This is a genomic window from Brevundimonas goettingensis, assembly GCF_017487405.1.
Classification (GTDB): domain Bacteria; phylum Pseudomonadota; class Alphaproteobacteria; order Caulobacterales; family Caulobacteraceae; genus Brevundimonas; species Brevundimonas goettingensis.
The window spans coordinates 168,311-224,074 of record NZ_CP062222.1 but is presented as its reverse complement, the minus strand read 5'-3'; the positions used below and the strand labels follow the sequence as shown (position 1 = coordinate 224,074).

Below are 55,764 nucleotides of genomic sequence, written 5' to 3'. Positions count from 1 at the left end.
GCCACGCCCGGGTCACCGGCACGGCCGACGACGGTCGGACCTATGCCGCCGACGATCTGGAACTGCTCGATTGGGTCCAGGCCACGGCCAGCTATGGCTTCATCGAGGCCTTCCACCGCTTCGCCCGGCCCCTGTCGCACGAGGAGCGCGACCGGGCCTGGGCCGAGGCCGGTCCCGCTGCCCGCCTCTACGGCGCGACCGGCGCCCCGTCCTCGCGGGCCGAATGGCAGGCCCAGCTGGACGCCATGACGCCGAAACTGACCGCCTCCCCCATCGTGTTCGAATTCCTGGAGATCATGCGCGCCGCGCCCCTGCTGCCCGGCCTCGCCCGCCCGCTGCAGTCGCTGCTGATCCGCGCCGCCGTCGACCTGACCCCGCCCGAGGTCGCGCGCATCGTCGGGCTGACGCCGCGGCACGGCCTGGCGTCCTGGCAGACCCCCATCGTCCGTGCCGCCGCCCGCGCCGCCGACCGCCTGCCGCTCAGGGAGGCCCCACCCGCCCGGGCCTGCCTCCGCCTCGGCCTGCCCGCGGACTGGCTCTACCGACGCTGAAATTGAAAACGCCCGCCGGAGCGATCCGACGGGCGTTCATTTTTAAGGCCGTTTCTTCCCTGACGCCTACTGGTTTCGGGTCGAAGGCTGCTTAGGCCGCGACGCTGTTGGCGGCTTCCGACGGGTCGCGCAGGACATAGCCGCGGCCCCAGACGGTTTCGATATAGTGCTTGCCGCCCGCGGCCGTGGCCAGCTTCTTGCGCAGCTTGCAGATGAAGACGTCGATGATCTTCAGCTCGGGCTCGTCCATGCCGCCGTACAGGTGGTTCAGGAACATTTCCTTGGTCAGGGTGGTGCCCTTGCGGAGCGAGAGCAGCTCCAGCATCTGGTATTCCTTGCCCGTCAGGTGGACGCGGTGACCGTTCACCTCGACCGTCTTGCCGTCCAGGTTCACGGCGATCTCGCCGGTGTGGATGATGGCCTGGGCGTGACCCTTGGAGCGACGGACCACGGCGTGGGTGCGCGCGATCAGCTCGTCCTTGTGGAAGGGCTTGGTCATGTAGTCGTCGGCGCCGCCGCCGAACGTCTTGACCTTGGTTTCGATCTCGGTCGAACCCGACAGGATCATGACCGGAGTGTTGACCTTGCCGACGCGCAGCTGGCGCAGGACTTCCAGGCCGCTCATGTCCGGGAGGTTCAGGTCGAGCAGGATGAGGTCGTAGTCATAGATCTTGCCCAGATCGATGCCTTCCTCGCCGAGGTCGGTCGTGTAGACGTTGAAGCCTTCGGACTTCAGCATCAGTTCGATGCTCTGGGCCGTCGCGTGATCGTCTTCAATCAGCAGAACGCGCATTCACTGCCCCTCCAGGCAAACCTTGACCATATGACCCGACTGTCCCGTCTTGGACACGCCCGGGTAACCTTGTTCGTGAGTTAACCGGTCAAAACCTTAAGAACAGTTAATGGCCGCTCATTGAGTCGAATCGTAGGCTGATTTGCGAATCCGCGTCGACCTTCGTGAGTCAACGATTCCATTTTTCTTCGCCTGCAGCCTCGGCCCCTGGACGGTCGCCGCGCCGGGGCCCTGTAACCCCGGGCCGATTTCCCCGACCCGCATATTCGTCCACCGCCAGTTCCGGTCCCGGACTGGGGTTATGACCGAAATTGACGCCGTATAGGATATAATTCCTATCATGGTTCGAAAGCGGACCCACCATGGCCGTTGTCGATCATGGAGTTCGGAACAGTGTTGCAGGCAGGAATGGAAGAAACGGGTTGGCGGGCGCCGGTCACGGAGGGCGACAGGACGCGATCGGGGCTGGCGATGCAGATGATCGCCCTGACCTTCGATGTGCCCATCGCGGCGATGCGGGGCGATCGGCTGGGGCTGAAGGGATGCCGCGGGCGCTGGCTGGCCATCTATCTGGCCCATGTCGGCTATGGCTGGACGCTGGAGCGCGTCAGCCTGGCCTTCGGAGTCACTCGCGCGACGGCCAGCACCGGCTGCCGCTGGTCCGAGGACGCTCGCGACAATCCCGCCATCGACGCCGCCCTGGACCGGATGGAACAGACCCTGCGCCATATCTGCGACACGCCTCGACTGGAACTCGCGCTCGGCAGCGCGGCGGGAGGCGCGGCATGAGCGTCGCGGCCGACAGGGCGCGCCGGATGCTGGCCCGGCCCGGCGCCTGGATCGACCAGCAGGCGGACCGCTATCCGGTGCGGGTCGGCGGCGACCGGCGCTCGCGGATCAGCCTGACCCTCGACGAGGCCGACTTCCGCGCCCTGGTCGCCGATCCGGGCCTGTGCGCCCGACCTGGAGGCGGCTGGACCGCCCGGCCCGAACCCCGTGACGCCGGCCCCGCCCCGGGCCGTCCCGGCCTGGTGATCGGTGAAACCATGGTCATGGAGGACGACGGCCGACTGACCACTCGCGCCGCCAATCTGGGCGAGAACCCTATCGCCTGGCTGGCCCGGCGACGCGATCCGTCCGGCCGGCCCTGGCTGACCCCGGCCGAGGTCGCGGCCGGCGAGCGGTTGAGACGGGACGGCGAACTGGCGGCCTCGGGCCCGTCCCTGACCATGCGCTGGGACGCCCTGCCCCGCTCGGGCGGCGGATCGGCCGCGCGGGTCGAACCCGGCGACCAGGCCATCTCGGCCGCCGCCCGCGTCGAGGCGGCGCTGCAGGCCGTCAGCCCCCGCGTCCGCGCCTTCGTCATCCATGTCTGTCTGCGCAGCTCCAGCCTGCAGCTGGCCGAGCGCGAACTCGGCCTGCGCCGCCGCCAGGGCAAGACCATGCTCAAACAGGGGCTGGAGGCGCTGGCCGAACACTACGGCATCGGTTGAAGGTTCAGGCCCCGGCGAGCGCTTCCTGACGAATCCGACCGACCATGGAGTTCAGCCCATTGGCCCGCTGACGGGTCAGGGCCTGGGGCAGGCCCAGCCGGTCCAGCGCCGCCTTGGCGTCGAAGTCCAGGATCTCGGCCGGGGTCCGACCGGAATAGAGGGCCAGCAGCAGGGCCACATTGCCCTTGGAGATGGCGCTGTCGGAATCGGCGTGGAACACAAGACGCCCGCCGCGCCGCTCCGTAGCCAGCCAGACCTGGGCGGCGCAGCCCGGCACCTTGTTGGCCTCGATCCGGTCAGCCTCGGCCAGGGGCTCCAGACCCTTGCCCAGATCGATGACGTATTCGATCCTCTGCTCCCAGTCGTCAAACAGGTCGAAATCCTCGACCATGGCGGCGAAGGTGTCGGCGATACTGGCGGCGGGCTCGGTCATGGGGCGCCAGATAGAGGCCCGCCCCCATGAGGACAACCGCCCGTGAACACCGGGCGCCGTCTGGGGACAAGTCGGGAAGGTAACCCTAACAGGCGTGACCGTCCCCAGTTGAGACTCCTTCTCCCCTTGCGAGGAGTCGCCTCAGAGGTGCGGCCTCTCGCACCGACTCGCCGCCACCGCTAGGTTTCACGGTCGGACGGCCCGCGTCCGAAGCCCATCTGGAACCGATTTGAACCTCGCCCCCGCCCTCGCAACCCCCGGACGCGCCGAAGACGTGCGCGCCGTGGTCGTGTGGCATCTGGTCTGGACCGCGGCGACCCTCCTGCTGATCGCCACGGCCCACTGGCTGTCGCCCGAGCTGCAGGGCACGGTCCTAGCCGGGCTGATCGGCATGGTCCTGCCGGGTCTGGCGGGACTATGGCTGGCCCGCAGCGACAGCCTCGGCGACCGCGCCCTGGTGCTCGGCGTCTGGAGCCTGGCCTCGGTGGCGGCCTCGGCCCTGTCCGGCGGCCTGACCGGATCCCTGTCCGCCTTCGTCTTCGCCCCCCTGGTCGCGGGCCTGCTGCTCGGCGGCCGGGTGCTGTCCCTGACCGGAGCCTTCGCCGTGGTCCTGTCGGCCCTCGTCGGACTGATCTCGGTGCTGCTGGGCGGCGCGCCCGGCGACAGCCCGGCCCTGGCCGCCACCGCCGCCGTGATCACCGGCCTGGGCGCCGTCGCCGCCATCCACATCGCCACCCGCCCCCGGACCGACGTTCTGGGACAGGTTCAGGAGAATCTCGGCCGGGTCGAGAGTGTCCTGGCCGGCCAGCCCGGCCTGACCCTGGTGATGGATTCCGACGGCCGGGTGCTGGGCGCCTATGGCACGCCGCCGCCCGCGCTGGACGTCGACGCCCTGTTCACGCAAGGGCTGATCGCCCAGGTCCACGCCCCCGACAGGACGATGGTGTCCGCCGCCCTCGAACGCGCCCGCGTCGGGCTGGAGGCCCAGGTGATCTTCGCGCCCCGCATCGCCCTGGACCGGCGGGTCACCGTCGTGCTGCGCCGCCTCGACGGCGCCGACGACAGCATCCGCCTGATCGCCCAGGCCTTCGACGGCACGCCCCAGTTCGCGCGCGAGTCCGGCCTCGAAAGCGCCCGCGCCGAGGCCGAGGCCCAGAACGCCGGCAAGACCCGCTTCCTGGCCAATATGAGCCATGAGCTGCGCACCCCGCTGAACGCCGTGCTCGGCTTCTCGGACATCATGCGCCAGCGGCTGTTCGGCCCCCTGCCCGACCGCTACGCCGACTATGCCGACAGCATCCATGAGGCCGGCGGCCACCTGCTGGATCTGATCAATGACGTGCTGGACGTCTCCAAGATCGAGGCCGAGCGCTATGAGCTGTCGATCGAGCGGTTCGATGCGCGCGAGGCGGTCTCGGCGGCCCTCGCCCTGGTCCGGCTGTCGGCGACCGACAAGGGCGTCGATCTGAATGGGGTCCTGCCGCCCGAGCCCCTGATGGTCGACGCCGACCAGAGGGCGCTCAAGCAGATGACGCTGAACCTGCTGTCGAACGCCATAAAGTTCACCCCGGCGCGCGGCTCGGTCACCCTGACCGTCGACGCCATCGGCCCCTATATGGAGCTGGTCGTCGCCGACACCGGCGTCGGCGTCGCGCCCGAGGATCTGCGCCGTCTGGGCCGTCCTTTCGAACAGGCCGGCGGGGCCGAGCAGAGGGCCCAGGGCACCGGCCTCGGCCTGTCCCTCGTCCGCGCCCTGTCGGAGCTGCACGGCGGCCGGATGAGCATCGAAAGCACCCTCGGCGAGGGCACGGCGGTGACGGTGCGAATGCCGGTCGTCAGCCTGACCCGCGCCGCGCCGCCCGAAGGCGGAGCCGAGATCATTCCCCTGCACCCCGACCTGAACTCGGCCAACGACGCGGGCTGAAGCCCTAGAGGGAGCCCATGGCGATGAAGGCGCGGCCGGCGGCGAAGTCGCCGGCTTCGAAGGTCGCCCGGGCCATGCTGCCGTCGCTGAACAGGAAATCGACCGCGAAGGGCTCGCGCGGGTCCAGCTTCGCCAAGGCGTCGGCGGTGTCGGCGGGGAAGAGCCAGGCGTCCCCTTGAGTCTTCTCCGGCTGCAGCAGCCCCTTGTCGGCCGGCAGATTGCCGGCGGCGAAGAAGGCGCGACGCATGGCCTCGGGCGGCATGGCCGCGACGCCGGGCGAGGTCATATAGGGGTGCGGGGCGCGCTCGATATCGCGCATCACCACCCGCGCCGAATAGGGACGTGACCGGCCGACGAAGGAGACCACGGCCTTCAGGGTCTGGCGTTCGGCCCCGCCCTCGGCATAGCCGAAGGTGACCGGCGAAGCGCCGACGCGGGTCGTCTGCATCAGCCGCCAGGTCGGGCTGGAGAAGGCGGTGCGGTCGGCGGTCCAGGCGGCCCGGCCGCCAGGGAAGCTCATCTTGGCGATCCGCGACCAGCCGTCGAAGGCGTCGCTGACCCGTCCCTTGACCACGGCCAGCTGGGGATCGGCGCACGGCGTGCGCGCGGCGTTGGCCCGGGCCCGTTCGGCTGTCTCGGCCAGGGCGACGTCGGTGGCGCCGGCGCGGGCGGCCGCGCCGCGCGCCTGCCAGGCCGAGGCGGTCAGGGCGGTGGTCAGGGCCGGGTCGAACAGCCGGCATTTGGCGTCGGCGGCCAGGACGAAGCTGCGCTCGAAATAGGGGACCGTCGCGTCCGCCAGGGCGGTGAACGGCGCGGCCAGCATCGCCATGGCGAGCACGGTGGTTCTGGCGTATCGGGTCGCAGGGGCAGTCCTCATGACCCCGACCGTAACCCCAAGGGCGTTCCGGTCCCGTTTCCGAGCAGGGTTAGCGATTTGCTTCTTTCCAGCGATCTCTGGGTCAGCGCCCTGATCCGCCGCGCCGAGCTGGCGGGGGCCAATGCGACGGTCGCCCGACGTGGCGACCAGCGCGCCGGCACAGTCATCGTCAAGGCCTACAACACCCTGGACCGCACGGCCCGGCTCTATACCGAAGCCTTCGGCCCCGACGGCGAACGCCTCTGGATTCAACCCGTGACCAGCGAGTTCGAAAGCGACCTCGACGCCTATATCCAGCGCCAGATCGGCTACGACCCCGACATCTGGGTCGTCGAGATCGAGGACCGTGAAGGCCGCCACTTCATCACTGAGGATGTGGCGAAGACCTGATCTTCCTACGTGCGCGCGAGGGCGGCTCCCCGGTCAGAATACCTTAACCGCGTTCGTGAACGGGACCTCAAGCGAGCGACGCTAGGGTGCAGTCGTCGGCGAGAAACGTCGGCGTTCTGGCGAGTAGGGCCCTATGCTGTTTCTTCTGAACGACGTCGTGTTCGATCTGGACGAGGCCACCCCGGTCACGCCTGCCGACGCGCGCCGGTTCGAGAAACTGGGCTTCGACTATGTGCTGGAGCTCGGCTGCGAGCTGTTCGCCGAGGATCCGATGCTGCACCGGAACGATCCGGGCCGCGCCCGTCGTCTGGCCTGGCTGATCGCCGACCGTTCGCCGGAGATCAACGCCGCCCTGTTCGCCGCTCCGGAAGCCGACTGTGATCCGGATCTGGTCGAGCCTCGCTTCTGCGCCCTGCCCGAGGCCGTGATCGGTCAGTTGGGCCGTCAGGAAAAGCGCGGCCGCCTCGACGCCGTCGCCGCCGACAAGGCCGTCTGGAACCGCCTGGCGGCTTAAGGGTTCGGCGTCGGGCGTATCCGCTTGACGCAACCCCCGGCCACATTATGGCTTGATCCTCAAGTTGTGGGGATGCGAGGCGTCTATGTTCAAATCCATCATCGCGGGCGCCCGTCGTCTTTCGTCGGGCGCGGTCGCGGGTGTCGCCCTCGCGGCCCTGACCGGCGTCGGCCCGGCCCATGCCGAATGGCTGAAGGCCGAAAGCGAGCGCTTCGTCGTCTATAGCGAAGGCAGCGAAGCCAACCTGCGCCGCTTCGCCCAGCACCTGGACACCTACGACCGGCTGCTGAACCTCTCCCTGACCGGTTCGATGGGCGAGGCGCCCCCGCGCAAGCTTCCGATCTATCTGGTCGGATCGCGCGGGGGTCTCGTCACCGTCCGCCCGGACCTCGGCCCCAACATCGTCGGCTATTACCTGACCGACGAAGAAGACATCTTCGCCATGGCCATCCGGGACAGCGACGACGACACCCTGCTGCATGAATACGCCCACCATTTCATGTTCCAGAATGCCGCCTATCCCTATCCGGGCTGGTTCGTGGAGGGCTTCGCCGAATACTACGCCACGGCCGAGTTCAAGTCGGACCGCGTTCTCGTCGGCCAGTACAACGAGAACCGGGCCTACTGGCTGCAGAACGGAACCTGGCTGGACATGCGCACCCTGCTGTCGAACCGGCCGGGCGGACGAGCGCGTGGCAGCGAGACCTACTACCCGCTCGCCTGGCTGCTGACCCACTGGTTCTGGGGCAATGTCGAGCGGCAGGTCCAGCTCAAGGCCTATCTGCTCGACGTCGGCGCGGGCACCGATCCGGTAGAGGCCATGCAGAAGGCGACCGGGCTGGATCGGGTCGGACTGCGCCGCGCCCTGCGCCGCTATGTGAGCGGCGGAATCCCGTACAAGGCCGTGGTCATGGACTTCCCCGAAGCGCCGATCACCGTCACCCACCTGCCCCGGTCGGCGGACACGCTTCTGATGCTCGGCCAGCGGGTCAAGGTCATGGATCGCGAAGACGATGACGCCGCCCGCGTCCTGGCCACGGTGCGCACCCAGGCCGCGCGCTTCCCCGACGACGATCTGGCGACCCTGGTGTTGGCCCGGGCCGAGATGAAGCTGGGCGATATAGCCGCCGGCCAGGCCTTGGCCCAGACACTGATCGACCGGGACCCGGCCAATGTCGAGGCCTTGCAACTGCTCGCCTCGGCCGCCATCAAGACGGCCGGCGACAGCGATGACGTCGACGCAGGCGACCGCGCCTTGGCGCAGGCTCGCGGGTATCTGGGCCGCGCCTTCCGGGCGGATGACGGCAATTTCCGCACCTTCATGCTGCTGACCGACGCGCGGCGCGGGATGCCCGGCTATCCGAACGACAACGACATGGCCACGCTTCACCTGGCCAACACCCTGGCGCCCCAGCTTCCGGATACCGTCCTGCAGCTGGCGAGCGCCCTGATCTACAAAGGGGAGACCGAAGAGGCGCTGGGCCTGCTCCAGCCCCTGGCCAACAACCCCCACGGCGGCGGTGCCGCCTCAGCGGCCCAGTCGATGATCAACCAGATCGAGGGTGTCTCGGACGCCGAGGCCCAGGCCGAGGAAGACGCCCCGGCCGAGCCCGAGGACGGCGACACCACCGGCGGCGACTGACAGGCCCCCGCCCCAACCCGCTTGACGCGAGCCGCGCCGCGTCACACGCTGGCCGTGGGGCCGTAGGTGTGGGGGTAGTCGCAATGTCTGAATCGATCAGGACGCGTCTGCGCCCGGTGCTGGCCTGCGCCGCGAGCGCGGCGGCCTTGCTGGCCATGGCGGCGCCGGCCCATGCGGAATGGCTAAGGGCCGAGACCACCCATTTCGTCATCTACGGCGACACCAACCGGGGCGAACTCCAGCGCTACGCCCAGAAACTTGAGCGGTTCGACGCCCTGCTGAGGACCTATTATCCGATCCGGGTGGATCACGAGATTCCGAAGCTGGACATCGTCCTGGCGAACGGCGGGAGCGACATGGACCGCATGTCGCCGGGCATCAGCTCCAGCGTGGCGGGCTTCTACGCCCCCGATTCCGGCCGGATCTTCGCGGTCGTGAACACCCGCAGCGAAATGGACGACGTGGTCATCTTCCACGAATACGCCCACCATTTCATGTTCCAGATGACCTCGGTCGCCTATCCTTCCTGGTTCGTGGAAGGCTTCGCCGAATACTATGCCCAAGCGGATGTGCGTCGCGACCACATCAGGATCGGCGGGATCAGCCAGGGCCGGATGAACTCCCTGACGGGCGGCTCGAACACCTGGGCGCCGACCGACGACGTTCTGCGCTGGCGCCTGTCGCGCAGCGGCCGCTATCGGGGGTTCGACTACTACGCCCAGTCCTGGGCCCTGGCCCACTATATGTTCAGCGATCCGGACCGGACGAAGAAGCTGGGCCAGTATCTGGCGCTGGTCGGGGCAGGAACGGAAACCGGCCAGGCCCTGCAAACCAGCTTCGGCCGGACGCCCGCCCAGCTTCAGGACGACCTGCGGCGCTATCTGAGCGGGGCCATCCCGGTCCTCTCTCCGCAGATCCAGTTGCCGGACGCGGAGGTCTCCATCACCGCCCTGCCCGCCTCCTGGGACCGGCTGGTCTGGTTCGACTTCCGGCTCGACCGGGCTCCTTACACGCCGCGCGAGCTCGGGGCGGACGCGACCCAGGACCAACGGCGCGTGGCGGCCGAACGCCAGAAGGAGGCCGAGGAAGAGCAGCGCCACCTGATCCGCGACGCCACGGCGGCCGGCGACCAGTTCGCGACCGACCGGATGGGCATTCTGGTCAAGGCCCGGGCCCAGAATCTGGCCGGCTCCTCGTCAGACGCCTTCGAAACCCTGGAGCCGCTGCTGACCGCCGACAGCAAGGACTCGATCGCTCTGAGGCTGGGCGGACAATTCCTGCTCGACATGGCGAACAAGGAGACCGACGCCACGCTCAAGGCGGGGATGATGCGCCAGGTGCGCAGCTATCTGTCACGCGCCCTGGATGCCGATCCGCTGGACTTCCGCACCTATCTGGCGCTCGACGACAGCCGCAAGACCGCGTCTGGCTATCCGAACGACAACGACCTTTCGACGCTCCAGATCGCCGCCACCCTGGCGCCCCAGTCGTCGGACGCCCGTCTCCGCACGGCCCGGGCCTATATGGCGCACGGACTGCCCGCACTGGCGATCGTCATGCTGACGCCCGTGGCCAACGATCCGCACGGCGGGTCCGGCCAGACGGCTGTGCGGGCGCTTCTGGCCCAAGCGCGGGCCGCCATGGGCCTGTCGCCCACCGAAGACGCCCCGCCGCCCGAGGAAGAGGGCGATGACGAGGGCTCAGGTGAAGGCTCGAGTGAAGGTTCGGGCGCGGCCTCCAGCGAGGCCGGCTGAGCCTCATCCCGCTCGGCGCGCCCCCAAACCCGGCTCAGACCAGGACGTTGAACACCACATGCACCGCCACGGCCGTGGCGACGATGAAGCCGAAGCCGCCGATCAGGCACAGGAAGGGGTGGTTCGTCTTCTGGTGGTCGGAAGAGGGGTGCCGGGCGAAGGTGTCGTCCGACGGATCGAGCAGGGCCATGGTCGTTTCCTTTTTCCCGCGCGGCGCCCGACTGCGTGGCCGGAAACGTCTCGTGCTGGCGGGGAGAATGACTCCAAAAACCCCTGTTGGCGAGGGGTCTTTGCGGATTTTATCGACAGTTCGTCGATAGGGCTGCGCCGAACGGCGACCCGGCCCTCGCGAAAACCTTCATGACGCTGTGCGATTGAGCATTTACGCCTGAGCCGTCTCCCCGAAAGGTTGTCATGTCCGTCCTGACCCGCCGTCTGTCGCTGGCCCTGCTGTTCCTCCTGTCGGTGCTGGGCGCCGCGCCCGCCCATGCCGAATGGCGCAAGGCGGAAACCGACCGGTTCATCGTTTACAGCGAGGGATCGGAGCGGGAGTTGCGCGATCAGGTGCAGCTGCTGCACCGGTTCGACCGCCTGGTCCGCGCGCCCTTCGGCCTGTCCGACGCCCCACCCGCCCGACGGCTGACCATCTTCATGGTCTCGGGCCGCGGCGGGATGGAGGCCATCTATCCGAACGTGCCGCGCAACGTCGGCGGCTGGTATTCCTCGACCGAGCACGACATCTACGCCGCCCTGGACCGGCGTAGCGACATCAAGGTCCTGCTGCACGAATACACCCACCATGTGATGCGCCAGAACTTCCCGGTCGCCATGCCGGCCTGGTTCAGCGAGGGGGTGGCGGAGTTCTACATGACCGCGCGGATCGACGACCGCGAGACCCGCGTCGGCTATCGCGACGACGGGCGGGTGGCGACGATGAACAGCCTGCCATGGCTGCCGCTGGACCGGCTGCTGACCCGCCGCGCCCTGAACGGCAATCCGCAGCAGATGGCCGCCTTCTATGCCGAGGCCTGGCTCTTGACCCACTATCTGATCAGCGACGACGGCCGCCGCCATCAGCTGGAGACCTATCTGAAGGCGGTGTCGGAAGGCGCGTCGCCGATGGAGGCGGTCCAGCCCGCCTTCGGCGTTTCACCGGACCAGTTGGAGCAGGCGATCCGCCGCTATCGCGCCGGCTCCATGCCTTACGCCGTCTATCCGACCCCGGCGATGGACGACGTCGCGATCCGCATGGAGACCCTGCCGCCCTCCGCCGAAATCCTGTTCCCCCTGTCGATCCGGCTGAACTACGCCCAGCGCGGCGACGACGGCCCGGCGGTCTTCGCGCGCACTAAGGCGGCCCAGGCGCGCTGGCCGACGGATCGGCTCGCCAATATGACCCTGGCCAAGGCCGAGGTCGCCTGGGGCACGCCCGCCGCGGCAGAGACGGCGCTGAACGCCGTGCTGGCCGCCGATCCCGCCGACGTCGAGGCCCTGCGCTGGCTGGCCCGACTGCGGCTGACGGCGGCGGCGGAGGCGGCCGCGGCCGGCGATGGCGAGACCCGCGACCGGATGAACCGTCAGGCCCGCGCCTTCCTCGCCCGCGCCATGGCCGCCGCTCCGAACGACTACCGTATCTATATGGCCCTGGGCCGCAGCCGGCGCGGGGCCGCCGACTATCCGAACGCCAATGATCTGGCGACCTGGAGCCTGGCCGTCGAACTGGCGCCCCAGGTGGGGGGCGTGCGCTGGGAGGCCGCCGAGGCCTTCAGCCGCGCGGGTCAGAACGAGACGGCGATCGCCCTGCTGTTGCCGCTGGCCAGCGATCCGCACGGCGGCGCCAATGCAGCCAGGGCGCGCCAGAAACTGGAAAGCCTGAGGCCGGACGGCGAGGCGACGGGCGAAACCGCGCCGCCTGTCGCTGACGACGAAGACGCCGCCGCCGTTGCCCCGGAAGACGATGCGGGCTAGTGCCCCGCGACCATGTCCAAACTGACCCTGCCTGAAGAAGCGGCGCGCCGCCGGACCTTCGCCATCATCGCCCACCCGGACGCCGGCAAGACCACCTTGACCGAGCATATCCTGCTGGCCGGCGGGGCCATCCGCGCGGCCGGCGCGGTCAGGGCGCGCGGCGAGAACCGGCGCACCCAGTCCGACTGGATGAAGATCGAGAAGGAGCGCGGCATCTCGGTCAGCGCCTCGGTCATGACGTTCGAGCACGACGGCAAGATGTTCAACCTGCTCGACACCCCCGGGCACGAGGACTTCTCGGAAGACACCTATCGCACCCTGACCGCCGCCGACTGCGCCATCATGGTGCTGGACGCCGCCAAGGGGATCGAGCCGCAGACGCTGAAGCTGTTCGAGGTCTGCCGCCTGCGCGACATTCCGATCATCACCTTCATCAACAAGCTGGACCGCGAGGCCCTGGATCCGATGGAGCTGCTGGACCAGATCGCGTCCCAGCTTCAGCTCGATCCGGCCCCGATCTGGTGGCCGGCCCAGAGCGGGAACCGGCTGCGCGGCATGATCGAGGTCGGGACCGGGAACTTCCAGCCCTATGCCCGCAAGATCCCCGGCGCGGTCGAGGACGCGGGCCACCCCGAGGCTCTGCATATCGACGCCGCCTCGCAGCATTTCGAGGCCGGCGAGCTGACCGAGCTGCGCGAGGCCGCCGAACTGGTCGAGGGCGGCTATCCGGCCTTCAACCACCAGTCGTTCCTCGAAGGCCATATGACGCCGATCCTGTGGGGCTCGGCCCTGCGCCACTTCGGCATCGACGAACTGCTGAAAGCCATCGGCGACTGGGCTCCGCCGCCCAAGACCATGAAGGCCCAGAAGGCGGCCCCGCCCGAGACCCGCAACGCCCCCGCCCCCGTCGACGTCACGGTCGAGCCGGGCGCGACCGAGGTCAGCGGCTTTGTCTTCAAGGTCCAGGCGAACATGGACCCCAACCACCGCGACCGCATCGCCATGTTCCGCATGGCTTCGGGCAGCTTCAAGCGCGGCATGAAGCTGAAGGTCCAGAACACCGGCAAGCAGCTTTCGGTGAACGCCCCCATCATGTTCTTCGCCTCGGACCGCGAACTGGCCGAGGACGCCTTCGCCGGCGACGTCATCGGCATCCCCAACCACGGCGTCCTGCGCGTCGGCGACAGCCTGTCGGAGAGCGGCCTGGTCCGCTTCGCCGGCCTGCCCAACTTCGCGCCCGAGATCCTGCAGCGGGTCCGGGTCAAGGATCCGCTCAAGGCCAAGCACCTGAAGAAGGCGCTGGACGGCCTGGCCGAAGAGGGCGTGACCCAGCTGTTCCGCCCCGAGCTGGGCGCGGACTTCATCGTCGGCGCCGTGGGCCAGCTGCAGTTCGAGGTCATGGCCGACCGGCTGGGCGAGGAGTACGGCCTGGAGGTCATCTTCGAGCCCAGCCCCTATGCCGAGGCGCGGTGGGTGGACGGAACAGACGCCGACATCGAGGACTTCAGCTCCAAGTACCGCAGCCAGATGGCCCGCGACATCGACCAGGCCCCGGTCTTCCTGGCCAAGTCGAGCTGGGAGACCGGCTATGTGATGGAGCGCTTCCCCAAGGTGGCCTTCACCAAGACCAAGGAACGCGGCTGACGGGCGCGCAGGTTGCAAGCCGTTCAACGAACGGTGGACCGCTCGCGGCAAATCGAGTTTAGGGTGGGGCCTCTCGGGGGATATGCATCTTGTCGCCAGCCATCCAACGCCTGCTGTTCGCCGCCGCGCTCGTCGCCGTGACGCCGGCCTCCGCCCTCGCCGAATGGCGGCGGGCCCAGAGCGAGCATTTCGTCGTCTACAGCGACGGCTCGGAGCGGGCGCTGCGAGACTATACGGCCAAGCTCGAGCGGTTCGACTCCCTGCTGACCGCCCGCATGGGCGGCGCGCGGGCCGAGGCGCGTCGGCTTCCGGTCTATCTGGTCGGTGACGGGCGGGCGCTACGCGTCGCCGTGCCGGGCCTGCCGCCCGGGATCGCCGGCTACTACTCCAGCAGCTCGACCGACGTCTTCGCCGTTCTGATCCGGGGCGAAAGCGACGACATCCTGCTGCACGAATACAGCCACCACGTCATGGCCCGGGCCGGCGACGTCCCCTATCCGGGGTGGTTCCGCGAGGGCTTCGCCGAGTTCTTCGCCACCGCGACCGTGAGCGAGTCCGGCGCGGCGTCGTTCGGCCTGCCGAACGCCGGACGCCTGCAAGCCCTGGCGCAGCAGCGCTGGCTGCCGATGGACGTCGTCCTGCGCGCCGACGGCTCGCTCGGTGTCGCCGGCCAGCAGCAGATGGGCATGTACTACGCCCAGTCCTGGGCATTGACGCATTGGCTGCTCGCCGATCCGGCCCGGATCAGAAGCCTGTCCAGCTACGTCACGGCGGTCAATGGCGGCCAGGACCCCGTCGCCGCCTGGCAGGCGATCTTCGGCATGACGCCGGATCAGCTGACGGCCCAGCTTCGCGCCCACGTCCGGAACCGCCTCACCTACGCCACGCTCGACATACCGCCCATTCGCCCGGTCATCACGGTGACGACCCTGTCGCCCGCGGCCGATACGGTCATCCTGCCCGCGATCAACGCCCGGTCGTGGAACCCCGAGGCGACCGACGGCCCCGCCCTTCTGGCGACGCTGCGGGCGGCCGCGGCCCGCTTCCCCGACGATCCGCTGGCGCTGGTCGCCGTGGGCCGCGCGGAGATGCGGTGGGGGGACGAGGCCGCGGCCGAGACCGCCCTGACCCACGCGCTCGACCTTCAGGCCGACGATGTCGAAGGCCTGATCCTGATGGCGGATCTGGCCACCCGGCGAGGCCGCGATGCGACGGACGATGCCGAGCGGACCCGGCAGTTCGAGCTGGCGCAGGGTTTCGTCGCCCGCGCCCTGGAGGCCGATCCCACCGATCAGCGAGTCTATAACGCCCAGGCGCGCCTTCCGCGGCGGATCAGGGGCTGAAGACCCCCGGGACGTCTGGCGGGAACCGAAGCCGGGGAAGCGGGTTACGGCTTCGGCGATGTTGGGAGACCGGGTAATCCTCAGGGTTCCCCGCGAAGGACTTCGGGTTAAGCCCGATGGGCCTTCCTTCTGCCTTGTGCTCATGCTTCTCTGACGCTTCGAAACGGCGCAAGCGTCGTGGAGGACGTAATGACCGCGACCATCGCCGGCCTTCTGGCCGCCCTGACCGCAGCTTCCATGAGCACTGTGGCGCAGACCGCGCCGGCGCCGGCGCTCATCTCCTATGACGAGACGGTCCGCTGCGCGGGGGTGACCCAGGCGGCGTCCGAGCTCGAGGGTGGAGAGACGGCGGAGGGCAAGGCCCTGTCGGACTCGGCCCTCTACTGGTCGCTGGCCGCGACCCAGGCCGCCCAGGCCTCGAACCGGGACGCCAACGTCGCCGACGCCGACCAGAACCGCGCCCGCATCCGGGCGGTGCAGCAGCTCAACGCCGGCGACGCCGACGCGAAGGCGGCGTTGCAACGCTGCCGGGCCCGAACGCCCGACCTGGGGTGATCACCCGATGGCGGACCCGGCTTATCCCCACAAAGCTGAGCTGAACCGCCGAACCGGCCCTGCGTTTGCGTGGAGCCCCTCAGGACCGCCCCCGCGGTCCCGAAGCGGGACGACCGAGAGGCTGACGAGGCGCATGTTCGAGTTCGGAAGAGATCTGAGACGGCTGTTCGCCCAGGCGCGCGAGAGCGAGGACCTGAGCTGGCTGGAGCTGATCGGCGTCGATCTGCTGGCCGTCGAGGCCCGTCAGCTATGCACCGATGCGGGCCGGGTGTCCTGCGCCAAACCCCATCCCGCCTGGCTGCGCGGTGCGGCCCTGTGGCGCGAGCACGCGCGCCGCACCGGCTCGGCCGACAGCATCAGGAAGGCCCTGGGCGCGACCCTGGACGCCGCCCGTCAGGCCCGCAGCCCCGAAGAGATCGCCCGGGCCGCCGTCGAGAAGGCCCTGACCCTGCTGCTCCGCTTCGACCTGTCGGGCGGTCGCGAGGTGCTGGACATGGCCGCCGAGGCCGTACCGGGGACGCGCGACTGCCGGCCCGCCACCGTCGCCCTGATCTCCGCCGCCCACGCCCGCATCCGCATGCGTCAGGCCCGGTTCGAGGCCGACGGCAAGGGGCTGATGGCCGCCGCCGCCCTGCTGGACGCCGCCATCCACGAGATGGACCGCACCCGGGCCGGCAACCTCGACGAGATCCGCATGGACCGCGCCGCCCTGGCGCTGGAGGTCGGGGTCGACCGCCGCGATCCCAACCTGCTGGACCAGGCCGGGCGCGAACTGCTGCGTCTGGTCGAGAGCGCCTCGCCCGACTATCGCCCCCTGACCCGCGCCCGGGCCCTGACCCTGTGCGGGGCCGGCATGGCCGCGCTGGGCGCCTTGGCCGACAACGAGGCCGCGCGCGAACAGGGCCGGGCCATGTTCGACGCCGCCGCCGACCAGTTCACCCCCGACCACAGCCCGCTGGACTGGGTCGTGATCCAGATCGTGCGCGGCGGCACCCCCGGCGCCGTCTCCCTGGCCGCACTGCGCCAGGCCGAGACCCTGACCGCCGGCCAGCATCTGGTCGTGGGCGCCATGGCCCGCGACATGCTGATCGAGGGCGAGATCGCCGCAGCGACCTCGACCGGCGACGTGCCGCGCCTGACCGACGTCGAGACCGCAGCCCGCATCCGCCTGGCCAGCAACCCGTCCGAGCTGGACTGGGCCGTCGACCAGATCGCCATGGCCCGCATCGCCCGCGCCCGCGCCCTGCTGACCGGCTCGGACGCCAGCGCCTCGGGTCTGGCCCTGCTGGAAGCCGCCGAGGTCGCCCACGACCACGGCCTTCCCGACCTCGCCGCCCGCGCCCGCTCCCTGCTGGCGGTCCGCCTGACGGCCTGAGGCGGCGGGAGGGCCGTCGGAGGCTCCGAAAAAACCGAGTGCAAAAGGTGCAATTCGGAAGCGGGGTGTCAGCTCAGGCTGACAATGCCCTGAACGGGCTCAATATCTCTCCAGTCGTTTCCGGAAGACGCTTTGCACTCCAGAGTACGGATGCGTGCATCGGGTGTTCATGGGACGGACAGATCCAAGGTGGCGGGAGACCCAGTCTACACCCGCGCCGAACAGCGCTGGCCCGATCCGGGTGAGATTTCCGCAAGGCTCTGATCGGCATTGGTTTCGGGCCGCAGGCGATGCGCATCTCAAGGCGCCCGGCGCGTCTGTTGTCTGGTTTCCCGTGGTGCGCCGATGTCTCAAGACGACTCGTTGCGGACCTTGAGCATCACAGTCCCAGCATGAGGCGAAACATCTCAATCATGCCTGCGATGATGCCCCAAGCGGCGCCGACTCCCTGAACAACAGCCAACACGGCCAGGCCGAGTATCCCGGCCGTTTCGCCGAGGGCGCCAAACGACGACCAAGCCCCGCGCTTCCTTTTCGATGGCTGCATCTCTCTCCCCGGGACGCGATCGCAAACGACGGTTGACACTGAAGTTTACACACGTAATCGTATAAGTCTACAAACGTGAACTGGAGAGGATGTGCGCGCTTCTGTTTCTGTGCCGTCCTTGTGCGGGGTTATGATCCTGAGCTGTGGGGCGGCGAGTGCTCGGGCTCCTGAGGTCACCCTCATCAGCGAGACACCGGCGGTCCAGGCCAATGCGGTGCAGCTGTTGATTCACTCGGACCTGATGGACCGAGACTACCGGATCGAGGTTACGCCGCCGTTCCGTGGGCCTTTATTTCCCGGCCAGAAGGCGGCGGTCGTCTATGCGCTTGACGGCGGATGGGGTGTGGCCGGACCTGCCGGATCGCTATTGGGCGGGGGCGGCGCGATGCTCCCCGCCTATATCGTCACGATCGGCTATCCTCAGGGCCGGCGAAACAGTCGTGAACAGGACCTGCTGCCACGCCCGGTCCATCCACAGGACGGAAGCATGGCGCAGGGCGGCCGGTCGTCGCTGTTCGCCAGATTCCTGACCGAGGAGCTGCGGCCGTTCATCGAGGCGCGCTATCCGGTCGATCCCCAGCGCTCAGTGCTGTTTGGTCATTCTCTGGGAGGCGTTTTCACGGCCAATATCCTGGCGGATCAACCGACCGCCTTCAGCGGCTACCTGATCGCCAGCCCATCGGTATGGGCTGATCCCTCGGTCGTCGACCGACTGCGGAATGCTGCCGCCGGCCTGGATCGCCGGGTTTTCATCGCCTACGGCGAACGCGAGGACGACTATATGGTCGAGGGCGGCCGGGCGCTGTTCGAGGCCCTTGGAAGCCGGGGCGACAGGGTTCGGACCAAAATCTTCGCGGGCGCCTATCATATCACCTACTACCCGGCGGTCATGGGCGAAGCCCTGCCGTTCCTGCTTCCTCGCCAGTCGCCGCTCACCTTCCCGGTGGCCGTGGACCTGTCGCCTTCGCAACTGTCCGCTCACGCTAGACGCTTTCTCGTCGGCGGAGCACTTCCCGTCGAGTTCGAAGCCAGGGACGGCGGTCTGACCGTGACCGTTCCCGGCGGCGGACAACTCCCTCTCAAAGCCAGTTCGCCGGCCCGCTTCTTCGCCCCGGGGCTCGATGTTCAGGCCGAGTTCGCGGGCGATGGACAATCGGTGACCCTGTTCGTTAACGGCGACCGTATGGACGCGACCCGGACGCGCTGAATTGATGGCTTTCCTGCGAAATCAGCGAGGGTGAGCAGCAACGTCCGCTTCACCCCCCTACCGGACAGTCTGACCGTCCGATTTGGGGACGTACGCTCGGTCACGGGCGCAGCGCTTGTCGCCAGGACTGACGGGGGCTCGAGGGGCGCCCCCTTACCCCCCCACCGCCACGAACGCCCCGTTCTTGAAGCCCGGCTTGCCGTAGGCGAGGCGCTGGCCGTCGGGGCCGAGGACGCGGCCGCCGGCGGCTTCGAGCACCGCCTGGCCGGCGGCGGTGTCCCATTCGTGGGTCGGGCCGGTGCGCGGATAGGCGTCGAAGCGGCCCTCGGCGATCAGGCAGAATTTCAGCGAGGAATCCGTGCCCTGCCACTGGGTGCAGCCGTGGCGGGCGGCCAGACGGGCGGCCTCCTCATCGGTGACGCTGTGGCTCAGGAGGGCGATCCCCTCCTCCGGCCGGTTGCGCACCTTGATCGCGGTCCAGGCCTCGCCGAAGCGGCGGCGCTGGGCGCCGTCGGGGCCCAGACGCCAGCTGATCCCGGTCGCGGGCGCCGAGACCACCCCGGCGACGGGGGCGCCGTCCTCGATCAGGGCGATGTTGACGGTGAAGCTCTCCTTGCCGGAGATGAAGCCCTTGGTGCCGTCCAGCGGGTCGATCAGCCAGAAGCGCTGGGCCGCGGCCTCGGGCGCGCCGTCGGCCGCCACGGCCTCTTCCGCCACCGTCTGGACGCCGGGGTAGAGGGCGTTCAGCCGCTCCAGGATCAGGGCCTCGGCCTGCTGATCGGCCAGGGTGACGGGGCTGTCGTCGGACTTGGTCGAGACGCTCACGCCGGAGCGCCAGTAGGGCAGGATCACCGCCGCGGCTTCTTCGGCGATGTCGGCGATGGCGTCGTGCAGGGCGCCGGAAGCGAGGGCCTGCGTCAGATTCTTGGTCATGGGGCGGGTCGATAGCCGATCCGACCGGTTTCGCGAACCGGCAAATCACCCCAGTTTGCGCAGCCACCCTCTCCGTGCGCCGAAAAAGAAGCTTCATGACCGACGATCTGACCATCGACGTAAACGCCGAACTGTCCGGCGCCGACTTGGCCGCCTTCATCGCCGCCAAGCTGTGCCACGACTTCGTCAGCCCGGCCGGAGCGATCAATTCGGGCCTGGACCTGCTCAACGATCCGTCGGCCGCCGACATGCGCGACGACGCCCTGGGCCTGATCACCCAGAGCGCGTCGAAGCTTCTGTCCCTCGTCTATTTCTGCCGCGTGGCCTTCGGCGCGGCGACGACCAGCGAGCGGTTCACGGGCGACGAGCTCAAGGGGCTGGTCGCGGGGATGATCGAGGGCGGCCGGGCGACCATGGACTGGCGGGTGTCGGAGACGGATTTCGACAAGCCCTCGGCCCGGGCCCTGCTCAATCTCGCCTATCTGACCGCCGGGGCCCTGCCCTCGGGCGGCGAGGCGGTGATCACCAGCCGGCGCGACGGCGACACCCTGATCCTGACCGGTCTGGCCGAGGGCGCGCGCGCCCGGCTGAAGCCCGAAGCCATCACCGGCCTGTCGGGCGAGCGGCTCAAAGAGGGCCTGGCCGGACAGTGGATCCAGCCCTACTGGCTGTGGCTGACCGCCCATGAAGCCGGCGGCAGCCTGAGCGTCATCGCAGAGGAAGGCCGCGTTGCCCTGGTCGCCCGGATGCCCGCTTAATCCCTTTTCCCAACGGCTCGTTAACCGGCGTAAAGCGATAATAACCTTGAAGTGAGGGCGCTTTAGCCCCCGCTGGAGACCCCGGACTTGGACGCCAGAACCTGCCTTATCGTCGACGACAGCCGGATCATCCGGAAGGTCGCGCGGCGCATCGTGGAGGGTCTGGGCTTCGAGGTCGACGAGGCGGCGGACGGCGCCGAGGCCCTGTCCTACTGCGCCTCGGTCATGCCCGACATCGTCCTGCTGGACTGGAACATGCCCGTCATGGACGGCCTGACCTTCCTGCGCCGCCTGCGTTCGCAGCCCGGCGGCGCCACGCCCAAGGTGCTGTTCTGCACCATCGAGACCGCGCCGGACCGGATCGCCGAGGCCCTGGCGGCCGGCGCCGACGACTATGTGATGAAGCCGTTCGACGGCGAGATCCTGCAATCCAAGCTGGCGGAGGTGGGAGCCGTCTGAGGACGTCTTCTGGACAAGCCATGACCCAGGACGATTTCGAACGCCTCCAGACGCTGCTGGCCTCCCGGGCCGGCTTCCGCCTGACGCGCGACCGGATTCATCTGGCCGAGCACCGCCTGGCCCCCGTGGCCCGCCGCGAAGGCTTCGACAGCGTCGACGCCCTACTGAGCGCCCTCTGGGCCAAGCCGGTCGCCTCCCTCGGCTGGGCCGTCATCGAGACCATGCTGAACCCGGAGACCTGGTTCCGTCGGGACCGGGCGCCGTTCGACACCTTCGCCCGCGAGCTTCTGCCCGCCATCGGCCGGGTCCGCGAAAACGGCCTGGTCCGCGTCTGGTCGGCCGGCTGCTCCAACGGCCAGGAGGCCTGGTCCCTGGCGATGGGCGGGCTGGAAGCCGGCGCCAATGTCGAGATCATCGCCACCGACCTGTCGCAGCGCGCGATCGAGCGGGCCCGGGCCGGCAGCTACACCACCTTCGAGATCCAGCGCGGCCTGTCCGCCTCGGCCATGCTGCGCTGGTTCGAGCCGGCCGACGAACAGTGGGCCGCCCGCGAAGAGTTGCGCCACGTCGTCCAGTTCGAGCGCGCCAACCTGCTGGACGAGCCGATCGCCGGCGCCCCGCGCTATGACGTCATCTTCTGCCGCAATGTGCTCTCGGACATGGACCCGGCCAAGCGCGGCATGGCCATCGAGGGGCTGGAGCGGCGTCTGGTCGACGACGGCTGCCTGTTCCTCGGGACCGACGAGCGGCTGGACGGGGACACGGTCGCCTTCCGCCCCGTCAACGGTCGCCGCGGCCTGTTCGTGAAGGCGCCCTCGGCGCTCAGCCGCGCGGCCTGATTTCCTCCTGCCCAATCCCGCACTCTGGCAGGCGAACCGACTTCCCAAACCCTCGTCCGCACACCTACAGTCTTGTCTCTGATCGGAGGGGATCATCATGCGGCTCGCCCTGCTTCTCGGCTCGCTGGCGCTTGCGCTGTTCATCGGCGTGATCGCCCTGCAGACGCCGTCGCCCAGGGGGCCGGAGACGCCGGCGACCGCCTTCTCGACCGCGCGCGCCATGACCGATGTGCGCATCATCGCCGCAAAACCCCATCCGCTGGGCACGCCGGAGCATGAGGCGGTGCGCGGCTATCTGTTCGGGCGGATGACGGCCCTGGGGCTGAGCCCCAGCCTGCATGCCGGCCCGCTGGAGGACTTCGCGAAGGCGCGCCTGACGAAATGGGGGCTGGATCCGTCGAAGCCGGCGATCAGTCTGGTCGGCGTCCTGCCCGGCCGCGATCCGACGAAGCCCGCCGTGGTCCTGATGGCCCACTATGACAGTGTCGCAAAGTCGCCGGGCGCGGCCGACGACACGGCCGGGGTCGCGGCCATTCTGGAAGCCGTGCGGGCCATCAAGGCGCGCGGCCTGGCCGACCGTGACCTGATCGTCCTCCTGACCGACGGCGAGGAGCTGGGTCTGGACGGGGCGCGCAACTTCTTCACGACCCACCCCTTACGCGACCGCGTCGGCGCCATCGTCAACCTCGAGGCCCGGGGCGGCGGCGGCCGCGCCATGATGTTCGAAACGGGTCCGGGCAACCGCCAGACCATCGACCTGTTCACCCGGGCGGCGGCCAGGGCGGACGGCGGGGCGACCAGCAACTCCCTGGCGGTGCTGATCTACAGCCTGATGCCGAACGGCACCGACTTCACCGTGCCGCGCAAACAGGGGCTGCCGGGGATCAACCTGGCCTTCATCGGCCGCCCGGCCCAGTACCATTCCCCGACCTCGACGCCCGACGCCCTGGATCAGGGCAGCGTCCAGCACATCGGCTCCCAGGCGCTGGAGGCTGCGGACGCCCTGCTGCGCGCCCCCGCCCTGCCCGCGCGCGGCGAGAGCCGGGTCTATGCCGACGTTCTCGACCACCTGATCGTCGCCCATGCGCCGGCGACGGGCTGGATCCTGATCGGGCTCACGGCGGCCCTGTTCCTGTTCGCGGTCTGGGGCGGACGGCATGCGGCATCCCAGGTCGCGGGGGGTCTGACCGTCGCCGACATCGGACGCGGCCTGCTGGGCGGGCTGTGGTTCCTGACGACCTGTCTGGTCCTGGCCCAGGCGGTGCGGTTGCTGGCGGGACCCATCGCCAGCCGGGTCACCTCGGCGGACACCTATTATGTCCTGCTGCGGCGTCTGCCGTGGATCGAGGGCGGCGTGGCTCTGACCGTTCTTGCCGTGGCTCTGGCGGCGCTGGCCGGGCGCGATGTGGTCGGGCGGCGGGTGCTGGCGGGGCTGGTGGTGGGCGCGGCCCTGCTGGCCACCGTCATGGGCGGCTTCATTCCCGTCCTGATAGGAGCGGCCGTGATCGCCGCGGGCCTCAGCCTGTGGTCGCAGGCCGCGCCGCGCTCGGTCTGGGGCGGCTGGCTGGGGCTGATCCTGCTGATCGGCCTGCTCGGGGCCGGGGCCCAGGCGGTCGCGCCCGAGGCGGCCTTCCTGCTGACCTGGCCCGCGCTCGCGGCGGCGGCGGCGGCGGCCCTGTCGGCCGCGATCGGCGCGCGTCTGGTCTCGAAGGCCTCGCTGATCCCCGCGGCGGTCGTCACGGTCGTCGGCGGCGGCTGGATCGCCAGCCTGGCCCACCCGATCTTCCTCGGCATAGGCATGGACCTGCCGGGCGTTCTCGCTCCGCTCGGCCTGCTGATCCTGATGTTCGTCCGGCCTCTGGCCCCGCCCCAGGTGGCGCGCGCCCTGGCCGGATGCGCCGCGGCCTGTCTGATCTTCGCCTGCGGGGTGTCGATGACGGCCCGTTTCGCCGAACCGGCGGAGCCTCCGGCCGCCTCGGCGGGCTGAGCCGCTAGATCACGATCAGCAGAAGCACGGCCGCGACCGCCGCCCCGGCGAGGATCAGCGGGCGATTGTGGCGATGCAGGAATGCGGCCAGATCACCGGTGACGGTGGCGGCGCGATAGTCATGGGCGTGAGGGTCGTCATGGTGGCATGTCATGTCGTCGTTAACGATCAGCGGCGGCCACGGTTGCATTTCTAACCGCGGCTTAATGCGTCAGAAACGGTCGCATGACCCATAGATGTTCCACGGATGTTCTCAGGAACGTCTTGGCAACCGCCCGGAAGCGTGTTCTACATCTGTTCACAGGGAGCGGGTCCACGGCGGGTCTCTCCCACGGCATTGATGGGAATCATGGCAAGGGAGAACGGTAAGATGGCTTCGCAGGCGGCATTGAAATTGGTGGGCAAGGAAGACGGCGACAAGCAACGCGCCCTGGAGGCGGCGATCGCGCAGATCGATCGCGCCTTCGGCAAGGGCTCGGTGATGAAACTGGGCAAGAACGGCGTCGCCGAGGTGATCCCCTCGGTCTCGACCGGTTCGCTGGGTCTGGACATCGCGCTCGGCATCGGCGGTCTGCCGCGCGGCCGGGTGATCGAGGTCTTCGGCCCTGAGTCCTCGGGCAAGACGACCCTGGCCCTGCACACGGTGGCCGAGATCCAGAAGGCGGGCGGCACCGCCGCCTTCGTCGACGCCGAACACGCGCTGGATCCGTCCTACGCCCAGAAGCTGGGCGTCAACCTCGACGAACTGCTGGTCTCCCAGCCCGATAATGGCGAACAGGCGCTCGAGATCGTCGACACCCTGGTGCGCTCGGGCGCGGTCGATATCGTGGTGGTCGACTCGGTCGCTGCGCTTACGCCCCGCGCCGAAATCGAGGGCGAGATGGGCGACAGCCTGCCGGGTCTTCAGGCCCGCCTGATGTCCCAGGCCCTGCGCAAGCTGACGGGCTCGATCAACAAGACCCAGTGCATCGTCCTGTTCATCAACCAGATCCGTCACAAGATCGGCGTCATGTACGGCTCGCCGGAAACGACGACGGGCGGCAATGCGCTCAAGTTCTACGCCTCGGTCCGTCTGGACATCCGTCGCACCGGCGCGATCAAGGACCGCGACGAGGTCACGGGCAACACCACCCGGGTCAAGGTCGTCAAGAACAAGGTCGCCCCGCCGTTCCGCGAGGTCATCTTCGACATCATGTACGGCGAGGGCATCTCCAAGCTGGGCGAGGTCATCGACCTGGGCGTCAAGGCCGGGGTGATCGAGAAGTCGGGCAGCTGGTTCTCCTATGACTCGACCCGCATCGGTCAGGGCCGCGAGAACGTCCGCGCCTTCCTCAAGGCCAACCCCGACATGGCAGACGCCATCGAGGACAAGGTGCGTAAATCGCAGAACAAGATCGCCGACGACCTGCTGGGCACGCCCGAGCCGGACGAAGGTCAGGATCTGGAGGGGTAGAATCCGTCCCCCTCAACGGGAAGGGTACCGCGACGCGCTTGCGTCATGGTGGAGGGGGCCAACCCCACCCAACGCATCCGGATCCAGCGCCTCCCCACCTGGGGAGGAACAGACACTCCCTCCGGCTGGTCCCCGCGACCCGCCGCCGACCCCGCGGGGCTCGGGCCGGAGTGAGCAAGGGCCGCCCCGCACAAGCGAGGCGGCCCTTTTTCCTTGGCCAGTTCATGTCGGCCGGCTCCGTCCTGCCGATCCGTGGCCTGTAGATCCCTTCGCCCCTCCCGACCCTGACGATCTCGCCGCCCGCGGCGGGCCGCGTATGCCGAGATGCAAGAGACGACCCGTTGCGTCGACTTCCGCCTCGAAAGCGGATCTCCACAAGGTCGCGACAGGGTGGGAGGCGGACGTTGAGCGATCACTGCGGCCAGGCCACTTCGACCTGTGTACCGTCGCAAGGGATAGGCAGCGAACAACCGGTCGTCCATCATGCCTGAGAATGGGGGTGATGGATGTCGATCTGGCTTTATCTTGCGGCGTCGGTCGGTCTGGCCGCCGCTCAGGCCGAGACGGGCAGGGATTGGGCTGAAACCCTGCGAGTGGACGCCACGGCGATCCATGACGCCGTCGCCTCGAGTCACCCGGGGATGGTCAATCCCGACGACCCGAGTTTTTCATCGACGAACGAAACGCAATACGCCCTGGCGCTGGATCGGGCCCGAACAGCCCGCAGCTTTGCCGACTATTTCTTCGCCATCCAGCACTACACCGCCGCCTTCGACGACGGTCACCTCGGGTTCGGAGTCTTCGGGGCGACCCCCGATCAGGTAAGGGCCTGGCCGGGGTTTATCGCGGGGGATGATGGAAGCCGGGGGCTGGTGGTGACACGGGCCGAGGCATGGTCAGGCGTTTCCGTGGGCGCCCACCTCAAGTCGTGCGACGGTCGTGACGCCTTCCAGATCGGAAAGGATCGGGTGGGCGCCCGCTTCGGTCGCTGGGAGCTCGCCTCCCAGCGGGCCATATTCGCCGCGATGGTCATGCTGGACACCGGCGACCCCTATGTCGCGCCCATCCGGCACTGCGTGTTCGACAGCGAGGGCGGCGAGGTCTCGATCGATCTCGACTGGCGAACGGCCGAACCCGGGTTCTTTTCTCGCTACAAGGTCTTCGACTCGCCGCCGCGCCAGGTCACCGGAATGCGCCGGCAGGATGACGGCGCCTACTGGATCACGCTTCCGACCTTCAACGGAAACCCCGAGAGCGACGACGGCCGCGCCTTGGAGGCTCTCCTCGCAGAGATTTCAGCGCAGGCGGACGCCCTGCGTCACGCGCCCACCATCGTCTTCGACCTGCGGGGGAACGGCGGCGGCTCGTCGGCATGGTCGGCTCGTATCGCCGAAGCGATCTGGGGCGCTGGCGCCTTCGAGCACGCGCAGGAGCCTCCGATGACCGTGGTCTGGAGAGCGTCCGAGGCCAATGTGCAGTCCCTGCGTCACGGGCTCAAGAAACGGGACGTGAATGGCAATCTCTCGCCCGGTACGCGAGAATGGTATCGCGCATCCATCGCCGGACTGGAGGCGGCGATCGCGAAGGGCGACGATCGCTGGATCATACCGCCGAGCGTCGGCGACGATCCCGGGAATGCCGATGCGGCGCCCTATCATCCGCCCGTCGGTAAGGTGTTTGTGCTGACGGACGAGGCGTGCATGTCGGCCTGTCTCGACGCGGTGGATTTATGGGGCCGGCTCGGCGCCACGCCCATCGGGCATGAGACCGGCGCCGACACCATCTACATGGAAGTCCGCGACATCAATGTGCCGAGTGGCCTCGGCCAGATGTCCCTACCCATGAAATTCTACATCGGCCGGGCGCGCGGGCACAATCAGCCGGTCGCGCCCGTCCATCGCTTCGAAGGCGACATGAACGATACGGCGGTCCTCGAGACCTGGGTGTCGGGCCTCGCCATCGAGGCCCGCGATCCGAACTGATGTCCGCAACGGGTCGTGACCATACAACCCCACACCTCCGGATACCGGACCAGCGGGCGACCGTCAGGGGTGGAAGGCGGATATTGCCCGGTTTAACCTCCCGCCATGCGTTTGATCGTTTGCGCCCTTGTCCTGTCTACGCTCGGAGCCTGTCCCCGCCCCCACTCTCAACACGAACCCCCGACGCGACGAAGAGGTGAGCGGTCTCGATTATCGCGTCGCCTATAAGCGACGGAGGGCGGCTTCAAGGGCATGTCCATGTTCGTCGATCCTGCGTCCGGCGAGACGTGGGCGGCCTTTCGCGATGACCAGGATGCGGTGGAGAAAGAGGATCCCGGCGACCCACTGTCGCCCTGCGCCCGGGATGCGATCGGCTGTTTCCGGACAACGGTCGGGCCGCCACTGCTGTCCGCCTTGCCACCCCCGGATTTCCTGAACGGCGCCTTCCGCTATTCCGCCCGACCCAGACGGTATTGGGCGATGCCTTGCAACGAGATCAGCGCGATCTCCGATCGCGGCGCCACCATCAGCGTCGTCTGTCCGACGGTGGGTCTGGTGGAGTTTTCGTTCGACGTCCCAGGCAGCGAAAGCCCGGTGGAGCGATACCAGTGGAAGAGCATGAACGGCCTGTTCGCCCAACGCTAGGCCCCGACGGGTTGATCTACGGCCCTGACCTCACCAGCTGGATCAGACATCCCGGACCCGCCCGGCACGGCGCTTACAGCCCCTTGCAACCCTCTGCGCAAAGCGCGACGCTCGCTTGGCTCCGGGGAGGGAGCGCAGGGGCCGCAGAGCCCGGGAGGGACCATGTCCAGCAAGCCCATCGCCATCCTGCTCGCGGGTCTCGCGGGCGGGGCGGCGGATATCCTGACCGCTTTCGTCATCTATCGCCCGGCGACGCCCATGGCAATTCTGCAGTCCGTGGCCAGCGGCTGGCTGGGCAAGGCGGCGTTCAAGGGCGGGTTACCGGCGGCCGCGTTGGGGCTCGTGTCGCATTTCGCCATCGCCATCGTCTTTGCGGCCATCTTCGTGATCGCTGCCGGACAGGCGCCGGTCCTGCTGAAGAAGCCGCTGATCGCCGGGCCGATGTTCGGGATCTGCGTCTACGGGATCATGAACGCCATCGTCGTGCCCCTCTCCAACGCGCCCGAGCGGCACGCGCCGACCGCGATGATGCTCGGCCTCGGCCTTGTGGCCCACGTCCTGTTCGGTCTGGCCCTCGCCTTCACCGCCTCGCGGATGCTAGGCGGAAGGGCCTGAGTTCAAACGCCTCCCGGAGATCGCCATGGCCGCCCCCATCCAGAAGCTGGCCCAGTTCAACCTGGCCGAAACCGACGACGGCTATCTGCTGGAGATCGGCGGCGACAAGGGCGGGATGATCACCGTCGAGGCCACGGCCGAACAGCTGGACGCCATCATCGAGGCGCTCGACGCCCTGATCTCCGCCGATGACGATGCGGTCGAGGATGAGGGCGAGATCGAGGACTAGCCGGACCCTCGCCCGCCCGGCACAGTGAGCCTTCCTCCCGGAGCGCCCGCCATGTCTGAAGCCTCTCCTCCAGCCTCCCCGGCCACCGCCGACCTGATCGACGCCCATGAGGCGGTGCTGGTCTCTTGCCCGCTGCAGTTCCGCAATCTCGGCGGCCGCGCCCGCTTCCACGGCCCGGTGCGGACGCTGAAGGTGTTGGAGGACAACGCCCTGGTGAAGTCGATCCTGTCCTCGCCGGGACAGGGGGCGGTCCTGGTCATCGACGGCGGCGGCTCGCTGAACCGGGCCCTGATCGGGGACATCATCGCGGGTCTGGCGGTCGCCAATGGCTGGGTCGGGGTGGTGGTCAATGGCGCTATCCGCGACAGCGTCGCCATCGGCGCTCTCGACCTCGGCCTCAAGGCTCTGGGGACCAATCCGGCCAAGAGCAGGAAGACCGGCGCGGGCGAGGCGGATATCTCCGTGACCTTCGGCGGCGTCACCTTCGCCCCCGGTCAGTGGCTCTACAGCGACGAGGACGGGATCGTCGTCGCGCCCCACGCCCTTCCCTTTTGATCGGGGCCCTTTGATAGAGCCCGCTGATTGGCCTCTCCCGCAACAGGGTGATGCGTCCTCGCCAAAACCCCTATATGAGGCCCGTTCCGCCTCTCACACGCGCGCGCGATATCCGCGCGCCAAAGGGGCCCCTTCGACGCCGCCCGAGATCAAGACCCGACCATGACCACCACCCTGAAGCAGATCCGTTCGACCTACCTCGACTTCTTCGCGGCCGACGGTCACACGAAGGTCCAGTCGGCCCCGCTGGTGCCGCAGAACGATCCCACGCTGATGTTCGTCAACGCGGGCATGGTGCCGTTCAAGGATTACTTCACCGGCGCCGCGACGCCCCCCTATCCGCGCGCCACCAGCTCTCAGAAATGCGTCCGTGCGGGCGGCAAGCACAACGATCTGGACAACGTCGGCTATACGGCGCGCCACCTGACCTTCTTCGAAATGCTCGGCAACTTTTCGTTCGGCGACTATTTCAAGGAACACGCGATCGACCGCGCCTGGAACCTGGTGACCAAGGACTTCGGCCTGGATCCCAAGCGCCTGCTGGTCACCGTCTATATCGACGACGATGAGGCCGCGGCGATCTGGAAGAAGGTCACCGGCTTCTCTGACGACAAGATCATCCGCATCGCCGGCTCGGACAATTTCTGGGCCATGGGCGACTCGGGTCCGTGCGGCCCCTGCACCGAAATCTTCTGGGACCACGGCGACAAGATCGCCGGCGGACCTCCCGGTTCGCCCGACGAGGACGGCGACCGCTATGTGGAGATCTGGAACAACGTCTTCATGCAGTTCGAGAAGGAGAACGACGAGATCGTTCGCAAACTGCCCAAGCCCTCGGTCGACACCGGCATGGGTCTGGAGCGGATGACGACCGTGCTGCAGGGCGTGCATTCGGTGTTCGAGACCGACCTGTTCAGGACCCTGATCGCGGCCTCGGAAGAGGCGACCTCGACCAAGGCGGCCGGCGAACAGGCCGGCAGCCACCGGGTCATCGCCGACCACCTGCGCTCGTCGTCCTTCCTGATCGCCGACGGGGTGACGCCATCGAACGAAGGCCGGGGCTATGTGCTGCGCCGGATCATGCGCCGCGCCATGCGCCACGCCCACCTGCTGGGCGCGACCGATCCCCTGATGCACCGTCTGGTGCCGACCCTGGTGTCGGAAATGGGCGAGGCCTATCCCGAACTGGGCCGCGCCCAGGCCTTCATCGAGGACACGCTGAAGCAGGAAGAGATCCGCTTCCGCACGACGCTGGGCCGCGGCATGGCCCTGTTCGACGCCGCCACCCAAGACTTCAGGCCCGGCGACATGCTGGACGGCCAGACGGCCTTCACCCTGTCCGACACCTATGGCTTCCCACTCGACCTGACCCAGGACGAGGCGCGCCGTCGCGGCTATTCGGTCAATGTCGACGGCTTCGAGGAAGCCATGGCCGAGCAGCGCGAGCGCGGCCGGGCTAACTGGAAGGGTTCGGGCCAGTCGGCCAACGCCGGCGAATGGCTGGCCCTGCGCGACCGCCTCGGGCCGACCGTCTTCACCGGCTATGACAGTGTCGACGCCTCGGGCGAGGTGCTGGCCCTGGTGCACAACGGCGAGTCCGTCGACCGCGTCGAAGCGGGCCAGACGGCCGAGATCGTCTTCGACCAGACCTCCTTCTACGGCGAGGGCGGCGGTCAGGCCGGCGATCAGGGCGAGATCGAATGGGCCGAAGGTTCGGGCACGGTGCTCGACACCCAGAAGCACGGCGGCGACCTCTATGCCCACCGCATCGAGATCACGGCCGGCACGCTGGAGATCGGGACCAGGGTCCAGCTGCGCGTCTCGCCCGAGAAGCGCCTGACCACCCGCGCCAACCACTCGGCCGCCCACCTGTTGCACGCGGCCCTGTCGCATGTGCTGGGCGCCCACGTGGCCCAGAAGGGCCAGATGGTCGACGCCGACCGGATGCGCTTCGACTTCAGCCACAACGCCCCGGTCACCGAGGCCGAGCTGGCCGCGATGGAGGATGAGGTCAACGCCGTCATCCGCCAGAACATCCCGGCGGAGACGAAGCTGATGACGCCCAAGGACGCCATCGACGCGGGCGCCGTGGCTCTGTTCGGGGAGAAGTATGGCGACGAGGTCCGCGTCCTGACGCTGGGCCGTTCGCTGACGGACGAGGCCAAGGCCTTCTCGGTCGAGCTGTGCGGCGGCACCCATGTGGCCCGCACCGGCGACATCGCCCTGTTCAAGATCGTGTCCGAGACCGGCGTCGCCGCCGGCGTGCGCCGCATCGAAGCCCTGACCGGCGAGGCCGCGCGTCAGTATCTGCTGAGCCAGGCCGGGGTGGCGAAGTCGCTGGCCCAGGGCTTCAAGGTCCAGCCGCAGGACGTGCCGGCCCGTGTCGAAAGCCTGCAGACCTCGGTCAAGGCGCTGGAGAAACAGGTCGCCGACCTGAAGAAGCAGCTGGCTTTGGGCGGCGGTTCGGGCGCCTCGGCGGCGCCGGAAGAGATCAACGGGATCAAGCTGATCGCGCGGGTTCTGGACGGTGTCGATGGCAAGGGTCTGCGCGGCGTCGCCGAGGACTTCCGCAAACAGGTCGGCTCCGGCGTCGTGGCCCTGATCGGCGTTACCGACGGCAAGGCGGCGGTCACCGTCGCCGCGACCTCGGACGTGACCGATCGCGTGAACTCGGCTGAGCTGGCCCGCGCGGCGGTGCTGGCGATGGGCGGTCAGGGCGCGGGCGGCAAGGCCGACTTCGCCCAGGGCGGCGCGCCGGACGGATCCAGGGCTGAGGACGGTCTGGCGGCGGTTAGAGCGGCGCTGGGCTGATCGAAGCAACCCTCTCCCAAAGGGAGAGGGTGAGCCTTACGAAACCGCCTTCACATTGTCATCGGACGTCCGGTCAATCCATTTGTTGTACGGATCGACGCCGGCGAAGGTCGGTTTGACCGCCGTGACGAAGCGGAAGGTCTGGACGCCCGAACGCAGGGGGCGGCGTTCCATCACCACCACCGACCGGTTGTCGAAGCCCTTCTTGCCCGGTTCGAGGGTGAACAGGCCGATGTCGATGCTTTCGTTCAACGGGGCCTCGGTCTCGACACCCTTGCCGCTGGCGTAGAGCTTCCTGGCCTCGACCGTCAGGGTCACGTCCCACTTGCCGTCGGCGCGACGCACCGCGCGGGTCGCCGTCGTCTTCAGGTCATAGAGGGTGACCTTCTCGAACAGGTCGGTGATCAGGGCCTGTTTGTCGGCAGGGGCGTTGGCGCGCAGGGCCGCGACGAGATCGACCGACCGCGCGTAGGGCGCCGAGTGGAAGGCGTAGCGCTGCAGCAGGGATTGAAGGGCGCGATTAACCGCCTCCTCCCCGATCTGGTCGCGCAGCAGGTACATGACCATCGCCCCCTTGCGGTAGTGGATGTATTGCTGGTTCTCGACCCGCTCGAGCGGCAGCTCCTCCAGACGCTCCACGCCGCGACCGCGCAGATAGGCGTCCAGCTCGTACTTGAGGAAGCGGCGAATCTGGCTGGGGCCGTACAGCTTTTCCATGACCATCAGGGCCGAATACTGGGCCAGGGTCTCGGACAGGGAGGTCGCCCCCTGCATGTCCGCGCCGATGATCTGGTGCGCCCACCATTGGTGCGCGAACTCGTGCGCGCCGACATAGGTGACGTAATCGACCTTCTCCGGATCGGAGACGTCGGCGATGAAGCCCAGGTTTTCGCTCCAGGCGAAGGTGTTCGGATAGGACTGGGCGAAGGAACCGTAGGGGAACTCGCTGATCCGCGCCTGACGGAACTGATAGGGCGAGAAGTGGGCGGTGTAATAGTCCAGCGAGGCGCTCAGGGCCTGCATCATCTTCGGCACGTTGCGGCCGTGCTGGGCGTCGTAATAGACGACCAGGTCGACGCCGTTGTGCGTCTGGCGCGCGATCTGGTAGCGGGCCGACTGGATCGACATGAAGTAGAGCACCGGCGCCTCGGTCACGAAGCGGACCGTGCGGCGGCCGTCTTTCGTGACGTCCGAGCGCTGATAGCCGGGCGCGATCGGGGTCTGGTCGGCGTCGGTGGTGACGGTGATGTCGGTATTGACCCAGTCGGCGCCGATATAGTTGCGGCGGGTGGCGGACAGGTCCTCAAGTTTCGCGGGACGCAGCTCGGGCGGCAGGCCGTATTTGCGGCGCTTGGCCCGGTCGGTCAGCAGGCCGCCGGAGCGGCTCATCCCGACGATGGGCGCGAACTCCATATTGTTCACGAAGGTCCCGTTGTCGGCGATCCGGGTCATGTTGCCGTCGTTCTTGAAACCGCGCTGCTCCAGAACGGTGTCGAAGCTGACGGTGCGGCGCTCGCCCGGCTGCATGGGGGTATCGAAGCGATAGATGCGGTAGTCGAATTCCTTCCACTCGCGCACCATCCGCGCGCCCTGAACGGTCAGGGTCTTCATCTGAAGATCGTCGTTCCAGCGCAGGTGCATTTCGCCCAGAGGCGCGCCGGTGTTGTTCTGGATCACATAGGAGCCATGGGTTTCCAGACGCGGGGCGTGGGGACGCAGGTCGAGGTCCAGCTTCACATCGACGATGGTCGGCTGGGGCGTGGTCTCGAAGCGCAGCAGGGTCTTCTCATAGTTCGCCGACAGCTTCTCTTCCGCGTCGCTGTTCCGGTAGGTGTTCCAGACATTGGTGTTGACGAAGATGAAGCCGCCCAGCCCCACGAAGGCGACCAGGGCCAGGGCGCCGACGACGCCCGCGGGGCCCTTCAGCCGATGCGGTAGACGCTCCAGGCGCGGCAGGTAGCGGGTCTCGGTCCCGCGCCGCCACAGGCCGTAGCCCAGCACCAGCAGAAGGGTCGCGCCCGCCGCCCAGTAGGCGCGGGTCCACAGGGCGAATTTCCAGAAATCGCCCTGGCCGTTCATGTCCGAGAGCTGCATGCCGACGCCGGTCCCGTAGTTGTACAGGACGTGGTCGAGGCCCAGGCTACCCATGACGATGGTCGAGATCAGATAGACCACCATGACCGCCCAGCCGACGAACTTGTTGGGCGACAGGGACTGAACGACGATGGCGAGAACCGCCAGGGTGGCGGCGCGGAACGTCCCGGGCAGGACGTACCACAGCAGGTATTTGCCGAGCTCGAAGTTGAAATAGCCCTTGAAGCTCTGCATCGCGACGCCGGCGATCACGCCGATGATCAGGATCGAGGCGAGGACCAGGATCAGGGCCAGGGTCTTGGGCAGGAGGAAGGTCCAGTCGGGCGTCGCCGAGGCGTCGACAAGCTCATGGGTCTTGCGGTCGCGGTCGCGCCAGACCAGTTCACCCGAATAGTAGATGGCCACGATCATGGTCACGAAGGTGAACGAGCCCAGGGCGGTGATCATGGTCCGCGTCACGGGCAGGACGGGGGTGCCGTACAGCTCGCCCGAGAACAGGGTCAACACGACGGCGAAGCCAAGGGCGAAGACCATCAGGATGACGAAGGCGATGCTCTTGAACACCAGGCCCATTTCAAAGACCGTTCGGGCGCGCAGCTGGGTCCAGCCGCTGGCCCAGCCGTGGCTGGCGGCCGGCAGGGCGCCGGTGATCGGCTCACGCTCCGGAGCGGCGGCGACGGTCTTGCGCAGGGCGTCGGCCTTGCTCGCCTTGGCGCCGCGCGCGGTCGGCTGGAAGAGCCAGTAGGTCGCGACGAGGACGCCGAAGCCGACGGCCGTCCAGATCAGCTTGTTCCAGAGGAAGACGCCGGTCAGGGGCAGGTTGATCGTGTTCTTCTCGGCCGGGGTCCAGTATTTGGTCGCCAGCTCATAGGCCGAAGAGCCGAGCGGCTCGGCCCAGGCCATGACGTGCTCATACTCGGGCTTGGAGCCCAGGACGCTCGAGGCGACCAGGTAGGAGATCAGCACTCCCACCACCCCGACATAGGTCGCCATCATCGACCGGGTCACGGTCGCCAGCATGAAGAACAGGGCCGATATCAGGAACAGAGGCGGCAGGCCCAGCACCGCATAGGCGTAGAGATAGTCCAGCGGCCGGAACGCCCCGATGGTCTCCCGATCGATCCAGGGCGCCAGGGTCCCGGCCAGCATGCCGAGGGGTACGCTGGCGAAGCACAGGGCGGTGGCCAGGAAGGCGCCGGTGAAGCGGCCGTACAGATAGTCGAAATTCGACATCCGCGTGGCCTGGACGATGGGCCCGAATCCCGACTGGACGTCGCGCACGATCACATTGGCCACGATGATCGTGGACCCGAGCATGAAGAACAGCGCCATCGAGATGTGGATCGCGGCCAGGAAATAGGGCGCGTTCTTGAAGACGTTGCCGCCGGCGCTGACGCTGACGTTCGGAATGGCCAGCATGCCGAAGCTCAACAGGGCGAACAGGATGGCGATGACCCAGAAGGCCGGCTGGCGCAGCTGGTAGCGGAATTCGAAGGCGGCGACTTTCGCGAACATGATCGGCCGCCCTTACGCCGGAACTTTGCGCGAGGCGGTCAGGGTGGCGAAATAGACGTCCTCCAGCCCGCCCGCGACGGGCTCGAAGCCCTCGCCGGGACGACGGTCGGACAGGACGTGGATGACGGTCTTGCCGGCGAAGAGGCGCGTGGAGATGACGTCGTAGCGGTCGCGCGCCTCCTTGAGCGCCTCCTTGTCGATGGTCTTCCTCCAGACGCGGCCCTCCATCTCCCTGATCAGTTCGAGCGGGGCGCCCTGGCGCTGGATCTTGCCGCCCGCCAGCACCGCCATGCGCGGGCACAGGTCGGCGACGTCCTCGACGATGTGGGTCGACAGGATGATCACGACATTGTCGGCGATCTCGGCCAGCAGGTTGAGGAAGCGGTTGCGCTCCTCGGGGTCGAGGCCGGCCGTGGGCTCGTCGACGATGATCAGTTTGGGATTGCCGATCAGGGCCTGGGCGATGCCGAAGCGCTGGCGCATCCCGCCCGAGAAGCCGGCCAGGGCCTTGTTGCGCACCGGCCAGAGGTTGACCTGTTGCAGCAGGCTTTCGACCGTCGCCTTGCGGTCCTTGCCCGAGGCGACGCCCTTGAGCACCGCCATATGGTCCAGCATGTCGTAGGCCGAGACGCGCGGATAGACGCCGAAGTCCTGGGGCAGATAGCCGAGGGTGCGGCGCAGCAGGTCCGGATCCTTGATCACGTCGATGCCGTCGAAATCGATCGAGCCCGAGGTCGGGGTCTGGAGCGTGGCGATCGAGCGCATCAGGGTCGACTTGCCCGCCCCGTTCGGGCCCAAGAGGCCGAACATCCCGGTCGGGACCTCCAGGCTGACGTCATCGAGCGCCTTGGTCCCGTTGCCGTAGACGTGGACGAGATTCTTGATCGACAGCATGTGACGCCCCTTTTCGCAGTGCGGAATACAGTCCTGAACCCTGCCCCGACTTTGTCAAGCGACCTTGTCACCGGCAGGCCCCCTCCGCAAGTTACCGACTTGTAAGGATGGTGTCGCGGCGCGGGCCGGACCACTATCGGCCCATGCCGTCGCCCAAACGCCTGATCCATCTGCACTGGACCCTGCTGCTCGCCCTGGCCTGCGCGATCGGGGTCGGCCTGCTGACGCCCGGCGACTGGCGCTGGCCGACGCGGATCGCCTCGGGCTGGGATGCGGGCGTCGGCCTGTTCCTTCTGGTCACCATGATCAAGCTGGCACGCATCCGCTCGGTGGACAAAATCCGGGAACGCGCCGCCGAACTGGACGATGCGGGCTCAGCCGTCCTGCCGGTCAGCTGGATCGCGGCCATGGCCAGTGTGGTCATCGTCCTCGGTGAGACCGCCGGCGCCCCGGCCAGCGAGGCCGCGTCCAGCGCCTTCCTGACCATCGCCACCGTGGCCCTGTCCTGGTGCTTCATCCACCTGATCTTCGCCGAACACTACGCCCACGGCTTCTATGGACCGGGCAAGACCGGCAAGGACGGCAGGGTCAGGGACCGGGGCGGGCTGGTCTTCCCGGGCGAGACCGAACCCGACTACTGGGACTTCATCCATTTCGCCCTGATCATCGGGGTGGCCTCACAGACCGCCGACATCCAGATCGCCGACCGCCAGCTACGCCGCATCTCCTCGATCCACAGTGTCACCGCCTTCGTGTTCAACACGGTGATCGTGGCCCTGGCGGTCAATTTCGCCGTCAGCCTTCTGGGTCACTGAAGACCGCAAAACGCCGTTCCGCCTTGACTTCGCCACATGAAGCGCCCATCTGCGCTGCGTCGCACAATTGCGACCCCCGGCGTTTCCAGCGCGTGTGGGTCTTCACCTCCCCTCGAAGACCTGTCTGTAGAAGTCGCCGGCCCTCAAGATTCATTCGCTGCCCGGACACGCGGGGCGGCGCCCGATCCACCCCGCAGGCTTCATCCAGAAGCTCACTCGGGACTGGCGGTGCGCGGCCCTTAAGGCGTTGAGCCATGGCTGATGCGCGTCGCCGCACGCGAAAGAAACGGCATTGACCACCAAGACCTTTGAATCCTTCGGCCTGAACAAGGCTTTGCTCCAGGCGTTGACCGCCGAGGGCTACACCACCCCGACCCCGATCCAGGCCCAGGCCATTCCTGACGTCATGCTCGGCAAGGACCTGCTGGGCATCGCCCAGACCGGCACCGGCAAGACCGCGGCCTTCGCCCTGCCGATCCTGCATCGCCTGGCCGAGAACCGCGTCGCCCCGGCGCCCCGCACAACCCGCACCCTCATCCTGTCGCCCACGCGCGAACTGGCCAGCCAGATCGCCGACAGCTTCAAGGCCTATGGCCGTCACCTCGGCTTCAAGGTCGCGGTGGTGTTCGGCGGCGTGAAATACGGCCCGCAGGAGCGCGCCCTGCAGGGCGGCCTCGACGTCCTGGTCGCCACCCCCGGCCGTCTGCTGGACCATATGCAGCAGAAGACCATCGACCTGTCCTCGACCGAGATCTTCGTCCTGGACGAGGCCGACCAGATGCTGGACCTCGGCTTCGTCAAGCCGATCCGCCAGATCGTCGCCCGCATCCCGGCCAAGCGCCAGAACCTGTTCTTCTCCGCCACCATGCCGACCGAAATCGGCAAGCTGGCCGGTGAACTGCTCAAGGATCCGGTCAAGGTCCAGGTGACGCCGCAATCGACCACGGTGCAGCGCATCTCGCAGTCGATCGTGCATGTCGAGCAGGGTCGCAAGCGCGCCTTGCTGACCGAGATGTTCGCCGATCCGGAGTACACGCGCTGCCTGGTCTTCACCAAGACCAAGCACGGCGCCGACAAGGTCGCGGCCTATCTGGAAGCCGGCGGCGTCCAGGCGGGCGCCATCCACGGCAACAAGTCCCAGCCCCAGCGTGAACGCACCCTGGCGGCCTTCAAGGCCGGCAAGCTGCGCGTTCTGGTCGCCACCGACATCGCCGCGCGCGGCATCGACGTCGACGGGGTCTCGCACGTCGTCAACTTCGAACTGCCCTTCGTGCCGGAAGCCTATGTCCACCGCATCGGCCGGACGGCCCGCGCGGGCAAGGACGGCACCGCCGTCAGCTTCGTCGCCGGCGACGAGATGAAGCTGCTGCGCGACATCGAGAAGGTCACCCGCCAGAAGATCCCGGCGACCGACCGCCGCAACGACAAGGCCCTGGGCCTGCTCGACCAGTCGATCATGGCCTCGGGCGTGGCCTCCAAGGCCTCCATGCCCGACGACGGCCGTGGCGATCGTCAGCAGCGCGGCCCGCGCAACCCGCGTCGCGACGGCGTCAAGTCCGAGCACGGCGGCCAGCCGCACCGCGTCCGCAAGTCGCGTGACGGGAGCGGCGCCCGCGGTGGCGGCGAGGGTCAACGCGACCGTACGCACCACAACGACCGCGGCGACCGTTCGGTCGCCTCGACCCAGCCCTTCGATCCGCTGGCCGCCGACCGCGCCCGCTCGGCCGCGAACGCCCAACGCCCCCAGGCCCCGCGTCCCGAGGGCCAGGCCAAGCCCGACGGCGAGTTCAAGCGCCGCCCGCGCGGCCGTCGCCCGTCCAACGGCGGCAAGGGCTACGCCGCCAAGGGCTAGTCCTTAGGCCTGACTGAAAGAAGCCCGCCCGGTTCGCGCCGGGCGGGCTTTTCAATGGCGACCGCACAGCAAAAAGGCCGGCCCCGCGAGGGACCGGCCTTTCTGTCGTCAGAGGCACCGTGGCTGGATCAGAAGGCCCAGCGCACGCCGACCGAGGCGCCGATGCCGTAGCCTTCGGCCGTACCGCGAAGGGTCGAGGTCGTCGCCGCCGCGGTGCCCGCGTAGGAGGTGTGCGAGCTGGCGATGTCGCTGTCCGAGAACGCGATATAGGTCAGGCCGGTGTCGACGGTCATCGAATCCGTGGCCTTGACCGAAACGCCGCCCGAGAACAGCCAGCGGTCGGCGTCCGGGATACGGGCGGTGCGCTCGTCGTCGCGGGTCGGGGTCGGGTCATAGCCGATGCCGCCGCGGAAGGTGACGCGGTCGTTGGCGACATAGTCGAAGCCGACGGCCCCGGTGGTCACATCCTTGTAGTCCTGGATGTAGGTGTCGCCGCCGGTCGTGGCGTAGCGGACGCGGATGGCGTCGAACTCGGACCAGCCGATGCGGTTGACCTGGGCGTTCAGGGTCAGCTTGTCGTTGACGGCGTAGCGAACCGAAGCCGAGGCGAACCACGGGGTGTTGAAGCTGGCCGTGCCCGAGCCGGTGTAGTTGCCGGCCGCGATCGGGCCCAGCAGGCCGGTGATGGCGACGTCGCCGTCCAGCTCATGTTCGATCTTGGAGCGGTAGCTCAGGCCGAAATTCCAGCGGCCGGTGTGGGCCTGGGCGCCGACGTTCCAGCCGTAGTCCCAGCCGTCGCCTTCCAGCGAGGAGTTGCCGTCGGCCAGCAGGGGCGAAAGGTTCGGCAGGGCCGAGGTCAGCTTGGCCTTGACGTACTGGGCGTCGACGCCGACGCCGAGGTCCAGCCAGTCGGTGACCTTCATGGCGCCGACGACGCTGACGTTGGCCGAGCGCAGCTCGGAGGTCAGGGCGTCATAGCGGGCGAAGGAGCCGGGCTGATATTTGGTGGTGAAGTTGTAGGGGGCTTCGACGGCCAGGCCGACGGCGAAACGATCGCCGATCGGGGTCGAGATGGCGAAGTTCGGAACGATGCCGCTCTCGATCGGGTCGCCGTTGTGCGCCTGGCCCTGGACCGGAACGGTCGTGCCGCCCGGATAGGTGATGGTCGAACCGGCGTTGTCAACGTCCGAATCGAGCAGCAGGCCGTGCATGCCGACATAGACCTCGCGGCCCGAACGGGCGATCGAGGCGGGGTTCCACCACATCGAGGAGACGCCGGTGTCGGCGGCTTCACCCGAATAGGCGCGGCCGGCGCCGCGTGCGGACTGTTCCTGCAGATAGAAGGAACCGGCCAGCGAAGGGGTGGCGACCGAGGCCAGCAGGGCCGCGGTCAGGGTCAGGCCGCCGAAGCGGGCGACGTTGGAAGCGTTCATGGAATTACCTTTTGCGGACGCCCCGGTTTCGCCCGGTGCGGCCCTGTTTCCTGGGGGATTTAAAAGGTCTGGGGAGGCCTTCGGTCCCGCAAATGCGCATTCAGGCAAACCGTTGCAACGGATTTGACGATTTTGTTTCAGACCGCCGTTAGATTGAACGTTTCAAGGGCAGACTGTGCCTCCGAAGTCGCAAAAATGGGCGATAACCACCGTTTCCGTAAGGGAAACATACACTGTGACGGTTGTTCGCCGACCCTTGATCGAAATGGTACAGCCGCTACCGTTCCTGACAACTTCCGGGAGCATCATCAGCTCGAATCCACGGGGCCGGGTCTTGAGCGACTTCATCGCCGACGACGACACGCCGCAAACAACCCCCGCGCGCGCCAAAAGTCGCAACTCGGGCCATCGCGAACGGCTGCGCGAGCGGGCGGCCAAGGGCGGGATCGACGCCCTGCCCGACTATGAGCTGCTGGAGATGCTGTTGTTCCGCAGCATCCCCTACCGGGACACCAAGCCCCTGGCCAAGGATCTGCTGGCCCGGTTCGGCAGTCTGGAAGGCATAGGGGCGGCGACCCACGAGGCGATCGACGACCAGGTCGCCCGATCCTTGTTGATCGTGCGCGGGAAGCTGTCGCGGGCGACGGCCCTGGACCTGCAGCTGATCTATGACGTGGCCCGGCGAGTGGCGCGCGAACCGGCGTCGAAGCGGCCGGTGATCTCGTCTTGGAGCGCCCTGCTCGCCTATGTCCGCGTCGCCCTCCAGCACGAGCCGAGGGAGCAGTTCCGCGTGCTGTATCTGGACAAGAAGAACCAGCTGATCCTCGACGAAATCCAGAACCGGGGCACGGTCGATCACGCCCCCGTCTATCCGCGCGAAGTGGTGCGCCGGGCGCTGGAGCTGTCGTCGTCCAGCCTGATCCTGGTGCACAACCACCCCTCGGGCGATCCGACTCCCAGTCGGGCCGACGTCGATATGACCAAACAGATCATCGCCGCTGGACGCGCGCTCAATGTCGAGGTTCATGATCATCTGGTGGTCGGCCGAGACGGCGTGGCCAGTTTCAAGCAACTGGGGCTGATATGAACCTTTCCCGCCGGGCCGTGCTGGCCGCTTCAGGCCTCGCGACGGTGGCGGGTAGCGCGCGGGCGGACACGCCCGCCCCTGCTGTCGTCGTCTCGACCTGGGACTTCGGCGCCGCCGCCAACGCCGAAGCCGTGAGGGCGCGCATCGCGGGCGGCTCGGGTCTGGACATGGTCGAGGCGGGCGCGAAAGTCCCCGAGGCCGATCCGACCAATCACTCCGTCGGCTTGGGCGGCTATCCCGACCGGGACGGCCATGTGACCCTGGACTCGGTGGTCATGGACCACGCGGGCAACGTCGGCGCGGTCGCGGCGCTGGAGGACATCGTCCACGCCGTCTCGGTGGCGCGGGCCGTGCTGGAGAAGACGCCCCACACCATGCTGGTCGGGGCCGGCGCGCGCAGCTTCGCCGTCGATCAGGGCTTCCCCCTGACCAACCTCCTGACGCCCGAGGCCGAGGCGGCGTGGAAGGAATGGCTGAAGACGGCCCAGTACGCTCCGCGCGTCAACAGCGAGAATACGGACTGGCGCTCGCAGCCCGGCGGTCCCGGCAACCACGACACCATCGGCATTCTTGGCATCGGTCCCGACGGCCATATGGCGGGCGCCTGCACCACGTCGGGCATGGCCTTCAAGATGCGCGGCCGGGTCGGCGACAGCCCCATCACCGGGGCCGGTCTCTATGTCGATGACGAGGTCGGGGCGGCGACAGCCACCGGCGTCGGCGAAGACGTGGTCCGGATCTGCGGCAGCCATTCGGTCGTCGAGGCCATGCGTCACGGGATGTCGCCGACCGAGGCCTGCCGGTCGGTGGTCGAGCGTCTGGCCCGGTTGCGCGGCGCGGCGATCAAGGACCATCAGGTCGCCCTTCTGGCCCTGTCGAAGACGGGCGTGGCGGGCGGCTGGGCCCTGCAGCCCGGCTTCACCTATGCGGTCACCGACGCGGCCGGGAACACGCGGATCGAACGGGCGGGGTCCTTCTTCGGCGCCTGACAGCCACACCCTGTCAATCCGGTGCGGCGGCGGGCTTTCTTTCCCGGCGTCGCGATGGAAGGAATGAGCGGATGACCATCCTGACCACCGAACGCATGATCCTGACCCCCGTGGCTGTCACGGATTTCAACGACCTGAAGGCAGTCTGGGCAGACGAGGCCTTCACCCGCGCCATCACCGGCCGGGCGCTGGGCGAAGAAGAGGTCTGGTTCCGCCTGTTGCGCGACCTGGGGCACTGGCAGGCCATCGGTCACGGCAACTGGGCGATGCGGTCGCGCGACACGGGCGCCTATGTCGGCAGCGTCGGGGTGCTGCACTATCTGCGCGAACTCGACACCCCGTTCGATGCGCCCGAACTGGGCTGGGGCGTGGCCACGGCCTTCCAGGGCCAGGGTCTGGCGCGCGAAGGGCTGGAGGCGGCGCTTCGCTGGGCCGATACGGTGATGAAGGCGCCGCGCACGGTCTGCATGATCTCGCCCGACAACGCCCCCTCGCTGAAACTGGCCGAGCGGGTCGGCTATCGCCCCTATGCCGACGGCTTCTACAAGGACCACCTCGTGCATCTGCTGGAGCGGCCCGCCGCGGTCTGACACCCGCGCCGCGTATGCGGGACATTAAGGTTTATCGGTCATTTTCCCTGCGAGAAGACCGCGAGACCGCCCGCATGCCCATGACCGTCGAAACGCTGCACGCCCATCTGGCGGAGGCCTTTCCCGACGCCGAGATCGCCATCGACGATCTGGCCGGCGACGGCGACCACTATCGCGCGCGCATCGTGTCCAACGCCTTCCAGGGCCTGCCGCGCGTGCGCCAGCACCAACTCGTCTACGCCGCCCTGAAGGGCAAGATGGGCGGGGAACTGCACGCCCTGGCGCTCGAAACCTCGATCCCCGCCGCAGGAGGCTGATCCCATGCGCTATCGCCCCTTCGGCTCCACCGGCGCCGCCATTTCCAACATCACCCTGAGCCTGGGCATCGACGCCGTCTCGCGCGGGCCCGAGGCCGCCGCCGAGCTGATCTATGCGGCGCTCGAGGCGGGCATCAACAGCTACCGGCTGGAAAGCGCCGACCCGGTGCTGGCCGAGGTCGTAGGCCACGCCCTGTCCTCGGTCGAACGCAAGCTGCTGATCGTCAGCCTGACCCTGGGCCGTCGCGACGGCCGCCGCCAGGACATGGACCGCGACTTCTCGGCCGAGGCCATCACCCACGCCATCGACCGGGCCCTGCACGTCTCCGGCCTGGGCTGGATCGACGTCGCCCTGCTGGAACGTCCGGGCGAGCACGAACTGCCCCAGTCGTCACTGAATGCGCTCAAGGCCCTGCGCCGGACCCAGCGCGTCCGCTTCCTCGGCGTCTTCGGCGACGACGAGGTGATGGACGCCTATGTCTCGACCGGCGCCTTCGACGTCATCGCCACCCCGTCCAACGTCAACTCCTCGTGGAAGGTGCGCGCCCGCATCCGCGCCGCCCAGGAGCAGGACATGGCGGTCATGGCCTATGACTATTTCCCCGAGGCCCTGAACTCCAGGAAGAAGGCCACGACCCTGAACGAGCCGAAGAAGGGTCTGTTCGGCTTCGGCGGGGGTCCGAAGCGGGCAAAGGACGATCCGCTGGCCGGCGCCGGCACCTTCGCCTTCCTGCACGAGACCCCGCACTGGGACGCCGAGTCGATCTGCCTGGCCCATGTCATGAACGATCCGGCCGTGGCCACCGTCCTGGTTCAGGCCCGCGACATTCCGCGGCTGGAGGCCCTGTCGAAGATCCCGGACCGCGACATGCCGCCCGGTCTGTCGGCCCAGATCGAAATGGCCCGGGTCGGCGCCGCCAACAAGGTCGCCTGAGCTGCGTCAAAGCGGCCTGCGGCCTTGACCCACGGGGCCTTCGTCCCTAGCTGACGGGCTGAACCAGAGGCCACTCCCATGACCGACCAAGTCGTTGCGCAAAGCGCCGATCCCGTCCACGCCTTCATCGCCCAGACGATCGCGGACCACGCTGTCGTCCTGTTCATGAAGGGCACGCCGGACCAGCCGCGCTGTGGCTTCTCGTCCCTGTCGGTGCAGATCCTCGACCAGATCGAAGCCCCCTTCGTCGGCGTCGACGTGCTTCAGGACGAAGCCCTTCGCGACGGCATCAAGGTCTTCACCGACTGGCCGACCATTCCCCAGCTCTATGTGAAGGGGGAGTTCATCGGCGGCTCGGACATCATCCGCGAGATGTTCCAGTCGGGCGAGCTCCAGGCCCTGCTGGCGGAAAAGGGCGTCGCCCTCGGTCAGGACTGACCCGACTTGGCGCGGGCGCCGCTCCAGCTGCGTGAGGATCGCGAGATCTTCACCGTGCCACTGGCCATCCTGCCCGAGCACATCGACGCCAACGGCCATGTGAACAATGTGGTCTATGTCGGCTGGCTGCAGGAAGTCGGTACGGCCCACTGGAACGCCCGGTTCGACGAGGCCGACCGAGCCAAATGGTCCTGGGTCGCCCTGCGCCACGAGATCGATTACCTGCGCGCGCTCCAGCCCGATGCGACCGTCGTGGCCCGCACCTGGGTCGGCGATCCGCAGGGACCGCGCTTCAACCGCTATGTCCGCATCGAGGACGGCGAGGGCCGGCTCTGCGCCCAGGGCGTCTCCGAATGGTGTCTGGTCGACGCCGCGACCCTGAGGCCTCAGCGGATTCCGGCAACGATGTTGCCCACGTTCGAGGCCCGTTAGACAAAACTTGTCGCGACAGGCGGGTTTGGCGCTTGTCCGCGCGAAATCCTGACGTAATGGTCCCGCCGTGTTCCAGATCCCCGCCTCCCCTCGCCCCATCAATCGCGTCGTGATCAAGATCGGCTCATCGCTGGTCGTGGATGCGAAGACGCGCGCCCCGGCGGCGGCCTGGCTCAAGGCCTTGGCCGAGGACATCGCGGACTGGCGCCGGCACGGGCGGGAGGTGATCGTGGTCTCCTCCGGCGCCGTGGCTCTGGGGCGCGGGCGGTTCGGGCTGGAGAAGAACGCCCGGCTGGACGAGAAACAGGCCGCCGCCGCCGTCGGCCAGCCCCTGCTGATGCAGGCCTGGGAGGCGGCGCTGAGCGAGCAGGCCCTGGTGCCCGCTCAGGTCCTTCTGACCCGCGAGGACACCGAACGCCGCCGTCGCTGGCTGAACGGGCGCGCCACGCTGGAGGCCCTGCTCAAACTCGGCGCCGTGCCCGTGGTCAACGAGAACGACACGGTCGCGACGGAGGAAATCCGCTATGGCGACAATGACCGGCTGGCGGCGCGGACGGCCCAGCTGGCGCGGGCCGACCTGCTGATCCTGCTGTCCGATGTCGACGGCCTTTACACCGCCGATCCGAGGAAGAATCCGGACGCCGAGCATCTGCCGGTGGTGGAGGCCCTGACGCCCGACATCCTCGCCGCCGCCGGGGGCGCAAACGCCGAGGCCGACGTCGGCACGGGCGGGATGGCGACCAAGCTGGAAGCCGCCCGCATCGCCCGTTCGGCGGGCTGCGTCACCCTGATCGTTTCGGGACTGGAGCCGCATCCGCTGAAGGCGCTGGACGACGGCGCGCGCCACACGATGATCACCGCCCCGGCCACGCCCATCGCGGCCTACAAGTCGTGGATCGCGGGGAGCCTCGAGCCGGCGGGGTCGCTGGTCGTCGACGACGGGGCCGCGACCGCTCTGGCGGGCGGACGCAGCCTGCTGGCCTCGGGGGTCAAGCGGGTCGAGGGCCGGTTCGACCGGGGTGACTGCGTCCGCATCGTGCGGATGGAGGGCGGGGCGCTGGGCGTCGGTCTGGCCGCCTACGCCGCCGACGAGATGGAGAAGATCCGGGGCAGGCACTCGGGCGAAATCGAGGGGCTGGTCGGCTATAAGGGCCCCGGCGTCGCCATCCACCGCGACGATCTGGTGCTGGACCCCGCATGACCGCTCAACCCGTCTCCGAGTTCGAGGATGTCGCCGCCCTGATGGCCGACATGGGCCGCCGCGCGCGCGCCGCCGCCGACGCCGTGCGTCTGGCCGGCCCGGAGATCCGCAGCGCCGCCCTGAGCGCCATTGCAGCTGCGATCCGCGACGGCGCCGACGCCATTCTGGCCGCCAATGCCGTCGACATCACCCGGGCTCGCGCGAATGGTCTGTCAGAGGCACTGATCGACCGGCTGGCCCTGACGCCGGCCCGGGTCGCGGCCATCGCCGGGGCCGTGGACGAGATCGCCGCCTTCCCCGATCCGCTGGGCGTCGAGACCGAGCGCTGGACCCGGCCCAACGGGCTGGACATCGCCCGCGTCCGCACGCCTCTGGGCGTCCTGGCCATCATCTATGAGAGCCGGCCCAACGTCACCGCAGACGCCGCCGCCCTGTGCATCCGCTCGGGCAATGTCGCCATCCTGCGCTGCGGTTCGGACTGTCTGGACAGTTCGCTGGCTGTCCATGCAGCGGTGGTCGAGGGGCTGGTCGCCGCCGGCCTGCCCGCCGATGCGGTGCAGCTGGTCCCCACGCCCGACCGCGCCGCCGTCGGCGCCCTGCTGACCGGACTGGACGGCAATGTCGACCTGCTGATCCCGCGCGGCGGCAAGAGCCTTGTCGCCCGGGTCCAGTCCGAGGCGCGTGTGCCCGTGCTCGGCCATCTGGAGGGGCTGAACCACACCTATCTGCACGCCGCCGCCGATCTCGACATGGCGCGCGACATCGTGGTCAACGCCAAGATGCGCCGCGTGTCCGTGTGCGGATCGACCGAGACCCTGCTGATCGACGCCGAGGCCGCCGGCCGCCTGCTGCCCCCGGTCGCCGAGGCCCTGATCGACGCCGGCTGCGAGCTGCGCGGCGACGCGCGGGCGCAGGCGCTGGTCCCGGCCATGAGCGCCGCCGCCGAGGCCGACTGGACCACCGAATATCTGGCGCCGATCCTCGCCGTTCGGATCGTGGATGGTCTGGACGCCGCCGTGGAGCACATCCGCACCCACGGCTCGGGCCACACCGAGGCGATCATCACCGACGATGCGGAGGCCGCAGCCGCCTTCCTGAACGCCGTCGACAGTGCCATCGTGCTGTGGAACACCTCGACCCAGTTCGCCGACGGCGGGGAGTTCGGCTTCGGCGGAGAGATCGGCATCTCGACCTCGCGCCTGCACGCGCGCGGCCCGGTCGGGGCGGAGCAGCTGACCAGCTACAAATACGTCGTGCGCGGAACCGGCCAGATCAGACCCTGAGAGGGTTCACCGGAGCCGCGTGAGGGTCTAATCCCGGCGACATGACCTGCTCCGCCTCCCCGGACGCCTCAAAGCTAGCGACCTCGCGGGCCTTCGCCCTGATCGTCCTGATGCTGGCGGCGGCGGTGCTGGGGCTCGCGCCCGTGCTGGTGCGGCTGACCGAGACGGGTCCGGCGTCGGCGGGCTTCTGGCGGCTGGTGTTCGCCCTGCCCCTGCTGCTGGCCTTCGTCGGACGGCCCGCCTCGATGGGCGGCGCCGGTATCGGCCGGCCCGGCAAATGGATGGCCCTCGCCGGGATGTTCTTCGCCCTGGACATGAGCTTCTGGCACTATGGCCTGTACCTGACCTCGGTCGCCAACGCCACGGTGCTGTGCAACCTGACGCCCGTGATCGTGACCCTGTTCGCCTGGGTGGTGCTGAGACAACGCCCCCGTAGCCTGTTCCTCGTAGCGCTGGCGCTGTCGATGGTCGGGGCCGCCGCCATGGCGCTCGGGGCCAACCACTCGGGCGGGGCGGATCGCTCCCTGCTGGGCGACGCCCTCTCCCTGTCGGTGACGCTCTGGTACGCCGCCTATTTCCTGACCATCCAGGCGGCGCGCAAGACCGCCTCGGCTCAACGGGTCATGCTGTGGTCCACGGCCGTGGGCGCGCCCCTGATGCTGCTGGCGGCCCTGATCATGGGCGAGCAGATCGTCCCGACCGGTCCGGCGGGCTGGGTCGCCTGTATTGGCCTGGGCCTCGTGCATGTCGCGGGTCAGGGCGGCGTGGCCTGGGCGCTGGGCAAGCTGCCCGCCACCATCACCGCCGTGACCATCCTGGTTCAGCCCGTAGTCGCGGGTCTGGTCAGCTGGTGGGTGTTCGGCGAGACCCTGACGCCGGTTCAGGCCCTGGGCGGCACCCTCGTTCTGGCCGCCATCGTCCTGGCCCAGTGGTCCACGCGCAAAAGCGAGTCCCAAACGAAAACGGGCGTGGGGTCCGAGGATCCCACGCCCGCCAATCTCTAAAGTCCCCCTCCTTTGGGAGGGAGCCAGATCAGAGAAGCTTCAGGTTGACCGCCGAGGTCTTGCCGCGCTGGGATTCCAGCTCGTATTCGACCTTCGCGTTCTCATCCAGGCCAGCGAGGCCCGCCTTCTGAACGGCGGTGATGTGCACGAACACATCGGCGCCGCCGCTTTCCGGCTGGATGAAGCCGAAGCCTTTCGTGGGGTTGAACCACTTGACCGTACCGGTCGCCATATCTGCGCTCTCCATAAACGCGCTTTCCAGGCAGGCTCTCACGTGGAGAAACCCGTCAGTCCATCTGGACGGCTCGTTCAGGCGAAGGAGCGAGACATGGGTTTGGACCCCACGCACAAAATCCGGACTGCGCAGACGTTCTCTCGCGTCTGTCCACAGCGGTCAACCGGATTCGATTCGCGCTGAAAGGGAGGTTTCGTCGCGCTCAAGGCTGCTGAGCGCCCTGAGCCGCCTGTGGCCCGGCCCGGGTTTGGGGCGAAGGGCCGAGGGCGCAAAGGCTGCGGGGCGCGCCGTCCAGATGCAAATGGTTCGCGTGCTCCTTGTTGTAGTCGGGGGTCAGAACCGTCGAAAAGACGCGGCAGGCGCCGTCCCTGAGGCGCTTCAGGAAGACCGAACCCTCTGCTCCTCTGGGTCCCGTCCCGTTCCAGTCGTCCAGCACCGAAATCTTGCGCCCGTCGGCCAGGGTGACGCCGCCGACGTCCAGGGCATTAGCGCGCGCGTGCTCGCTGGGCCGGTCGTTGATCTGGGTCGAGCCATAGATGCGGCGGCAGGAGTAGGTTCCGAAGTCGTCGACAGATTTCACTGACGAACCAAAGACTTCACGCGCCGCCGGCTGCAGGATCTGGCGGTCCCAGATGACGTAGCGCACCGCCAGTGGGCACTGCATGACGACGTCGTTCGGGGCGAGAGGCGTCACCGCCCCGCCGGTGATCCGCACCGCTCCCTGCACCCGGCAGAAGCCGCCGTCGTCGCGGTCGGGCACGCGTTCGACCTCCACACCGGCCGCGCGCAGGGTCTGGATACAAGCCTCGGTGGCGCCCTGGACCTGTTCGGCGGGGGCGGCGAAGGGCAGTTCGAAATCGGCGACCTTGGCGCTGGTCGCCTGACCGACCGGATGGTTCAGATCCAGCGGCTTCCACGGCAGGTCCTGGGGCGGGACAAAGGCGTTCATCAGGGCGAAGCCGGCGCAGGCGGCCAGCCCCAGTTCCCACAACAAATTCCAGAAATCGGCGAAGTCGCGCTTCATGCCGCCTCAGCATTGACCCTTGGATGATCTACGGCAACGCTCGGAACGCTATCCGGTCGCACGTCTGCGTTAACACTTATGAGGCCGCCGTCCGTTCCCGGATCAGTCTCTGGATCAGGGGTACGGCTGTCGCGCGGCCCTGAATGCCGCCGTTGGACAGGACGATGAAGCCCAACCCCTTGGCCGGAGCGGCCACTGCGATCGCGTGCCACAGGGTGTTTGACCCCTCGTGGGCAATGGTGACCGTGTCCCCGGCCCAGCTCTCGGGCCGCGCGATCCAGCCCATGGCGTAGGTGTCGCCCGGCAGGGGCGTGGTCAGGACGCCGATCCGCTCGGGCCTCAGCCAGCCTTCCGGCGCGCCGCCGATCATGGCGCGGATCCAGGTCGCATAGTCGGCCAGGGTCATATGGGCCGTCGCCGCCGGGCCGTAGAGGGCGGGGTTGTCCGCCGCCCCGGCGGGGTCCATCGGGATTTTCGTCCCGTCCGGGGCGACGCGGTGCCCCCAGACATTGGCGCCGCCCTTGGCATCCGTCGCAGGCGCGCCGAAGCCGGCCGTGGTCAGGCCCAGAGGCTGGAAGATCTCCGAGCCCATCATCTCTTCCCAGGGCTTGCCGCTGATCCGCTCGATGGCGGCGCCGACCAGCACATAGTTGATGTTGGCATAGGCGAAGGCGCCCTTCGTCCCAGCGGGCGGCCGCGACAGGGCCCCGTCCACCACCGCGGCCCGCTGCTCCATGACCGGGCGGGGATCGGCGCGGGCGACATTGGGCGAGGCCATGGCCGCATCGGTCAGCCCGGCCTTGTGCCGCATCAGATCATCGAGGGTGACGTCGGCGAAGGCGGGGTCCAGCGCCGCCCCGGGGAAGGCCTCCGACAGGGGCATGGCCCATTTCGCCCGCCCCTGATCGACGAGCCGGGCGAAAACGGCGGCGGTCATGGCCTTGGTGTTCGAGCCCAGGTGCCAGCGATCGTCCAGGGTCGCCTTGTCGGTCCCGCCCGCCTGACGCACGCCGCGTACGCCCGACCATTCCAGCCCCTCGCGCGTCACGATCCCGGCGGCGATCGCAGGCGGCCCTCCGGCGAGGGCGGCGGCCATGTCGAGCGCGGCGTCCGGCCCCGTCGCGGCCGAACCGGCGGGGCGGATGCTCAGGTCCTGAGCGAAGGCGGCGTTGGCGGCCAGACCGGAGACGGCGAGCGCGCCAGTCATCAGGGCGCGGCGGTCGATGGGAATCATGCACGGTCTCCGGTGAGGTTTGACCAGAGTGAAGCAGAACCGCGCCACACGCGACCCCGCTTGCGGTCGCATGCTTGCGGTCCCCATGCTTGCGGTCCGGGGCGCCGAAGCCCACTCTCAACCCATGAGCAAGAAAGACGATTACGAGCGCGAGCTCGAGAAGCTGCAGATCGAACTGGTCGACACCCAGGCCTGGGCCATCGAGAAGGGTCTGAAGATCCTCATCGTCTTCGAGGGCCGCGACAGCGCCGGCAAGGACGGGGCGATCAAGCGGATCACCGAATACGCCTCGCCGCGCCAGACCCGTGTCGTCGCCCTGCCCAAGCCGACCGAGCGCGAGACCGGCCAATGGTATTTCCAGCGCTACGTCAGCCACCTGCCGGCCGCGGGCGAGATCGTGATCCTCAACCGCTCCTGGTACAATCGCGGCGGGGTCGAGCCGGTGATGGGCTTCTGCACGCCCCAGCAGCACGAGCAGTTCCTGAAGGACGCGCCGCGCTTCGAGCGGCTGCTGGCCGACGCCGGGACCCTGATCATCAAGCTGTGGCTCGACATCTCCAAGGAGGAGCAGGCCAAACGGCTGGAAGAGCGGATCGAGGACCCGCTCAAGAAGTTCAAGGTCTCGTCTCTGGACGGCGAGGCCCAGGCCCGCTGGGACGCCTATAGCGCCGCCCGCGACCGGATGCTGGACGAAACCCATTCCGGCCACGCGCCCTGGACCGTCATCGCCACCGACGACAAGAAAACGGCCCGGATCAACATCCTGCGCCACATCCTTCAGCGCATCGACCGGCCGGGGTCAAAGTCCCACAAGCCCGATGCCGATATCGTCTTCGACGCCGACAAGTGTCGGGACCGATTGGCGAAATAGAACCGCACGAAAACTCGTACGGAACTGCACATAACATTGCTCGTTTGAGTTGCCGTCAGGGCCAGCGCAATCAGTGCGGCTGAAAGTCGGTTTCCGACGGACGGCGTGCGCCGCTTTCCCCTATCCGGCGACAATGCTGACCGCAACGCTGCACAATTCCCTTATTCAGAACCTGCCTCCCGAGGACCGTGCGGCTCTGATAGCCGCCTCCGTGCCCGTCGATTTCAAGGTCGGCCATGTCTTCCTGGAAGCGGGCGACCAGATCGAGCACGTGCATTTCCTGAACAGCGGGATCATTTCCGCAGTCGCGGCGATGAAGGACGGCCGCACCGTCGAGGTGTTCATGGTCGGTCGGGAGGGCGTGACCCATCCTTCGGCGACCGGGCCCGCGCCGGTCCGCAGCTATTCGCGCCACGTGGCCCAGGCCGAAGGCCAGTCGCGGCGGATCGAGGTGTCCAAGCTGCGCGAACTGATGAATGAGCGTCATGGGCTGCGCGCCGTGATCGCCGGCTATGCCTCGGGCCTGCAGGCGGAGCTGGAACAGTCCGGCACCTGCAACGCCCTGCACCGGGCCGACCAGCGCTTCGCCAAATGGCTGCTGCGCTGCCACGACCGGATCGACGGCGAGACCCTGCACCTGACCCAGGAATATCTGGGCAGCATGCTCGGCGCCCAGCGTACGACGGTGAACGAGGCGGCCCAGACGCTGCAGAAGGCGGGCGCGATCAACTACTCCCGCGGAAAGATCACCATCACCAATCGCGCCGCGCTCGAGCGCATGGCCTGCGAATGTTACAACGCCGGCGGAGGGGAATCGGCGGCCCGAGCCTAGAGCCTGCTCGGCGTCAGCTCATGCCCGGCAGGCCGGAAAAGGTGTCGCAGGACGACGGATCGCCGCTCTCATAGCCGCGCCTGAGCCACTGCACCCTCTGGGCCGAGGAGCCGTGGGTGAAGCTGTCGGGCGCGACCTCGCGCCCCGCCTTGCGCTGCAGGGTGTCGTCGCCGATGGCGCTGGCGGTCTTCAGCCCCTCTTCCAGATCGGCGCCGTCGACGGCGACCTGACCGTTGGAGGCGCCCGCGGCGTTCTTCGCCCAGACCCCGGCGTAACAGTCGGCCTGAAGCTCCAGCGCGACCGAATAACGATTGGCCGCCGCCCCGCCCCCGGCGCGTTGCTCCTGGGCCTGGACCTGATCGGAGACACCCGTCAGGTTCTGGACGTGGTGGCCGTACTCGTGGGCCAGGACATAGGCGCGAGCGAACTCGGCGCCGGACGCGCCCAGCTGGGTCTCCATCTCCTGCCAGAAGCCGAGGTCAAGATAGACCTTGTTGTCCGACGGACAGTAGAAGGGGCCCATCGCCGACTGGCCGAAGCCACAGCCGGTCGGCGTCCCCTGTTCGTAGAGAACGACCGTCGGCGAGTCGTAGCCGCGGATGCGCGACTTCCAGACGTCGTCGATATTGGTCCCGATCACATTGACGAACTTGCCGGCCTCATCGGTGGGCGAGCCCACCTGACCCTGCTGTTCGGCCTGACCGCCCGCGCCGAGCGCGCCCGCGACCTGCTGGGTGGTGGAGGGGTCGATGCCAAAAACGAAATAGCCGATCAGCCCCAGAACCGCGACGCCGATGCCGCCGCCGGTCAGTGCGCCGCCCCCCATGCCGCGCCGGTCCTCGACGTTGCCGCCTTCACGTCCGCCTTGCCACCGCATCGTCGACCCTCCCGGAGTTCTGTTCACGCTAGCGCCGACCCCTGCCGGAGGAAAGCGCCGCAAACGAACGCCCTACTGCGGCGGACGATCCAGCCAGTTGTCGATCTGGCCGACGCCCTGGGCCGTGGCCTGTCGCCGGGCGGTCGCGGCCTCACGCGCGGCTCGTTCCTGTTCGGGCGATCGCAGGGCCGGGATGGGGACATCCGGCGTCGGAGCGGGAATGCGCCGGGACTGTAGCTCCATCAGGGTCAGCCGGGTCTGCAACTGCTGCTGACGCGCCAGGGCCTCGGCGGCCTCGGCCTGCTGGCGCTGGAGTTCTATAGCGTAGCGCTGGGTCTCCAGACTGCTCGCGCCCGCAGATCCGAGGGGCGTCCAGGACCTGACCTGCGCGCCGGCGGACGAGACCGAAACGGCCAGAACGACAGGGATGAGAAGCCAGGTCTTCATGGCCTCGAACATGGGCGTGTTTCCATCCGTCACCAAGCGTGACCGGAACGCCCGGGCCGCGAGAGGGTTACCGTCAGCGACGAACGTCACCGTCTTTTCGAGGACTCCCATGACCGCCATGACCCCTTCCGACCCCGGCTACGGCCGCGATCAGGCGCTGGAGAAGGCGCGCGGGACCGGCCGTCCGGCCGACGCCGATCTGGAACCCCATACCCTGGACGTCGATCCCAATCCGGATCGCCACATCCACTTCTCGCCCGGACCGGACGACGAGCCGGCCGTTTGATCTTCATCCTTCGGCAACACCTGGGGCGACTTTCGGGCGGCAAATGCGCCCGGATGTTTCGACGCTGAAACATCTCAATCTTTTCAATGTTTTCGCCACGATCGCGGAAGGGCTTTTGCATGCCTTCGGGACGCCGGGACGGGGCCTGAGAGGGCTTCGGGACACCGGCGTTTCCTCTCAAGGAGCCGAAGATGCAGATTTCCTCATCGTCTGCGGCGAGTTCGAGCACGGCCCTCCAGGCCCTGCGCGATCTGTTCCAGACGAGTTCCACCGGGTCGACCGGGCAATCCATGCCCAGCTTCGCCTCGGAAACCGGCGGAAATTCCCCGCCGTCGGGCCCGCCTCCGGGCCCTCCCCCCGCCTCGATGAACGGCGGAGGTTTCAGCGCTGACACAATGTCCGCGCTGCTGGGCAGCCAGGAGAGCTCCGGCTCGTCGGGCTCCAGCTCCAGCTTCTCTTCCAAGGTCATCGACGCCGCCGACACCAACGGCGACGGCACGGTGAGCCTGGAAGAGCTGGCGGCTTCGCTCAGCGCCGACGCCTCTTCCCTGACGGACGCCTTCAATGCGATGGATACGGACGGCGACGGCCAGATCACCTCGACCGAACTGGACGCGGGCTTCAAGGCCAAGGGTCCGCCGCACGGGGCTCCGCCCGGGCCGCCTCCCGGTCAATCCGCCTCCGCTTCGGACACGGCCTCAATGCTGCTGTCCGCCGCCGATGCGGACGACACCGGATCGCTGAGCCTGTCGGAGATCAATACGATCCTCGGCAAGGACAGCGACGACACCAGCCTGACCAGCG

The 55,764-nt window shown here is 68.3% G+C and carries 56 protein-coding genes (2 of these 56 only partly in view); 41 read left to right on the top strand and 15 right to left on the bottom strand.

Going from position 1 to position 55,764, the window contains the following annotated elements:
• Window positions 1-551: the 3' portion of an oxygenase MpaB family protein gene (locus IFJ75_RS01110; RefSeq protein ID WP_207870746.1), read on the top strand. Its footprint begins 361 nt before the window's first position; 551 of the gene's 912 nt are visible here — the last part of the coding sequence; its start codon lies off the left edge, out of view; its stop codon occupies window positions 549-551.
• A 91-nt stretch (window positions 552-642) separates the two neighbouring features.
• On the opposite strand, the gene ctrA is transcribed toward IFJ75_RS01110, so the two are convergent.
• Window positions 643-1,344, bottom strand: coding sequence for a response regulator transcription factor CtrA (ctrA, locus tag IFJ75_RS01105; RefSeq protein WP_207870745.1), 702 nt, complete (start codon window positions 1,342-1,344; stop codon window positions 643-645).
• Window positions 1,345-1,815: 471 nt separating this feature from the next.
• Between ctrA and IFJ75_RS01100 the strand changes: the two genes are divergently transcribed.
• Entirely contained in the window at window positions 1,816-2,133 is a 318-nt protein-coding gene (locus IFJ75_RS01100; RefSeq protein WP_225896931.1) for a chromosomal replication initiator DnaA, read from the top strand.
• The gene (locus tag IFJ75_RS01095; protein ID WP_207870743.1) at window positions 2,130-2,837 is read left to right on the top strand and encodes a DUF6456 domain-containing protein; all 708 of its coding nucleotides are present in this window, start codon (window positions 2,130-2,132) and stop codon (window positions 2,835-2,837) included. The genes IFJ75_RS01100 and IFJ75_RS01095 overlap by 4 nt, the downstream gene beginning before the upstream one ends.
• A gap of 4 nt (window positions 2,838-2,841) precedes the next feature.
• Here IFJ75_RS01095 and IFJ75_RS01090 read toward each other — a convergent pair whose 3' ends face one another.
• A complete protein-coding gene (locus IFJ75_RS01090) occupies window positions 2,842-3,270 on the bottom strand; it encodes a SufE family protein (RefSeq protein ID WP_207870742.1) in 429 nt (142 codons plus the stop codon).
• A gap of 229 nt (window positions 3,271-3,499) precedes the next feature.
• On the opposite strand from IFJ75_RS01090, the gene IFJ75_RS01085 reads away from it, so the two are divergent.
• Entirely contained in the window at window positions 3,500-5,194 is a 1,695-nt protein-coding gene (locus IFJ75_RS01085) for a sensor histidine kinase (RefSeq protein WP_225896930.1), read from the top strand.
• A gap of 4 nt (window positions 5,195-5,198) precedes the next feature.
• On the opposite strand, the gene IFJ75_RS01080 is transcribed toward IFJ75_RS01085, so the two are convergent.
• A complete protein-coding gene (locus IFJ75_RS01080) occupies window positions 5,199-6,071 on the bottom strand; it encodes a hypothetical protein (RefSeq protein ID WP_207870741.1) in 873 nt (290 codons plus the stop codon).
• A 57-nt stretch (window positions 6,072-6,128) separates the two neighbouring features.
• On the opposite strand from IFJ75_RS01080, the gene IFJ75_RS01075 reads away from it, so the two are divergent.
• The 4 genes from IFJ75_RS01075 (at window position 6,129) to IFJ75_RS01060 (ending at window position 10,371) form a co-directional block, all read left to right on the top strand.
• Complete coding sequence (locus tag IFJ75_RS01075; protein ID WP_207870740.1) at window positions 6,129-6,461, top strand: DUF1491 family protein; 333 nt, start codon at window positions 6,129-6,131, stop codon at window positions 6,459-6,461.
• Between the two features lie 133 nt (window positions 6,462-6,594).
• The gene (locus IFJ75_RS01070; protein ID WP_207870739.1) at window positions 6,595-6,975 is read left to right on the top strand and encodes a hypothetical protein; all 381 of its coding nucleotides are present in this window, start codon (window positions 6,595-6,597) and stop codon (window positions 6,973-6,975) included.
• Window positions 6,976-7,060: 85 nt separating this feature from the next.
• Entirely contained in the window at window positions 7,061-8,617 is a 1,557-nt protein-coding gene (locus tag IFJ75_RS01065; RefSeq protein ID WP_207870738.1) for a hypothetical protein, read from the top strand.
• An 83-nt stretch (window positions 8,618-8,700) separates the two neighbouring features.
• Window positions 8,701-10,371 (top strand): DUF1570 domain-containing protein, encoded by a 1,671-nt coding sequence (locus IFJ75_RS01060; protein WP_207870737.1) that lies wholly within the window; start codon window positions 8,701-8,703, stop codon window positions 10,369-10,371.
• A gap of 34 nt (window positions 10,372-10,405) precedes the next feature.
• Here the strand turns inward: IFJ75_RS01060 and IFJ75_RS01055 are convergent, their stop codons facing one another.
• Window positions 10,406-10,561 carry a hypothetical protein gene (locus IFJ75_RS01055; protein WP_207870736.1) on the bottom strand — a complete coding sequence of 52 codons (156 nt, stop codon included), beginning with the start codon at window positions 10,559-10,561 and terminating at the stop codon, window positions 10,406-10,408.
• Between the two features lie 224 nt (window positions 10,562-10,785).
• On the opposite strand from IFJ75_RS01055, the gene IFJ75_RS01050 reads away from it, so the two are divergent.
• The 5 genes from IFJ75_RS01050 to IFJ75_RS01030 all read left to right on the top strand — a co-directional run bounded on the left by IFJ75_RS01050 (window position 10,786) and on the right by IFJ75_RS01030 (window position 17,256).
• The gene (locus IFJ75_RS01050) at window positions 10,786-12,339 is read left to right on the top strand and encodes a hypothetical protein (RefSeq protein ID WP_207870735.1); all 1,554 of its coding nucleotides are present in this window, start codon (window positions 10,786-10,788) and stop codon (window positions 12,337-12,339) included.
• Window positions 12,340-12,351: 12 nt separating this feature from the next.
• Window positions 12,352-13,983: a peptide chain release factor 3 gene (locus IFJ75_RS01045; protein WP_207870734.1), complete on the top strand. Its 1,632-nt coding sequence runs from the start codon at window positions 12,352-12,354 to the stop codon at window positions 13,981-13,983.
• Window positions 13,984-14,072: 89 nt separating this feature from the next.
• Window positions 14,073-15,326 carry a DUF1570 domain-containing protein gene (locus tag IFJ75_RS01040; RefSeq protein ID WP_207870733.1) on the top strand — a complete coding sequence of 418 codons (1,254 nt, stop codon included), beginning with the start codon at window positions 14,073-14,075 and terminating at the stop codon, window positions 15,324-15,326.
• A gap of 189 nt (window positions 15,327-15,515) precedes the next feature.
• The gene (locus IFJ75_RS01035; RefSeq protein WP_207870732.1) at window positions 15,516-15,881 is read left to right on the top strand and encodes a hypothetical protein; all 366 of its coding nucleotides are present in this window, start codon (window positions 15,516-15,518) and stop codon (window positions 15,879-15,881) included.
• A 133-nt stretch (window positions 15,882-16,014) separates the two neighbouring features.
• Window positions 16,015-17,256: a hypothetical protein gene (locus tag IFJ75_RS01030; RefSeq protein ID WP_207870731.1), complete on the top strand. Its 1,242-nt coding sequence runs from the start codon at window positions 16,015-16,017 to the stop codon at window positions 17,254-17,256.
• A 379-nt stretch (window positions 17,257-17,635) separates the two neighbouring features.
• Here the strand turns inward: IFJ75_RS01030 and IFJ75_RS01025 are convergent, their stop codons facing one another.
• Window positions 17,636-17,803, bottom strand: a complete 168-nt coding sequence (locus IFJ75_RS01025) for a hypothetical protein (protein ID WP_207870730.1) — start codon at window positions 17,801-17,803, stop codon at window positions 17,636-17,638.
• 91 nt (window positions 17,804-17,894) lie between these two features.
• On the opposite strand from IFJ75_RS01025, the gene IFJ75_RS01020 reads away from it, so the two are divergent.
• Window positions 17,895-19,010, top strand: coding sequence for an alpha/beta hydrolase (locus IFJ75_RS01020; RefSeq protein ID WP_207870729.1), 1,116 nt, complete (start codon window positions 17,895-17,897; stop codon window positions 19,008-19,010).
• A gap of 153 nt (window positions 19,011-19,163) precedes the next feature.
• On the opposite strand, the gene cysQ is transcribed toward IFJ75_RS01020, so the two are convergent.
• Window positions 19,164-19,943 carry a 3'(2'),5'-bisphosphate nucleotidase CysQ gene (cysQ, locus tag IFJ75_RS01015; protein WP_207870728.1) on the bottom strand — a complete coding sequence of 260 codons (780 nt, stop codon included), beginning with the start codon at window positions 19,941-19,943 and terminating at the stop codon, window positions 19,164-19,166.
• Window positions 19,944-20,038: 95 nt separating this feature from the next.
• Between cysQ and chpT the strand changes: the two genes are divergently transcribed.
• From chpT to IFJ75_RS00995, 4 genes are all read left to right on the top strand, one after another.
• Window positions 20,039-20,701, top strand: coding sequence for a histidine phosphotransferase ChpT (chpT, locus tag IFJ75_RS01010; protein ID WP_207870727.1), 663 nt, complete (start codon window positions 20,039-20,041; stop codon window positions 20,699-20,701).
• Window positions 20,702-20,788: 87 nt separating this feature from the next.
• On the top strand, window positions 20,789-21,160 hold the full coding sequence (locus IFJ75_RS01005; protein ID WP_207870726.1) for a response regulator: 372 nt from the start codon (window positions 20,789-20,791) through the stop codon (window positions 21,158-21,160).
• A 20-nt stretch (window positions 21,161-21,180) separates the two neighbouring features.
• Complete coding sequence (locus IFJ75_RS01000; RefSeq protein ID WP_207870725.1) at window positions 21,181-21,999, top strand: CheR family methyltransferase; 819 nt, start codon at window positions 21,181-21,183, stop codon at window positions 21,997-21,999.
• A gap of 97 nt (window positions 22,000-22,096) precedes the next feature.
• Window positions 22,097-23,986, top strand: a complete 1,890-nt coding sequence (locus IFJ75_RS00995) for a M20/M25/M40 family metallo-hydrolase (RefSeq protein ID WP_207870724.1) — start codon at window positions 22,097-22,099, stop codon at window positions 23,984-23,986.
• Between the two features lie 4 nt (window positions 23,987-23,990).
• On the opposite strand, the gene IFJ75_RS00990 is transcribed toward IFJ75_RS00995, so the two are convergent.
• Window positions 23,991-24,140 carry a hypothetical protein gene (locus IFJ75_RS00990; protein WP_207870723.1) on the bottom strand — a complete coding sequence of 50 codons (150 nt, stop codon included), beginning with the start codon at window positions 24,138-24,140 and terminating at the stop codon, window positions 23,991-23,993.
• Between the two features lie 216 nt (window positions 24,141-24,356).
• Here IFJ75_RS00990 and recA point away from each other — a divergent pair, with 216 nt between their 5' ends.
• From recA to alaS, 7 genes are all read left to right on the top strand, one after another.
• Window positions 24,357-25,439 (top strand): recombinase RecA, encoded by a 1,083-nt coding sequence (gene recA / locus IFJ75_RS00985; protein WP_207870722.1) that lies wholly within the window; start codon window positions 24,357-24,359, stop codon window positions 25,437-25,439.
• Window positions 25,440-25,945: 506 nt separating this feature from the next.
• Window positions 25,946-27,421: a S41 family peptidase gene (locus IFJ75_RS00980; protein ID WP_207870721.1), complete on the top strand. Its 1,476-nt coding sequence runs from the start codon at window positions 25,946-25,948 to the stop codon at window positions 27,419-27,421.
• A 252-nt stretch (window positions 27,422-27,673) separates the two neighbouring features.
• A complete protein-coding gene (locus IFJ75_RS00975) occupies window positions 27,674-28,066 on the top strand; it encodes a hypothetical protein (protein ID WP_207870720.1) in 393 nt (130 codons plus the stop codon).
• Between the two features lie 162 nt (window positions 28,067-28,228).
• Window positions 28,229-28,681 carry a hypothetical protein gene (locus IFJ75_RS00970; RefSeq protein ID WP_207870719.1) on the top strand — a complete coding sequence of 151 codons (453 nt, stop codon included), beginning with the start codon at window positions 28,229-28,231 and terminating at the stop codon, window positions 28,679-28,681.
• A gap of 25 nt (window positions 28,682-28,706) precedes the next feature.
• Entirely contained in the window at window positions 28,707-28,910 is a 204-nt protein-coding gene (locus IFJ75_RS00965) for a hypothetical protein (RefSeq protein WP_207870718.1), read from the top strand.
• A gap of 51 nt (window positions 28,911-28,961) precedes the next feature.
• Window positions 28,962-29,465 (top strand): ribonuclease E activity regulator RraA, encoded by a 504-nt coding sequence (rraA, locus tag IFJ75_RS00960; protein ID WP_207870717.1) that lies wholly within the window; start codon window positions 28,962-28,964, stop codon window positions 29,463-29,465.
• 162 nt (window positions 29,466-29,627) lie between these two features.
• Window positions 29,628-32,276 carry an alanine--tRNA ligase gene (alaS, locus tag IFJ75_RS00955; protein WP_207870716.1) on the top strand — a complete coding sequence of 883 codons (2,649 nt, stop codon included), beginning with the start codon at window positions 29,628-29,630 and terminating at the stop codon, window positions 32,274-32,276.
• A 36-nt stretch (window positions 32,277-32,312) separates the two neighbouring features.
• On the opposite strand, the gene IFJ75_RS00950 is transcribed toward alaS, so the two are convergent.
• Both IFJ75_RS00950 and IFJ75_RS00945 read right to left on the bottom strand, forming a co-directional pair.
• Window positions 32,313-35,885, bottom strand: coding sequence for an ABC transporter permease/M1 family aminopeptidase (locus tag IFJ75_RS00950; RefSeq protein ID WP_207870715.1), 3,573 nt, complete (start codon window positions 35,883-35,885; stop codon window positions 32,313-32,315).
• 12 nt (window positions 35,886-35,897) lie between these two features.
• A complete protein-coding gene (locus IFJ75_RS00945) occupies window positions 35,898-36,779 on the bottom strand; it encodes an ABC transporter ATP-binding protein (protein WP_207870714.1) in 882 nt (293 codons plus the stop codon).
• 143 nt (window positions 36,780-36,922) lie between these two features.
• Between IFJ75_RS00945 and IFJ75_RS00940 the strand changes: the two genes are divergently transcribed.
• Both IFJ75_RS00940 and IFJ75_RS00935 read left to right on the top strand, forming a co-directional pair.
• Window positions 36,923-37,594: a DUF1345 domain-containing protein gene (locus tag IFJ75_RS00940; RefSeq protein ID WP_207870713.1), complete on the top strand. Its 672-nt coding sequence runs from the start codon at window positions 36,923-36,925 to the stop codon at window positions 37,592-37,594.
• A gap of 292 nt (window positions 37,595-37,886) precedes the next feature.
• On the top strand, window positions 37,887-39,446 hold the full coding sequence (locus IFJ75_RS00935) for a DEAD/DEAH box helicase (protein ID WP_207870712.1): 1,560 nt from the start codon (window positions 37,887-37,889) through the stop codon (window positions 39,444-39,446).
• A 128-nt stretch (window positions 39,447-39,574) separates the two neighbouring features.
• Here IFJ75_RS00935 and IFJ75_RS00930 read toward each other — a convergent pair whose 3' ends face one another.
• Window positions 39,575-40,879 (bottom strand): OmpP1/FadL family transporter, encoded by a 1,305-nt coding sequence (locus IFJ75_RS00930; RefSeq protein ID WP_207870711.1) that lies wholly within the window; start codon window positions 40,877-40,879, stop codon window positions 39,575-39,577.
• A 346-nt stretch (window positions 40,880-41,225) separates the two neighbouring features.
• Here IFJ75_RS00930 and radC point away from each other — a divergent pair, with 346 nt between their 5' ends.
• The 10 genes from radC (at window position 41,226) to IFJ75_RS00880 (ending at window position 49,154) form a co-directional block, all read left to right on the top strand.
• Complete coding sequence (gene radC / locus IFJ75_RS00925) at window positions 41,226-41,966, top strand: RadC family protein (protein WP_225897074.1); 741 nt, start codon at window positions 41,226-41,228, stop codon at window positions 41,964-41,966.
• A complete protein-coding gene (locus tag IFJ75_RS00920; protein ID WP_207870709.1) occupies window positions 41,963-42,955 on the top strand; it encodes a N(4)-(beta-N-acetylglucosaminyl)-L-asparaginase in 993 nt (330 codons plus the stop codon). The genes radC and IFJ75_RS00920 overlap by 4 nt, the downstream gene beginning before the upstream one ends.
• A gap of 71 nt (window positions 42,956-43,026) precedes the next feature.
• Window positions 43,027-43,545, top strand: a complete 519-nt coding sequence (locus tag IFJ75_RS00915; protein ID WP_207870708.1) for a GNAT family N-acetyltransferase — start codon at window positions 43,027-43,029, stop codon at window positions 43,543-43,545.
• 74 nt (window positions 43,546-43,619) lie between these two features.
• Window positions 43,620-43,862: a BolA/IbaG family iron-sulfur metabolism protein gene (locus IFJ75_RS00910; protein ID WP_207870707.1), complete on the top strand. Its 243-nt coding sequence runs from the start codon at window positions 43,620-43,622 to the stop codon at window positions 43,860-43,862.
• A gap of 4 nt (window positions 43,863-43,866) precedes the next feature.
• Window positions 43,867-44,796, top strand: coding sequence for an aldo/keto reductase (locus IFJ75_RS00905; RefSeq protein ID WP_207870706.1), 930 nt, complete (start codon window positions 43,867-43,869; stop codon window positions 44,794-44,796).
• A 78-nt stretch (window positions 44,797-44,874) separates the two neighbouring features.
• Complete coding sequence (gene grxD / locus IFJ75_RS00900; RefSeq protein ID WP_207870705.1) at window positions 44,875-45,234, top strand: Grx4 family monothiol glutaredoxin; 360 nt, start codon at window positions 44,875-44,877, stop codon at window positions 45,232-45,234.
• 6 nt (window positions 45,235-45,240) lie between these two features.
• On the top strand, window positions 45,241-45,666 hold the full coding sequence (locus IFJ75_RS00895; protein WP_207870704.1) for an acyl-CoA thioesterase: 426 nt from the start codon (window positions 45,241-45,243) through the stop codon (window positions 45,664-45,666).
• Window positions 45,667-45,733: 67 nt separating this feature from the next.
• Window positions 45,734-46,867, top strand: a complete 1,134-nt coding sequence (gene proB / locus IFJ75_RS00890; RefSeq protein WP_207870703.1) for a glutamate 5-kinase — start codon at window positions 45,734-45,736, stop codon at window positions 46,865-46,867.
• Window positions 46,864-48,150: a glutamate-5-semialdehyde dehydrogenase gene (locus tag IFJ75_RS00885; protein WP_225896929.1), complete on the top strand. Its 1,287-nt coding sequence runs from the start codon at window positions 46,864-46,866 to the stop codon at window positions 48,148-48,150. The genes proB and IFJ75_RS00885 overlap by 4 nt, the downstream gene beginning before the upstream one ends.
• 41 nt (window positions 48,151-48,191) lie before the next feature.
• Window positions 48,192-49,154 (top strand): DMT family transporter, encoded by a 963-nt coding sequence (locus IFJ75_RS00880; RefSeq protein ID WP_207870702.1) that lies wholly within the window; start codon window positions 48,192-48,194, stop codon window positions 49,152-49,154.
• A 28-nt stretch (window positions 49,155-49,182) separates the two neighbouring features.
• Here IFJ75_RS00880 and IFJ75_RS00875 read toward each other — a convergent pair whose 3' ends face one another.
• The 3 genes from IFJ75_RS00875 to IFJ75_RS00865 all read right to left on the bottom strand — a co-directional run bounded on the left by IFJ75_RS00875 (window position 49,183) and on the right by IFJ75_RS00865 (window position 51,647).
• The gene (locus IFJ75_RS00875; RefSeq protein WP_207870701.1) at window positions 49,183-49,386 is read right to left on the bottom strand and encodes a cold-shock protein; all 204 of its coding nucleotides are present in this window, start codon (window positions 49,384-49,386) and stop codon (window positions 49,183-49,185) included.
• A 205-nt stretch (window positions 49,387-49,591) separates the two neighbouring features.
• Window positions 49,592-50,413: an extensin-like domain-containing protein gene (locus IFJ75_RS00870; protein ID WP_207870700.1), complete on the bottom strand. Its 822-nt coding sequence runs from the start codon at window positions 50,411-50,413 to the stop codon at window positions 49,592-49,594.
• Between the two features lie 76 nt (window positions 50,414-50,489).
• Window positions 50,490-51,647: a serine hydrolase domain-containing protein gene (locus IFJ75_RS00865; protein ID WP_207870699.1), complete on the bottom strand. Its 1,158-nt coding sequence runs from the start codon at window positions 51,645-51,647 to the stop codon at window positions 50,490-50,492.
• Between the two features lie 124 nt (window positions 51,648-51,771).
• Between IFJ75_RS00865 and ppk2 the strand changes: the two genes are divergently transcribed.
• Both ppk2 and IFJ75_RS00855 read left to right on the top strand, forming a co-directional pair.
• A complete protein-coding gene (ppk2, locus tag IFJ75_RS00860) occupies window positions 51,772-52,518 on the top strand; it encodes a polyphosphate kinase 2 (protein WP_207870698.1) in 747 nt (248 codons plus the stop codon).
• A 133-nt stretch (window positions 52,519-52,651) separates the two neighbouring features.
• A complete protein-coding gene (locus IFJ75_RS00855; protein ID WP_207870697.1) occupies window positions 52,652-53,350 on the top strand; it encodes a Crp/Fnr family transcriptional regulator in 699 nt (232 codons plus the stop codon).
• A 13-nt stretch (window positions 53,351-53,363) separates the two neighbouring features.
• Here the strand turns inward: IFJ75_RS00855 and ypfJ are convergent, their stop codons facing one another.
• Window positions 53,364-54,227, bottom strand: a complete 864-nt coding sequence (gene ypfJ, locus IFJ75_RS00850; RefSeq protein ID WP_207870696.1) for a KPN_02809 family neutral zinc metallopeptidase — start codon at window positions 54,225-54,227, stop codon at window positions 53,364-53,366.
• 72 nt (window positions 54,228-54,299) lie between these two features.
• Window positions 54,300-54,686, bottom strand: a complete 387-nt coding sequence (locus tag IFJ75_RS00845; RefSeq protein WP_207870695.1) for a hypothetical protein — start codon at window positions 54,684-54,686, stop codon at window positions 54,300-54,302.
• A 97-nt stretch (window positions 54,687-54,783) separates the two neighbouring features.
• Between IFJ75_RS00845 and IFJ75_RS00840 the strand changes: the two genes are divergently transcribed.
• Window positions 54,784-54,960, top strand: coding sequence for a hypothetical protein (locus IFJ75_RS00840; protein ID WP_207870694.1), 177 nt, complete (start codon window positions 54,784-54,786; stop codon window positions 54,958-54,960).
• Window positions 54,961-55,355: 395 nt separating this feature from the next.
• Window positions 55,356-55,764, top strand: partial view of an EF-hand domain-containing protein gene (locus tag IFJ75_RS00835; RefSeq protein ID WP_207870693.1) — the 5' portion only. It continues 164 nt past the right edge of the window; 409 of the gene's 573 nt are visible here — the first part of the coding sequence; its start codon is at window positions 55,356-55,358; its stop codon lies beyond the right edge, outside the window.

Coding starts and splice junctions, on each gene's coding strand:
- ctrA (WP_207870745.1), bottom strand. CDS start 1,344: ATGCGCGTTCTGCTGATTGAAGACGATCACGCGACGGCCCAGAGCATC.
- IFJ75_RS01100 (WP_225896931.1), top strand. CDS start 1,816: ATGCAGATGATCGCCCTGACCTTCGATGTGCCCATCGCGGCGATGCGG.
- IFJ75_RS01095 (WP_207870743.1), top strand. CDS start 2,130: ATGAGCGTCGCGGCCGACAGGGCGCGCCGGATGCTGGCCCGGCCCGGC.
- IFJ75_RS01090 (WP_207870742.1), bottom strand. CDS start 3,270: ATGACCGAGCCCGCCGCCAGTATCGCCGACACCTTCGCCGCCATGGTC.
- IFJ75_RS01080 (WP_207870741.1), bottom strand. CDS start 6,071: ATGAGGACTGCCCCTGCGACCCGATACGCCAGAACCACCGTGCTCGCC.
- IFJ75_RS01070 (WP_207870739.1), top strand. CDS start 6,595: ATGCTGTTTCTTCTGAACGACGTCGTGTTCGATCTGGACGAGGCCACC.
- IFJ75_RS01065 (WP_207870738.1), top strand. CDS start 7,061: ATGTTCAAATCCATCATCGCGGGCGCCCGTCGTCTTTCGTCGGGCGCG.
- IFJ75_RS01060 (WP_207870737.1), top strand. CDS start 8,701: ATGTCTGAATCGATCAGGACGCGTCTGCGCCCGGTGCTGGCCTGCGCC.
- IFJ75_RS01055 (WP_207870736.1), bottom strand. CDS start 10,561: ATGGCCCTGCTCGATCCGTCGGACGACACCTTCGCCCGGCACCCCTCT.
- IFJ75_RS01050 (WP_207870735.1), top strand. CDS start 10,786: ATGTCCGTCCTGACCCGCCGTCTGTCGCTGGCCCTGCTGTTCCTCCTG.
- IFJ75_RS01045 (WP_207870734.1), top strand. CDS start 12,352: ATGTCCAAACTGACCCTGCCTGAAGAAGCGGCGCGCCGCCGGACCTTC.
- IFJ75_RS01035 (WP_207870732.1), top strand. CDS start 15,516: ATGACCGCGACCATCGCCGGCCTTCTGGCCGCCCTGACCGCAGCTTCC.
- IFJ75_RS01030 (WP_207870731.1), top strand. CDS start 16,015: ATGTTCGAGTTCGGAAGAGATCTGAGACGGCTGTTCGCCCAGGCGCGC.
- IFJ75_RS01025 (WP_207870730.1), bottom strand. CDS start 17,803: ATGCAGCCATCGAAAAGGAAGCGCGGGGCTTGGTCGTCGTTTGGCGCC.
- cysQ (WP_207870728.1), bottom strand. CDS start 19,943: ATGACCAAGAATCTGACGCAGGCCCTCGCTTCCGGCGCCCTGCACGAC.
- chpT (WP_207870727.1), top strand. CDS start 20,039: ATGACCGACGATCTGACCATCGACGTAAACGCCGAACTGTCCGGCGCC.
- IFJ75_RS01000 (WP_207870725.1), top strand. CDS start 21,181: ATGACCCAGGACGATTTCGAACGCCTCCAGACGCTGCTGGCCTCCCGG.
- IFJ75_RS00995 (WP_207870724.1), top strand. CDS start 22,097: ATGCGGCTCGCCCTGCTTCTCGGCTCGCTGGCGCTTGCGCTGTTCATC.
- IFJ75_RS00990 (WP_207870723.1), bottom strand. CDS start 24,140: ATGACATGCCACCATGACGACCCTCACGCCCATGACTATCGCGCCGCC.
- recA (WP_207870722.1), top strand. CDS start 24,357: ATGGCTTCGCAGGCGGCATTGAAATTGGTGGGCAAGGAAGACGGCGAC.
- IFJ75_RS00980 (WP_207870721.1), top strand. CDS start 25,946: ATGTCGATCTGGCTTTATCTTGCGGCGTCGGTCGGTCTGGCCGCCGCT.
- IFJ75_RS00975 (WP_207870720.1), top strand. CDS start 27,674: ATGTCCATGTTCGTCGATCCTGCGTCCGGCGAGACGTGGGCGGCCTTT.
- IFJ75_RS00970 (WP_207870719.1), top strand. CDS start 28,229: ATGTCCAGCAAGCCCATCGCCATCCTGCTCGCGGGTCTCGCGGGCGGG.
- IFJ75_RS00965 (WP_207870718.1), top strand. CDS start 28,707: ATGGCCGCCCCCATCCAGAAGCTGGCCCAGTTCAACCTGGCCGAAACC.
- rraA (WP_207870717.1), top strand. CDS start 28,962: ATGTCTGAAGCCTCTCCTCCAGCCTCCCCGGCCACCGCCGACCTGATC.
- alaS (WP_207870716.1), top strand. CDS start 29,628: ATGACCACCACCCTGAAGCAGATCCGTTCGACCTACCTCGACTTCTTC.
- IFJ75_RS00950 (WP_207870715.1), bottom strand. CDS start 35,885: ATGTTCGCGAAAGTCGCCGCCTTCGAATTCCGCTACCAGCTGCGCCAG.
- IFJ75_RS00945 (WP_207870714.1), bottom strand. CDS start 36,779: ATGCTGTCGATCAAGAATCTCGTCCACGTCTACGGCAACGGGACCAAG.
- IFJ75_RS00940 (WP_207870713.1), top strand. CDS start 36,923: ATGCCGTCGCCCAAACGCCTGATCCATCTGCACTGGACCCTGCTGCTC.
- IFJ75_RS00930 (WP_207870711.1), bottom strand. CDS start 40,879: ATGAACGCTTCCAACGTCGCCCGCTTCGGCGGCCTGACCCTGACCGCG.
- IFJ75_RS00920 (WP_207870709.1), top strand. CDS start 41,963: ATGAACCTTTCCCGCCGGGCCGTGCTGGCCGCTTCAGGCCTCGCGACG.
- IFJ75_RS00915 (WP_207870708.1), top strand. CDS start 43,027: ATGACCATCCTGACCACCGAACGCATGATCCTGACCCCCGTGGCTGTC.
- IFJ75_RS00910 (WP_207870707.1), top strand. CDS start 43,620: ATGCCCATGACCGTCGAAACGCTGCACGCCCATCTGGCGGAGGCCTTT.
- IFJ75_RS00905 (WP_207870706.1), top strand. CDS start 43,867: ATGCGCTATCGCCCCTTCGGCTCCACCGGCGCCGCCATTTCCAACATC.
- grxD (WP_207870705.1), top strand. CDS start 44,875: ATGACCGACCAAGTCGTTGCGCAAAGCGCCGATCCCGTCCACGCCTTC.
- IFJ75_RS00885 (WP_225896929.1), top strand. CDS start 46,864: ATGACCGCTCAACCCGTCTCCGAGTTCGAGGATGTCGCCGCCCTGATG.
- IFJ75_RS00880 (WP_207870702.1), top strand. CDS start 48,192: ATGACCTGCTCCGCCTCCCCGGACGCCTCAAAGCTAGCGACCTCGCGG.
- IFJ75_RS00875 (WP_207870701.1), bottom strand. CDS start 49,386: ATGGCGACCGGTACGGTCAAGTGGTTCAACCCCACGAAAGGCTTCGGC.
- IFJ75_RS00870 (WP_207870700.1), bottom strand. CDS start 50,413: ATGAAGCGCGACTTCGCCGATTTCTGGAATTTGTTGTGGGAACTGGGG.
- IFJ75_RS00865 (WP_207870699.1), bottom strand. CDS start 51,647: ATGATTCCCATCGACCGCCGCGCCCTGATGACTGGCGCGCTCGCCGTC.
- ppk2 (WP_207870698.1), top strand. CDS start 51,772: ATGAGCAAGAAAGACGATTACGAGCGCGAGCTCGAGAAGCTGCAGATC.
- IFJ75_RS00855 (WP_207870697.1), top strand. CDS start 52,652: ATGCTGACCGCAACGCTGCACAATTCCCTTATTCAGAACCTGCCTCCC.
- ypfJ (WP_207870696.1), bottom strand. CDS start 54,227: ATGCGGTGGCAAGGCGGACGTGAAGGCGGCAACGTCGAGGACCGGCGC.
- IFJ75_RS00845 (WP_207870695.1), bottom strand. CDS start 54,686: ATGTTCGAGGCCATGAAGACCTGGCTTCTCATCCCTGTCGTTCTGGCC.
- IFJ75_RS00840 (WP_207870694.1), top strand. CDS start 54,784: ATGACCGCCATGACCCCTTCCGACCCCGGCTACGGCCGCGATCAGGCG.